Genomic DNA, 51,087 nt, shown 5'->3' with positions numbered 1-51,087 from the left:
CGTCCACGAAGTCGAGAGGCGAGGTGTGCGGCGCTGAACAGCGCTCGCCACCTCGCCTTCGTCGTGTTGTGCGGCTGCGCTTCGCTTGCCGCCGGGCGGGGGCTCCGCCACCCGCACCCCCTGATGCCTTCGCTTCGCTCGGCAGCTGGGGCTGAGGCCGCGAGTACGGTTCCGAGCCGGGACTGATGCTACGGGCTGGCTCGGGCTGGTGTGGATTGCGATGGAACGGCGCGGGTCCGGGGCACATTGCCACCCACCCGCGCCGGGTACGCACCACAGCATCACCCACCCGACGCCGGCATGGCGCGGATTGCCATGGAACCGACCCAACACACCGCACACCACCACGGGTCCGACCTGGGGACGCTCCACACCACGGATCCGACCTGGGGACGCTCCACACCACGGACCCGGACTGGGCTCCACACCACCACCGAGCTGGCGCTGCCTGGTGCGGATTGCCACCGACCTGACGCAGCCCGGTTCACATCACACCGAGGTGCTCAGCGCGCTCGCGATCGCCGTCACGCCGCCGTACCGGCCCGGCGCGGACCTCGTGCGCATCGGATCGTGCAGGCCGAGGCAATTCAACGGATATCCGTTCGTGTTGCCCCTTCTCTGGTCTTTGCAAGGCCTTGGAAGGGGCTACACGAGGGGATATCCGCTCCGATGGGCCGCGGCCGGAGGGGCGGGGTGGATGGGAGGGGGCGGTCGCGTTTTGCGGCGGGGTTGGCTTTTGCGGAGGGTGGTTGCCGCGGAGCGGCAGTACGAGTGCGGAAAGAGCGGGGCGGCGGACCGCTGGCACTGACTAAGTCGGTGGCGGGCTGTTGGTTGGCGCTCAGGTGGTCGGGCGTGCGGGGTGCGTGCGGCGGTTGGTGAGTGGGGGCGGTCCGCGGGGAAGATCGGCTCGCAATGTGGCTTGTACAAGAGGTCTTGAGTAATTGCTGGGGAGCCGCGTTACGGATTAGGGAAAGCGGGAGGGCTAGTAGTAGCGGCGGAGGGTGGGCCAGAGGGTGGACCAGGGGGTGGTGGGGGCGTCGCAGAGGACTAGGGCGGTGCCGTCTTCTTCGTTGGGGGTGGGGTTTTGGACTGTGGTCAGTTGGTGGCAGTTGGGGAAGTGGGACTCGAAGCTGGGGGTTCGTTCTTGCTGGATGAGGAGGACTGGGCCGGTGGCCGTGTCGGACGGGTGTTCCCAGTCGGCGAAGCTCATGTGGGGGGAGTAGGCGAGGGGGAGGTTGTGGGCTGGGCCGTAGCGGCGGAGGGCGCCGGCTTGGCCGTAGTTGCCCGCGAGGATGGTGGCATTCGGGGGGATGACGGCGGCGACGGTGGTGGTGAGGTTCTGCCAGCCGATTTGTTCGCCTTGCTCCTTGTTGACGGGGAGGACGAACTCGACGGCGGAGACGGGGACGACCGGCAGCGTGAAGAGGGCGGAGGTTGCGGCGGTGAAGGTTGCGGCGACGACAGCCGAGACGCGATTGCGGTTGATCCAGCTGAGCGTCGGTTCGGCGCCGGCGGCGACCAGGACGTACAGGAGCGGTAGGGCGTAGTAGGACTTCCCGCCGACAGCCAGTACGGCGACGCACAGCACTGGATAGGCGAGTGCGACCGCACGTGGCCACTGGAGCTTCCAGAGTCTGCGGAAGCCGGCGATCCAGATGGGGAGCAGCACAGGCGAGAGCTGCAGGATCTGGAGCGGGATGAACATGATGCGGTTCTCGGTGCCGTCGTCCTCACTGATGCCGCCGGCGACGGTGAGCTGCGGCCAGTCGTGCTGGAACTGCCACAGCAGATTGGGCAGCGCGATCAGACCCGCGATGACGACACCCGCGAGCAGCCACCACGAGCGCAGTACCCGGCGTGGCCCGACGATCAGCAGGGCAACGAACAAGGCCCCGACCGGCAGCACGACCAGATACTTGTTCTGTAAGGCGATGCCGACGGTCAGGCCGAGCGCGAGCCACCAGCGGCGGTCGTCGGTGCGGAAGAGTTTGACGGCGAAGAACGCGATGAGCATCCAGGCGAGCAGGTCGTACGTCGCGGTGGAGACGATGTGGCCGACGCCGGGCAGGAAGCCGGAGATCGCGGCGCAGACCGCGGCCACGATCTGACCGCCGCGGCCGCTGCCGAACTCGCGGGCCAGCAGAGCGATCACGATCACCGTGGCAGCGCTGGCGAGTGTGGAGAACACCCGCAGACCCATCGGCGTATTGCCGAACAGCTCGGTCGAGATGCGTGCGATCAGCGGCGTCAGTGGCGGCTGGTCGACGTACCCCCAGGCGAGCTTCTCCCCGGCGACCAGGAAGTACAGCTCGTCCCGGTGATAGCCGTACCGACCCGACAGCGCAGTCAGTACGACGGCCAGCGCCCCGGCTACGGCGAGCACAGGACGGGCGGCGAAGGCACGAACAGCCGGAGTCATCCCCGAATGCTGACAGCCCAACCGGCTCAAGAACAGCTCAATTCAGCGCTGTCACGGAGGACCGGCAGTTCTTCGGGATGGTTTGATATGCCAACCGGGCAGTGAGGAGGCGGGCGGGTGCTGCTGTACGAGGAGATTTGTGCGCGGTTGCTCGACCAGATCCGCCGTGGCGCGCTGAGTCCGGGGGATCGGGTGCCTTCCGAGATGGAGCTGGCGGCTGAGTTCGAGGTCAGCCGGATCACGTCGAAGCGGGCCCTGGAGGTGTTGCGCGAGGCAGGGCTCGTCGAGCGGGTTCGGGGCAAGGGCACGTTCGTGGTGCAGCAGTTGCCGGACCTGTCCGAGGTGACGATGCCGCTGCGCGGACGGGTGGCCGCGCCCCGGCGAGCGGCCCGGACGATCGCCCTCGTCGTACCGGATCTGTCGGACTCCTACGGCCTCGAGCTGATGTGCGCGATCGAGGAGCGGTGTGCGGAGCACGAGACCTACTTGATCGTACGGCGGACGCACGGCCGGCAGGCGGATGAGGAGAAGGCCGTGGACTCGCTGGTGGCGACCGGCGAGGTGGACGGGCTGATCGTGTTCCCAGTGCACGGCGACTTCTACAACGCGAGCCTGCTGCGGCAGGTACTGGACGGCTATCCGGTGGTGCTCGTCGACCGGCACCTGTCGGGGATCCCGGTCTCCGCGGTCCACACCGACAACGTCGCGGCCGCGCGGGCGCTGACCAGCAAGCTGCTCGATCAGGGGCATGAGCACATCGCGTTCGTTTCGCCGCCGCCGGTCAACACGTCGTCGATCGAGGAGCGGCTCGAGGGGTTCCGCTCGGCCTTCCAAGGCCGTGGTCAGGCTTACGAGCTGACGGATTTGCGCAGCACGCTGCCCGGTTCGCTGCAGAGCGTGCAGGGCGATATCGACGCGATCCGTCAGTTCCGCGACCGGTTCCCGGAGGTGACGGCGTACTTCGCATGTGAGTACAACCTGGCGCGGATGACCGATCGTGCCCTCCGCGGCGAGCGCGTGGTCGCGTGCTTCGACTCGCCGGGCGACTCGATCGGCGGGCCGCCGTACCTGCATGTTCGGCAGAACCAGGGCGAGATGGGCCGTACGGCGGTCGACCTGCTGGTCGCGCGGTTGCGCGGCGAGACGGTGCCCAACCTGTCGTACGTTCCGTTCGAGATCGTGGACGCGGCGGACGATCACTGACTTTCGGCAGTACTGCGGGGGACCGGCGGCTGTGTAGCGTCGGCGGCATGAACTGGCGGCGCTGGGGCGATGTCGGCCTGTGGGCCGGCCTGAGCTTTCCGGTCCTCGGGGAGAGCGGTGCCCGGCACGATCCATGGTGGATCCAGGCGCTCTGCATCCTCGTGATCGGTACGGCGGTGGCGTTGCGCCGACGCCGGCCCCTGACCGCGCTGGCGCTCGTTTCCTGGCTGGAGAGCGCGATCTTGGCGTTCTCGGTGGGGACTACCAACGGTGTTCCGATCGCGCTGGTGTTCGCGATGATCCTGCTGAGCTACCTGGCCGGGCGCCGCGAAACGCAGGTCCGGCACTTCGCCATGCTGTGCAGCTGGACGTTGCTCGGCATGTTGGTGCTGTCGCTGGTGGTGCGGCCGGACGTGCAGGCGACTGAGGCGGTGCTGACCTGGCTGGTCATGCTCCTGCTCGCGTTGCTGCTCGTCGTGCTTCCGTGGCTGATCGGTCGGTATCGCGCTCAGCAGGCGTTGCTGGCTTCGGCCGGCTGGGAACGTGCCGAGCGGATCGAGCGCGAACAGCAGATGGCGGTCGCGCAGGAACGCCTCCGAGAGCGCTCGCGGATCGCTCAGGACATGCACGATTCGGTCGGCCACGAGTTGAGCCTGATCGCCTTGCGGGCGGCGGCTCTGGAGCTCGATCCGGCGTTGGGCGACGAGCAACGCCGCGCCGCGAGCTCGCTGCGGGAGGCGGCGGCCACGGCGACCGAGCGGTTGGGCGAGATCATCGGCGTACTGCGTGACTCCGAAGCGACGACCGTGCCGCGCGATGAGACGGTGGCGGCGTTGGTGGAGCGCGCGGCCGCGTCGGGGCTCGAGGTGGAGCTGATCGAGGAAGGCGATGCCGAGCTGGCGCCGATGGTCGATCGGGCGGTCCATCGGGTGGTGCAGGAGTCGCTGACGAATGCGAGCAAGCACGCACCCGGGGGAGCGGTCTCCGTGAAGGTCTCCCGCGGCGATCAAGTGACGGTGACGGTGGTCGACACCGGGCCCGCGCGGCCGGTCGCGCCGCAGACGCCCTCAGGTGGTCGCGGGCTCGACGGCCTCCGCGAACGAGTGCGATTGGTCGGCGGCACACTGCACGCGGGACCTCGCAGGATCGGTGGAGCAGAGCAGGCGGGATCCCGCGCGTCCGGCGGGACAGTGCACGCGGGGGCTGGCTTCGAGGTCCGAGCGGTCATCCCGCGCGCAGGCGGCCGCCCGGAGCCGGAGCCGCCCACCGAAGCCGGCGCTGCAGTCGAGCGCGACCGGGTACGCCGGAGCGCGCGGCGCGGCCTGGTCACCGCGGTCGTGGCACCGCTGGCGCTGGGCACGGTGATCGGTGTCGTTGCTCTGGGCTACTACCTCGTGACCGGTTACAGCTCGATCCTGCGCCCGGCCGCGTACGACGGCCTCACGCTCGGGCAGACCGAGAGCGACGTCCGCAGAGCGCTCCCTGCGATGGAAATGATCGACCCACCGTCGGAGAGGTTCACCCCGCCCAGTGATTGGGTGTGCCGGTACTACCGGCCCGCCGAACCGTTCTCGATCACCTACGTCTACCGGCTGTGTTTCGCCGGGGGCGTGCTGGTGGACAAGGCGGTCGTACAGAGTGGTTCGGTTCCGCCAACTCCGGAGAGCACACGATGATCAGGGTTCTGCTGGCCGACGACGAGCTGATGGTTCGCGCCGGGGTGCGCGCGATTCTCGGCACCGACGAGACCATCGAGGTCGTCGCCGAAGCAGCCGACGGTCTCGAGGCGATCGAGCTCGTACGGCGGCATCGGCCGGATGTCGCCGTACTGGACATCAGGATGCCGCGGATGGACGGGCTGGAAGCTGCGGCCGAGATCCGGCGGAGCGTCCCGGAGACGGCGGTCGTGATGCTGACGACGTTCTCCGAGGACGCTTATATCGCCCGAGCACTGGGCGACGGAGCGAGTGGGTTCCTGCTGAAATCCGGTGACCCGCGGGAGCTGATCGCCGGACTGAAGGCAGTTGCCGATGGCGCTGCGTACCTGTCGCCGAGGATCGCGCAGCGGGTCATCGCGGAGCTGAGTGGCGGATCGATGGCCCGGGCGGTCGCGGCCAAGGAACAGGTTGAGGTCCTGAGTCCGCGGGAACGCGAGGTGCTCGGCCTCGTCGGCGCCGGGATGTCGAACGCCGAGATCGCGCAGCGGCTGTTCCTGGTCGAGGGAACCGTGAAGGCCTACGTCAGTGCGATCCTGCTCCGGCTCGCCGTCAAGAACCGTGTCCAGGCCGCGATCGTTGCCTACGAAGCAGGTTTGGTCACCGCTTGATCGCTGGGCGTGGCAGGAAGCTGCGACGCTCCGGGTGGTGACGTGGCGGGGACACCCGGTCATGGGATAGTGGGACTTCCCGGGGACCTCACCTCCGGATCGACAGACAGCCTGTGGGGCGCACGCCGCCCCTTCTCACAGAATCGGGGACCAAGGTCGTGACCGACTCGCACAACTCCGGACAGCACAAAGACCGGGAAGCGGCGGCGGCCGAGGTCCGGAGAATGTGGCAACCGACGCCCTCCTGGACCCAGCCGGACCCGAACTCGGAGCCCGCGCCGGCCGACGAGGCGGCGGAGACCCCGGACGCGCTGTCCGAGGAGTTCCCCGGCGACTCGTGGTCGCGTCCCGCGGGTCAGGCCGCGCCGTGGGAGGCCAAGCCCGCGAGCCCGGCATCGAGCCAGCCGCAGCAGCCTCCCGTCCCGCCGCAGCAGAACCAGCCGCGCCCGGCGACCCCGTCGTGGACGCAGCCGGCCGCGGAGTCGACCGGCTCCTGGACGCAGCCGGCGCCCGAGAAGCCCGACTTCGAGGACGACGCCCCGGACGAGGTGGCCCAGACCGAGTCGGCGCTGACCAAGGAGGCGACCGGCGCGGTGCACGGCAGCCACGCCGCTCCGGTCGACGGCCCGGAAGAAGCTCCTGCGCACGACTCAGGTCCGGCCGGTGCCCCGGAGACGCCGGTGTTCGGCGGTCAGTCGTTCAACGTCTCCAACCAGGGCTTCACCCAGCCCCCGGCGGCTCCCAGTCACGCCGCTCCGCCGCAGGCGGGCCAGCCGCTGTCGCCCGCTGCACAGCACTTCTTCCCGCAAGGGATCCCGGGCCAGAACGTCCCGCAGCAGCGCGACGTCTCCTACCGGACCGACGAGCTCATGCAGGCGCTGCCGCTCCCGCGGGAAGCTCCGGCCGAGCGGGGTGTGCGCAGCGTGCTGCGGCTGCGCCCCGGTACCACGGAGCGCACCGAGCGGATCGCACGAGCGACCGCGGCGACCGCGTTCCGGCGGCCGGTCACGATCGTCGTCGCGAACCCGAAGGGTGGTTCGGGCAAGACCCCGACCACGCTGCTCCTTGCCGGTGCCCTCGGGCAGGCGCGCGGTGGTGGCGTCGTGGCCTGGGACAACAACGAGCTGCGCGGCAACATGCACCTGCGCACGCACGACACGAACACGCGGTCGACCGTCACGGACATGCTGCAGGCGATGCCGATGCTGACCCAGCCGGATGCCCGGCTCGGCGACGTCGCGGCGTACCTGCGGCACCAGGTGGCCGGTCAGTACGACGTACTGACGTCGGCGACGACGACGTACGCGCAGATCGAGGCCAAGGACTTCGACCAGATCCACCGGTTGCTGAGCCGGTTCTACAAGGTGCTGGTGATCGACACCGGCAACAACGAGGGCTCCAGCAACTGGCGCGAGGCGATGAAGGCGGCCGACGCCCTCGTCATCCCGATCAAGTGGAAGAGCCTGTCGTGCGCGGCCGCCGTACAGATGCTGGAGGAGCTGGACAACCAGGGTCCCGAGGCGCAGCGGCTGATCCGGCGCGCGATCATCGCGGTGTCGAACGGGCCGGGTGACGTGAACCGCGAGGTGGAGAAGCAGCTTCGCCCGTACTTCGAGTCGCGTGCGGCCGCGGTCGTGGACATCCCCACCGATCAGCACATCGCCGCCGAAGGTCCGCTCGACCACTCGGCGCTGCAGCCGGCCACCCGGCGGGCCGGCCTGGAGCTGGCCGCGAAGGTGTCCGAGCAGATCAGCATCGCGCTGAACGTCCCGCGCTAAGAGACAACAGCAAACTGCCCCCAACTCTTTGAGAGTTGGGGGCAGTACTTTTGTTCAGGCGACCAGCTCGGGCTCACTCTCGACCTCAGGTTGAGGGCGGCGCTTGGCGCGCTGGTGGCGCACCACCTCGACGATCAACGTCACCCCGAGGGCGAGACCGATCCCGAGGACGACGCCCTTGAGCGGGTTGTCCTCGAAGGCCTTGCCGCCGATGTAGCCGACGAGCGTGCAGTAGAGCGCCCAGGAGGCGGCAGCGAGGGCGGCGTACGGCGTGAAGCTGCGCAGGGGGTAGCGGACGCTGCCCATGGTGAGCGTGACCGCGGTGCGGCCGCCGGGGATGTACCGGGCGACGACCAGGATGAGGGCGCCACGCTCGCCAAGTGAGCGCCGGGCCCACTGGACGGCGGTATGGCGTTTGGTGCCGGGCTTGGTGCGGTCCAGGAGACGGCCGCCGGCGCCGCGGCCCAGCCAGTAGGAGATGTGGTCGCCGACGAAGGCGCCGACGGCAGCGACGGCGATCACCGCGAACAGGTTGGGTTCGCCGGTCGCGGCGGCGAAGACGCCGGCCGTGACGACGAGGGTTTCACTCGGCACGGCCGGGAAGAAACCGTCGAGGGTGGCGAAGGCGAACAGCACCAGGTAGATCCAGCCGGAGGACATCAGTTCTTCTGCGAAGTGGAGCAATGCGTCACCCATGCCTCGAACCTACGGACCCGGGATCCCTGCCCGCATCGGACGAGAGACCTGACCGACCCCCTACTTTCGTCAGGGGTGTCCGTACGCCGATACCATCTGACCGGGACCGGCGATGGGCCGGTCGTAGGCGGAGGAGTGCAACGTGTCGGAAGTCAAGGTCCATCTGGTCGGCGTCGAGGGCGAGGCTGAGCGGAGTGTGACCGAGACGACGACGATCGGGGAGCTGTTCGCCGAGATCTTCGGCCAGGACCGCTCCGCCATCGCCGCCCGCGTCAACGGTGAGCTGCGCGACCTGTCCGCTGTGGTCAGCGACGGCGACGAGATCGAGCCGGTCAAGGCCGGGTCGGACGACGGCCGCGCGATCATCCGGCACTCGACCGCGCACGTCCTGGCGCAGGCCGTGCAGGAGCTGTTCCCGGAGGCCAAGCTCGGCATCGGCCCGCCGGTCGAGAACGGGTTCTACTACGACTTCGACGTCGAGACGCCGTTCACTCCGGACGACCTCGGCAAGCTCGAGAAGAAGATGCAGCAGATCATCAAGGAGCGGCAGCGGTTCAGCCGCCGGGTGGTCAGCGACGACGACGCCCGCGAAGAGCTCAAGACCGAGCCGTACAAGCTCGAGCTGATCGGCATCAAGGGATCCGCGGCGGACGCGGCCGAGGGCGCGAGTGTCGAGGTCGGCGGCGGCGAGCTGACGATCTACGACAACATCCGGCGCGACGACAGCATCGCCTGGAAGGACCTGTGCCGTGGCCCCCACGTGCCGGCCACCGGGTACCTGGGCAACTTCAAGCTGATGCGGACGGCCGCGGCGTACTGGCGGGGTTCGGAGAAGAACCCGCAGCTGCAGCGGATCTACGGCACCGCGTGGGAGAGCCGGGACGAGCTCAAGGCGTACCTGACCCGGCTGGAGGAGGCCGCCAAGCGCGACCACCGCAAGCTGGGCACCGAGCTGGACCTGTTCAGCTTCCCCGACGAGATCGGCTCCGGCCTCGCGGTCTTCCACCCCAAGGGCGGCGTCCTGCGCAAGGTGATGGAGGACTACTCCCGCCAGCGGCACGTCGAGGACGGCTACGAGTTCGTCTACTCGCCGCACATCACCAAGGGCCAGCTGTTCGAGACCTCGGGCCACCTGGACTGGTACGCCGACGGCATGTACCCGCCCATGCACCTGGACGAGGAGCGCGGCGCGGACGGGCAGATCCGCAAGCAGGGCCAGGACTACTACCTGAAGCCGATGAACTGCCCGATGCACAACCTGATCTTCGGCGCCCGCGGCCGCTCGTACCGCGAGCTTCCGCTGCGGCTGTTCGAGTTCGGCACGGTGTACCGGCTGGAGAAGTCCGGCGTCATCCACGGCATGACCCGGGCCCGCGGCTTCACGCAGGACGACGCGCACATCTACTGCACGCGTGAGCAGATGCGCGACGAGCTGAAGAACCTGCTGACCTTCGTGCTCGGGCTGCTGGCCGACTACGGTCTGGACGACTTCTACCTCGAGCTGTCCACGAAGAACCCGGACAAGTTCGTCGGCTCCGACGAGGTCTGGGAGGAGGCGACCAACACGCTGCGCGAGGTCGCCGAGGGCTCTGGCCTGGAGCTCGTCCCGGACCCGGGCGGCGCCGCCTTCTACGGCCCGAAGATCTCCGTGCAGGCGCGCGACGCGATCGGCCGGACGTGGCAGATGTCGACGATCCAGCTGGACTTCAACCTGCCGGAGCGGTTCGAGCTGGAGTACACCGCGCCGGACGGCTCGCGGCAGCGTCCGGTGATGATCCACCGCGCGCTGTTCGGCTCGATCGAGCGGTTCGTCGCGGTCCTGGTCGAGCACTACGCCGGCATCTTCCCGCCGTGGCTCGCGCCGGTCCAGGTGATCGGCATCCCGATCACCGACGGCCACGTCGACTACCTGTACGACGTCGCCCGGCAACTCAAGGCGCAGGGGATCCGGATCGAGGTCGACGGCTCGGACGACCGGATGCAGAAGAAGATCCGGAACGCGCAGAAGGCCAAGGTCCCGTTCATGCTGATCGCGGGTGACGAGGACATGGCCGCCGGCTCGGTCTCGTTCCGGTACCGCGATGGTTCGCAGAAAAACGGCGTACCGGTTGCGGACGCGATCGCCGAGATCGTCGAGGCCGTGCAACAGCGCGTTCAGGTATGACGGGCGTCCAGGTATGACGGACACCCCGGAGTCGCCGTACCAGCCCGACGAGCTGGTGCGGCAGGACGGGGTGGGTGCGGCCGATCCGTTCTTGCGGTTGTGGACGCCGCATCGGATGGCCTACATCGAGGGTGAGAACAAGCCGACGACGCCGGATGCGGGGTCGGGATGCCCGTTCTGCCGGCTGCCTGGGTTGCCGGACGCGGACGCCTTGATCGTGCATCGGGCGGAGGCGGCGTACGCCGTACTGAATCTGTACCCGTACAACCCGGGGCACCTGATGCTCGTCCCATATCGGCATGTGGCGGACTACACCGAGCTGACAGACGCGGAGGTCTCGGACATCGCGGCGCTGACTCAGCAGGCGATGCTGGCGGTTCGCGCGGTGTCGGACGCACATGGCTTCAACATCGGCATCAACCAGGGCGAGATCGCCGGTGCGGGGATCGCGGGTCACCTCCACCAGCACGTCGTACCGCGCTGGTCCGGCGATGCGAACTTCCTGCCGGTGATCGGCCACACCAAGGTGCTGCCGCAGCTGCTCGGCGATACGCGGGCGTTGCTGGCGAAGGCCTGGCCGGTCTAACGCAGGAACAGCGGCATCATCGGGTCGACGATCGTGGTCAGCTCCTCAAGGCTGACCGCGCGCGGAGGGTTGGTGAGCGCGGTCACCCGTACGACGCGTCGGCCGCGCCGGAAGACGAGTTCGCCTTCCTCAGGCAGGTAGTAGCCGGGCCGGCCGATCGGCGCATTGTGCGGTGCCGGGACGTGCTGCGACTCGGGGATGGTCTTCTGGTCGAACGCCTCCACGATCGACACTGTGGCGTCGTACGTGCCCCAGATGCAGGTCACTGCGCCGTTCACGCGGTAGTCGCGACGCAGCTGAGCCGCGGCACCGATGAACTTCTCGGCCCCCGAGTTCGACAGCTGACACGTCGACTCGGTCTGCCGGGCCGACCGCAGCACTTTCGGTACGGCGTCCTTCGCGGCCAGCGCGATGGTGACGGCCTTGGCGCGGTCGAGCCCGTCCGCGCGACCCTGATCGATCCCGCCGGCCGGTGTGATGCGGACAGCGTGGTTCGCGGTGATGAACACGATCCGGGACTCGGTGATCTGTGCTTCCGGCCCGAGGTCGGTCAGCGGGGCGATGTGTCCGGCGCCGGTGAGGAGCCGGCCGAGCGCGTCCGGCTGGCGGGGGAGCGCGCTGACGCCGACCGTGACTTGGCGGCCCTCGACGAGGAGCATGCACAGGTCGAGGGCGGGCAGACCGCCGTCGTTCCAGGAGCCGGGGTTCGCGGTCACGGGGACGCTGAGGCGGGTGGTCAGTTCGCCGGCGATCGCCGTACAGACTTGGGGGCCGACGGCGGCGGATCGGCCGTCGAGGCCTTCGGCCTGCGGGGGAGCGACCACAGTCGGTACGCCGGCCGACGGAACCGGGACCGCGACCGGTGGTCGCGGGCGATCCGCGTTCCGGGCGACCGAACAGCCGGGCACAGCCAACGCGACGAGCACCGCGAACAGGGCGATCCGCATGCCTCACCTCCCGACAAGTGAGTCCAGGATCACCTGCTGAACGGTGGCTGTCACCCGATGGTGATCCGGCTCGACTACGATCACGGTCGCCATGCTTAACAGATTCCGGCATTTCTGGACCTTGGTGATCACGCCGATCGCCAACCTCCTGCTCAAACTCGGCGTGAGCGCCGACATGGTCACGCTGGTGGGCACCGTTGGGGTGTCCGCCGGAGCGTTGATCTTCTTCCCTCGCGGCCAGCTCTGGCTGGGCGCCGTGGTGATCACCTGTTTCGTCTTCTCCGACCTGATCGACGGCTACATGGCCCGCACCTCGGGCACGTCGTCGAAGTGGGGTTCCTACCTGGACTCCACGCTGGACCGGATCGCCGACGGCGCGATCTTCGGCGCGCTGGTGCTCTTCTACGCCAACTCCCGCGCGGGGGACTCGACGCTGATGGCGTCCGTCACGCTCTGGGCGCTGGTGATGGGCGCGGTGACGTCGTACGCGCGAGCCAAGGCCGAGAGCCTCGGCTACAAGGCGAGCGGCGGCCTGGCCGAGCGTGCCGACCGGCTGGTCTTCGTGCTGGTGACGGCGTTCTTCTCGGATGTCTTCAACCTGCCGATCCTGCTCGAGATCGTGATCTGGTACATCGCCGCGGCGAGCACGATCACCGTCGTCCAGCGCTCGCTGTCGGTCCGCAAGCAGGTGCTCGCCGACCCCAGCAACGCCGGTCTCGACACCCCGCCGCCGGCTCCGCCGGCTTGATGGACGGCCTCCGCCAGCGAGCCGTGGACCTCGCGTTCGCGCTCGCTTGGACCGTCGTACGCCGCCTGCCGGAGCGGACCGTCAGTTGGCTGTTCCGGCGCGCGGCGGATCGGACGTACCGCGGCAACGGTCGTGGGGTGCGGCGGCTGCGGAGCAATCTCGCGGTCGTCCGGCCGGAGGCGACCCCGGCCGAGCTCGACGACCTGACCCGGGCCGGGATGCGGTCCTACCTGCGGTACTGGCAGGAGGCGTTCCGGCTGCCGGACTGGACCGACGAGCAGATCGTCGGCCGGGTCCGCACGGTGAACGAGAAGCTCCTGCGCGACGCGTACGCCGCCGGTCGGGGCGTGATCTGCGGACTGCCGCACCTGGCGAATTACGACCACGCCGGCGCGTGGGCCGGGCGGACCGGGATGCCGGTGTCGACGGTCGCCGAGCGGCTCAAGCCCGAGTCGCTGTTCGACCGGTTCATTGCCTACCGCAAGAAGTTGGGCATGGAGGTGCTGCCGCTGACGGGTGGTGCCGAGGACGTCACCGGGGTCCTTGTGGACCGGCTGCGCGCGGGCGGCTTCGTGTGCCTGGTCGCGGACCGCGACCTGTCCGAGCGCGGCGTACCGGTGACGTTCTTCGGTCGGCCGTCGCGGATGCCGGTCGGTCCGGCGGCGCTCAGCCTGAAGACGGGCGCGCCGCTGATCCCGGCGACGCTGCACTACGACGGACCGGACCTGGTGATCACGTTCCACGACGTCGTCGAGCCTGAGGGTGGAGCCGCCGCGATGACGCAGCGTTGCGCCGACGCCTACGCGCGGGGGATCGCTGAGCATCCGCAGGACTGGCACATGCTGCAGCGGATCTTCCTCGAGGACTAGCGCACGTGCAGCCCGAAGCCCGTGCGGCCAGTGGGCTCCAGACCGTCCTTCAGCTGTAGCGACGGGATCTCGTAGTCGCCGAAGTTTTGGCGCCGGAACGCGATCGGTGCGGTCGAGTCCAGGGTCAGCAGCCGGTGCGTCCAGGCCTTGGCGACATCGGGGAACTCCTCGTCGGTCATCCGGTCGGTGCCGTAGAGCACGAACGGCGGGAGCACCTCGAGGCCGGGGTAGTAGAGGATCCCGTGCTGGATCGGGAACAGCAGATCGTCGATCGGTCCGTTGATCCCACGCTCGGAATAGTGCGATTCCGGGCCACCGGCGGTCACCGACAGCATCGCCCTGCGGCCGGCGAGAGTGCCTTCCCCGAAGCGCTCGCCGTACTTGGTGGCGCTGTGCTCGCCGACGCCGTAGGCGAAGTGGTAGGTGAAGACCCGGTCCACCCAGCCCTTGAGGATGGCGGGCATCGAGTACCACCACAGCGGGAACTGGAAGATGATCGTGTCCGCCCACAGCAGCTTCTGCTGCTCGGCGCGGACGTCGGGGGTCAGCGTGCCGCTGTCGAAGGCCCGGCCCGAATCCCGGGGGACCTGCAACGGGCTGGAGGCGGCCGGGCCGAAGTCTGCCGCGTCCACGGCCGCCTTCCAGTTCATCGCGTACAGATCGCTCACCAGGACGTCGTGTCCGGCGCTCTCCAGCGTGGCGACCGCCAGGTTCTTCAGGGAGGCGTTGAGCGACTTCGGTTCGGGGTGGGCGTAGATGATCAGTGTCTTCATGGCTCGATTCTGGGCAGCGCGGCGCCCGGTATTCAGGGGCGCGAGTTCCGTCGGTCCGGAGTTCCTGGTATTGGCAGGACCACCCTTGGCCGGCCCGGCCGTGGCAATAATGGGCGCATGGACGATCTGGCGAGCTTCTTGCGAAACCGCCGGGCGCGCGTCGTACCGGCCGAGGTCGGGATCGCTACCGACACCCGCCGCAGGGTCGAAGGGCTGCGCCGCGAGGAGGTCGCGCACCTTTCCGGCGTCAGCGTCGACTACTACGTGCGGCTGGAGCAGGGGCGCGCCACGCAGCCCTCGGAGCAGGTTCTCGACGCGCTGGCCCGCGTCCTCGGACTCGACGCGACCGAGCGCGAGCACCTGGACCGGCTCGCCCGCCGGCCACGCCGTCGTACCAAGCCGCCGGCCGGGAAGGTACGGCCCGAGCTGCAGCGGATGCTGGATCTGGTCGCCGGTGCGCCCGCGATGATCATGAACCACCGCACGGACGTGCTCGCCGGGAACAACCTGGCCGCCCTCCTGTTCGGCCGACCGCTCCCCGAGCTGAACACGGCCCGGCACCTGTTCCTCGAGGAGGACGAGCGCGGCCTGTACGCCGACTGGGACACCTGCACGCTCGACGTGGTCGGCCACCTGCGGCTGTCCGCCGGCAAGTACCCCGACGATCCCCGGCTGGCCTCGCTGATCGGCGAGCTGGCGATGGGCAGCGACCGCTTCCGCCGGCTCTGGGCCCGCGCGGACGTGTGCGCCCGCACCCACGGACCCAAGCGCTATCGGCACCCGCTGGTCGGCCGGCTGGATCTGCACCAGGAGACCTTCGCCGTACCGGGCGAGTCCGGGCTGGAGCTCGTGGTCCTGTCCGCCGCGCCCGGCACTCCCGCCGAGGACGGACTGCGCTTGCTGGCCGGTTTCGCCGCCGGGTGACAATCGTTCCGTGAGGATCGGCGTGGTGTGCCCGTACTCGCTGGGCATGCCCGGCGGTGTGCAGAACCATGTCCGCGACCTGGCCGAGGCGCTGCTCGACCTCGGCCACGACGTCTCGGTGCTCGCACCGGTGGACGACAACGAAGTCCCCCTGTACGTCGTCTCCTCCGGACGCGCGGTCGGGGTCCCGTACAACGGGTCGGTCGCCCGGGTGACCTTCGGACCGCGGACCGCCGCGCGGGTGAAGACGTGGCTGGCCGAGGGTGACTTCGACGTCGTCCACGTGCACGAGCCGACGACACCGAGTGCGTCGATCATCGCGCTGTGGTCGGCCGAAGGCCCGTTCGTCTCGACGTTCCACACCTGGCAGGTCCGGTCGCGCGCGATGAGTGCGGCGTCGAGTCTGTTGCGTCCGGCGCTGGAGAAGATCGACGCCCGGATCGCGGTCTCGGAGAACGCGCGCTCGATGATGGTTCAGCATGTCGGCGGCGAGGCAGTGGTGATCCCGAACGGTCTGTACACCGCACGCTTCAAGGGCAGCCCGCGCAAGGAGTGGCAGGGCGACGACGGCACGATCAGCTTCCTCGGCCGCCTCGACGAACCCCGCAAAGGCCTCGGCGTGCTGCTGAAGGCTGTGCCTGCACTCGTCGCGGCGCGGCCGCACCTGAAGGTACTGGTGGCCGGTGCCGGGCAGGCGGACGAAGCCTGGCGATCGCTGCCCTTCTGGTGCCGCGACAACGTGCTCTTCCTCGGCATGGTCGACGACGAGGCCCGCGCCGACATGCTCGCCGGCTCCGACGTGTACGTCGCTCCGCACCTCGGCGGCGAGAGTTTCGGCATCGTCCTGCTCGAGGCAATGGCCGCCGGCGCCCCGGTCCTGGCCAGCAACCTGCCCGCCTTCCGTCAAGTCCTCGAGCACGGCCGCCTCGGCGACCTCTTCGAGCCCGGCGATGTCCCGGCCCTCACGAACCGCGTCCTGCACCTGCTCGCGTCCCCCGAGGAGCGCGAACAACTCCGGTCCGCCGGACTGACCGCCGTACAGCGGTATGACTGGTCGGTCCTGCTGCCCGAACTACTCGCCGTCTACGAACTCGTCGCCCGCCGCTGACCCGTTTCAGGTAGCGAAGGACACGTAGTGGTCGGCGGGGAGGGGCCCGCCACGGCGTGCGGGTGGGTCCGGGGGCCGCTTGGCGGGGACTGCTACGTGTCGTTCGCTACACAGCCGCCGCCGAGCGCGGCTTGCAATCGACCTTGTGCAAGAGTTCTTGTCTAACTGCTGGCGCGAGCGCTAATCAGAGGGAAAGCGAAGAGCGAACGGTCAGGTCAGCTTGGCGGCGACTGCCTTGATTTCGTCCAGGTCACCGGAGTGCGGCTGCCAGGGGAGGACCATCGGGTCGTTCGGGTAGCGGGGGATGACGTGCAGGTGGGTGTGGAAGACGGTCTGCCAGGCGTCGGGGCCGATGCAGCTGAGCAGGTTGGCGCCGGTGGCGCCGTCGAGGCGGTCGATGACGCGGGTGATCAGGGACTGGGCCAGCAGGGTGATGGCGGTGAGGTCTTCGGCCGCGGTCTCGCGCAGGTCCGTGGAGTGCGCGCGCGGGATGACCAGCAGGTGGCCCGGGGTCGCGGGGGCGATGTCCATGAAGGCGATCGCGCGGTCGTTCTCGCCGACCTGGGTCGACGGAATGGTTCCGGCCACGATCCCGCAGAAGAGGCAGTTCTCGCTCATCCGGACAGGCTATACACTGCGCTCGCCGAAGCTGTCACCCCGAGGAGCCCGATGCCGGACGATCTGTTGCGCCCGAGTGTGGGCTCCGGGGTGGACCCGGCGGCGCGCCCCTGGCCGCTGCTGAACGTGGCCTACATCGCGGTGCTCGGCGGGGTGCTGCCGATCACCTGGCTGGCGTTCGTGAACAGCGGGCGGCTCGGCGTCAGCGACGCCAAGCGCGGGCTGATCGTGGTGATCGGGCTGGCCGGCGTGGTGATCGAGTTCTTCGCGGTCGGGCTGCTGAATCCGGCCGGTGACCTGTCGTGGGTCGCGCTGGTGCCGATGCGGATCATCGCGGTGCTCTGCTACTACTTCCAGTGGCGCCTGCAGCGGCCGAGTGATCGGGTGTTCCAGCTGAGCGGCCGGGAGTACGGGACAGGCTTCGGGTTCGGCAACCTGGCGATGGTGGCGATCGGCGTGTTCACCGAGCTGATCATTGCCGTGGTGGCGAGCTCATGAGCGACGAGCTGCTGCGGCCGACGATCGCTGCCGGGGTTGACCCGAAGGTGCAGCCGTGGCGGCTGAACTCCCAGGCGTACGTCGCCTTCTTCGGCGGTGTGATCGCAGCAACGATCATCGCCTGGCTGAACAGCGGCCGGCTCGGCGTTGAGCGCGGCAAGCGCTGGCTGATCGTGGGGACCGGCGTACTGGGGCTGGCCGTGGTGGTCACGCTCTTCGCGGTCCTCAACGACGACGGCGAGCGCACGCAGAGCCTGCGCATCTTCGTCCGGGTGATCGCGGTGCTGTGCATCCTGGCCCAGATGCGCTGGCAGCGGCCCATGGACCGGGCGTTCCAGCTGCGTGGTGCCGACTACCACTCGATGTGGGTGCTCGGCCCGATCCTGACTGTTGGCTGCGCGATTGCCGAAGCCCTCCTCCTCGCCCTGGTGGTGTCGCTGTGAACGAGCCGACCGAAGCCCGCCTGCAGATGGCCGGTCACTGGCTGCAGATCGGTCATCCCGAACGCACCCTGGACGAGCTCCAGGGACTGTGGGGCGACGCGGCCGTGGACTATCGCGCGTACCTGTTTCGCGGGGCCGCGTTGCATCAACTCGACCGGCATGCCGAGGCGATCGACGTACTGAAGGATGGGCTGGCGCTGCACGGGCCGTTCCTGCCGCTGCTGCAGGTGCTCGGGTCGGCACTGCGATCCGAGGGGCGGCTGCCCGAGGCGGAGGCGGCGTACCTGCAGGGATTGAGCCTGGATCCCAACGATCCGGACCTGCTGATCGGCTATGCGCGCGTCTGTCTGACAGCCGGGCAGGCCGAGAAGGCGAGCGCGCTGGTCGAGCGGGCCGCGTCGCACGCGCCGGAGAGCGCGGTCGTGTCGGCGGCGCGGGCGGAGGTTGCCTTCGCGCTCGGCAAGGACCGCGACATGCGCAAGCACAGCACCGAGGCGTTGGCACACGATCCCGAGGATCCGCACGCTCGCGCCCTGCACGGTACGGCGTCGATCCTCACCGGCGACTCGCGGTCGGGCTACAACTCGCTGGCCTCGGCCGCCGCCTCGCAGCCGGGCGACCGGGACCTCACCGAGGCCGCCCGCGCAGCCAAGCTGCTGAACCATCCGCTGATGCTGCCGCTGCGTCCGTTCCAGCGCTTCAACCCGCTGGTCGTCTGGATCGGCGCGGTCGCGATCATCTACGGCCTCCGCATCGCCGGCCTCGCGCCGCTGTCGTTCGTCTTCGCGATGGGCTGGCTGGCGTTCTGTATCTACTCCTGGGTGGTGCCGCCCCTGCTCCGCCGCTGGCTCAACCGAAGGTGGGGAGCATGAACGAGCGCATTGACGCGCTGCGCAAGGCCGTCGAGGCGAACCCGGACGATGTGCTGCTGCGGCTGGTGCTGGCCGAGTCGCTGGCCGGCGCCGAGCAGACCGAAGAGGCGCTCGACCAGTACGTCGTACTCCTCGACAAGGACGGTCTGCCGGAGGACCAGTTCGTGCCGGTCGGGGAGTTGGCTGCGGCCAACGGGCGGCTCGCGTTGTTGCGCAACCTGCTCGAGGCAGCTCGGCAGAAGGGCGTCGTCGAGGGCACCGGGCGGTTGCAGCAGCTCGTCGACGACATGATCGCCGAGCGCAGCGGAGTCAAGATCAAGGTCGGGCCGGAGTCGGACGAGACGCCGTTCGCGGCCGACACCCTGAAGGAGACCACGACCTTCGACCAGGTCGGCGGCATGGAGGAGATCAAGCGGGTCATCCACCGGATGGTGATCCTGCCGCTCAGCCGCCCCGAGCTGTACGAGAAGTACGGCCGCAAGTCCGGCGGCGGAGTGCTGCTCTACGGTCCGCCGGGCTGCGGCAAGACGCTGCTGGCCCGCGCGACCGCGGGGGAGTGCGGACTGCCGTTCATCAACGTTCGCATCGAAGACGTGATGGACCCCTACCTCGGCGTCTCCGAGCGTAACCTGCACGCCGCGTTCGAGCGGGCTCGCGCTAATGCGCCGTGCGTGTTGTTCCTCGACGAGCTGGACGCCCTGGCGTTCGCCCGGCACAAGCACGGTGGTTCCGAGGCGCGCCGGCTGGTCGACGTACTGCTGCAGGAGCTGGACGCGATCGGCTCCGAGAACGACGGCTTATTGGTGCTTGCGGCAACCAATGCACCGTGGGACGTCGACGAGGCGATGCTGCGGCCCGGCCGCTTCGACCGGGTGATCTTCGTACCGCCGCCGGACGAGCCGGCCCGCGCCGACATCCTGAACGTGCTGGTGAAGGACGTGCCGGCCGACGGGCTCGACCTGAAGGCGATCGCCGGACAGACGCCGATGTTCAGCGGCGCCGATCTGCGCGCGCTGATCGAGCGCGGCGTCGACCGGGTGATCGACGAGGCGCTGGCGAGCGGTGGCGAACCGCCGCTCGCCATGCATCACCTCGCCGGTGTCCTGAGCACGGTGAAACCGTCCACGCTGGACTGGCTGCACCGCGTCCGCTCGTACATCGAGTTCGCCAATCAGAGCGAGCGGTACGACGACGTCGCGTCGTACCTGAAATCTCGCGATGTCCGCCGGAGGCTGAACCGCGACACCAAGGGCTAAGCCTTGACCTTCGACGCGGCTGAGTCCGGCATCGGTTCGTAGCGGGCGAACTGCCGGCTGAACGTCGCGGCACCGTGGGACAGCGACCGCAGGTCGATGGCGTAGCGGGTGATCTCCACCTGTGGCACCTCGGCCTTCACCAGCGTGCGGTCGTCGCCGACCTTGTCGGTCCCGAGCAGCCGCCCGCGCCGGCCGGACAGATCGCTCATCACCGGGCCGACCAGCTCGTCCGGCACCAGCACCGAGACCAGGTCCACCGGCTCGAGCAGGTTGACCTTGGTGGCCGCCGCGGCTTCGCGCAGGGCGAGCCCACCGGCCATCTGGAACGCCATGTCCGACGAGTCCACGCTGTGCGCCTTGCCGTCGAGCAGCGTGACGCGGATCCCGACCATCGGGAAGCCGGCCGCGCAGCCCTTCTCCATCTGCGCGCGCACGCCCTTCTCGACGCTCGGAATGAACTGCCGCGGTACGGCGCCGCCCACCACCTTGTCGACGAACTCGAACTCCGGCCCGCCGGGCAGCGGTTCGACCTCGATATCGCAGACGGCGTACTGGCCGTGGCCGCCGGACTGTTTCACATGTCGGCCGTGCCCCTTGGCCTTGCCGCCGAACGTCTCGCGCAGCGGTACTCGCAACTCCACGGTGTCCACCGTCACGCCGTACCGGTTGGCGAGTGCGTCCAGTACGACGTCGGAGTGCGCCTCGCCCATGCACCACAACACGATCTGGTGGGTCTCGGGGTTCTGCTCGATCCGTAGCGTCGGATCCTCGGCGGCCAGTCGCTGCAGGCCGACACCGAGTTTGTCCTCGTCGGTCTTCGCGTGTGCCTGGATCGCGATCGGCAGTAACGGCTCGGGCATCGTCCACGGCTTGAGCAGCAGCGGGTCGGCCTTGTCGGACAGCGTGTCGCCGGTCTCGGCGCGGGTCAGCCGCCCGATCGCACACAGATCGCCCGCGATCACCGTGCCGGCCGGTCGCTGCTGCTTGCCCTGCGGGAAGGAGAGCGTGCCGATCCGCTCGTCCTCGTCGTGGTCCTGATGGGTGCTGCCGTCGCCGAAGAAGGACGTGAAATGGCCCGACACGTGAACCGTCGTGTCGGGCCTGATGGTGCCGGAGAACACCCGCACCAGGCTCACCCTGCCGACGTACGGGTCCGAGGTCGTCTTCACCACCTCGGCGAGCAGCGGGCCGCTCGGGTCGCAGGTCAGTCCCTTGCGCGGTACGCCGTGCGGCGTGAACACGTCGGGCAGTGGGTGCTCGGGCGGTGACGGGAACGCGCTGGTCGCGACCTCGAGCAGCTCGTGGGTGCCGACCCCGGAGCCGCTGCAGACCGGCACGACCGGGAAGAACGAAGCCCGCGCGACCGCGCGTTCGAGGTCGTCGATCAGGACCTTCTGGTCGATCTCCTCGCCGCCGAGGTAGCGCTCCATCAGCGACTCGTCCTCGGACTCCTCGATGATCCCCTCGATCAGCGTGCCGCGCAGTTCGTCGTACGTCGGGTCCGGGGTGGACAGCAGGCCGATCAAAGCGTCGTCGGTCGGCAGGTAGAGCGGCAGCACCTTGTCGCCGAAGGCGGTCTGCGCCGCGGCCAGCGCGTTGGCGTAGTTGGCTCGGGCGTGGTCGAGTTTGGTGATGACAACTGCCCGCGGCATGCCGACCTGAGCGCACTCCTGCCAGACCGCTCTGGTCGGCTCGTCGACACCCTCGTTGGCCGCGATCACGAACAGCGCGCAGTCGGCCGCGCGGAGTCCGGCGCGCAGTTCGCCGACGAAATCGGCGTACCCAGGGGTGTCGATCAGGTTCAGCTTGATGCCGTTGTACGGCAGCGAGGCCAGCGCGAGCCCGACCGACCGCTGCTGCCGGGCCTCGGCGTCGTCGTAGTCGCAGACCGTCGTACCGTCCAGGACGGAGCCGGGTCTGGACAGGACGCCGGCGGCCACCAGCAGGGCCTCGACGAGCGTGGTCTTGCCGGAACCCGAGGGTCCGACGAGCACCACGTTACGCAGGACGGCCGGGCTGTCAGCCGCGGGCGCGGCTCCGGCGGCGTTGGACTTGGAAGCGATCGTCCGGTCGGCCATGACGTACCTCCTGGGTGATCCAGAATTCCCCCATCGGAGTCTTTGCACAACCCCATCGGGCGGCCTCCCACGGACGGACCCCGGCGCTCGATAGTGTCGCGGGCATGCGTAGGGCACTCGGGGTCGTCATCAGCCTGCTCGTCACCACACTGGCGCTGGCCGGCTTCGCGCTGCCCGCGTCGGCCGCGGCCGGGGACGAGGTCCGCTCCTTCACGATCGACTACACGGTGCGGCCGGACGGTGTGCTGCAGGTCAAGGAGACGATCGCCTACCACTTCGGCAGCTATGGCCGGCACGGCATCTACCGCGACCTGGTGATCCGCGAGCCGTGGCTCGACGACCGGTCGAAGGATCAGAAGTACGAGGTCTCGAACATCGATGTCGACAGCCCGACCGGAGCGCCGGCCGCCTTCGACACCGAGACGACCAAGGAGAACGGCGACCGCGACCAGATCCTCCGGATCAAGATCGGCGAGGAGAACAGCACCGTCCGCGGCGTGGAGGCGACGTACGTGATCACGTACGACGTTCGCGGAGCACTGCGGCACTTCACCGACCACAGCGAGCTGTACTGGGATGCGACCGGCTCGGCCTGGGAAGCGCCGATCGAGCAGGTCACGGTCAACGTCACCGTCCCGCAGGACGTGCAGCGGGTGGAGTGCTTCACCGGCCGGCGCGGCTCGACGGCGAAGTGCCCGCAGAGTTCGGTCGTAGCGGGCAAGGGCGTCTTCCAGGCGAGCGGCGTCGCGCCCGGCGAGCAGCTGACGATCGTGGCCGGGATCAAGGCCGGCGCGGTGCAGAACGACGCCCCGATCGTGGTCGACCCGCCGGACTGGCTGCAGCGCAACGGGCTGAACCTCCCGGCGCTGATCGGGTCCGGCCTGGTCAGCCTGCTCGCGCTGATCGGCGCCGTGGTCTACGCGAAGACCGGCAACAAGGATCAACGGTTCGCCGGGATGCCTCCGGGGACCTTCCCGCCGGGCGGGATGACCGTCGTACCGGAGAAGAACACGCTCGACGACGATGACCTGCCGGTGGCGTTCGCGCCGCCGCGGATCCCGGTGGCCGAGGCAGGGCTGCTGATCGACGCGAAGGCCAACACGACCGAGGTCGCCGCGACGCTGATCGACATGGCGGTCCGCGGCGGCGTCCGGATCGAGAACGACGGCACCGACCGCCTGGCCCGCCTCGTGGACCCCAGTGTGGCGACCGCGCCGCACGAGCAGGCGCTGATGCAAGGCATGTTCCCCGGCCTGGTCCCCGGTACGTCGCTCAAGCTGGAGCGACGGGCGGTCGGCGACACCTCGATGGCCGAGACGGCCACCGCGATGCTGAACGCGCTGCGCGATCAGGTGGCGCAGCGCGAGTGGTACACCCGTCTGCCGTCCAAGATCGGCACCCGCGGCGGCTCGGTCTTCAAGTCGGGCACCGGCTGCGGCTGCATGCTTCTGATCGCGTTCTGGGTCTTCGGCGCCGGAATCGCCGGTACGGCGACCGCGGCCTCGACCGGTGGATTCGGCCGGGCCGTGGTGATCGCCGTACCGGTGCTGGCGGTCATCATCGCGATCGCCACTTGGGTCCGGATCCGCGGTCGCGGCCAGCGCACGCCGGCCGGGCGCGCAGTCAGCGACCAGGTGATCGGCTTCCGGAAGTACCTGGCCACGGCCGAGGCGGACCAGCTTCGCTTCGAGGAGGGCGAGGACATCTTCAGCAAGTACTTGCCCTGGGCGATCGCCTTCGGGCTGGCGGACCGCTGGCAGAAGGTCTGTCGCCAGCTCGTCGAGGCCGGCCGGCTGACCCCCGACCCCTACTGGTACGTCGGCCCGTCGTACTACACCTCGGGCTGGACCGCGGGCAACGTGAGCTCGACCGTCGCACAGACGTTCTCGCCGCCGCCCACTCCGTCCAGCAGCGGCGGTGGTGGCGGTAGCTCGTCCGGATTCAGCGGCGGATCGTCAGGCGGTGGTGGCGGAGGCGGTGGCGGCGGGTCGTGGTGATGCTGGTGCGCAGAGCACTCGGAGTTCTGGCCTGCACACTGCTTTCCGCTGTTGCCGTTGCGGCTCCCGCTGCTGCGGTGCCCGGTGACTGGGTCACGCGGCTGAAGATCGACTACTCCGTCACGCCCGACGGCGTACTGCAGGTGCAGGAGACGATCGACTATCACTTCGCCGAGACCGGTCGGCACGGGATCTACCGCGACCTGGTGATCCGCGAGCCGTACCCGGCAGCCGACGGCAAGGACCAGCGGTACGACGTCTCGAACCTCCAGGTGTCGGAGAAGTTCACCACCTCGACGACGAAGTCCAACGGTGACCGCGACGAGGTCCTGCGGATCAAGATCGGCAGTGCGAACAAGACGCTGCACACGCAGGACGCGACGTACCGGATCAGCTACGAGGTGCGCGGTGCGCTACGGCACTTCGCCGACCACAGCGAGCTGTACTGGGACGCGACCGGTTCCCGCTGGGACGCCATCCTGAAGCAGGTCGAGGTCGGGGTCACCGTCCCGGGCGGTGTGCAGCGGGTGCGGTGCCTGACCGGGCCGACCGGATCGACGCAGCAATGCTCGACGGCACGCATCGCGGGCGGCAAGGGCTTGTACGCCGAGGCCGGGCTGGCGGGCGATGATCAGGTCACGGTAGTGGCGGGCATCGCCGCCGGAGCGGTCCGTAACGACGGCCCGATCATCGTGGACCAGCCGGGCTTCCTGGACCGCAACGGCCTCAGCATCCCGGCGGTCATCGTGTCGGCGCTGATCACGATCGCCGCCTTCGTCACCCGCAAGCTCTACCTGCTGCGTGGCGGCCGCGACCTCCGGTACGCCGGGCTGCCGCCGGGCACGCTGCCGACCGGCGCGGGAACGACAGTACGGGACACCCTGACCGACGACCAGATTCCGGTCGCGTTCGCGCCGCCGCGGATTCCCGTCGCCGAAGGCGGCCTGCTGCTCGACGCGAAGACCGGTTCGACCGAGCTCGCCGCGACGCTGATCGACCTCGCCGTCCGGGGCGCGCTCCGGCTCGACAACAGCGGCAAGAAGCGGAAGGCGGTGCTGGTCGATCCGGACCTGGCCACGGCACCGCACGAGCGGCGGCTGCTCAAGGGACTCTTCCCCGCGCTGAAGCCTGGCCAGGAAGGCCTTCTCGAGCAACGTAAGCCCGGTGACAACTCGCTGGCGAAGGCCGCGAACGGGACCGCCAAGGCGATTCGCGTCCAGGTCGAGCAGCGCCGCTGGTATGTGCGGATGCCCGTCCCGTCGCAGGAAGGCTATCCGTATCTCGGCCTCTGGCTGGTGACCGGCTTCTTCGCCGTGATCGGCGGGATCATCATGATCATCGCCGTGGTGCAGCACGGGCTGCCGAGCTGGGGCGGACGGGTCGCGGCAGTGGCCGTTCCGGTCATCGCACTACTGAGCCTTTGGATCACGGTGGTCCGCAGGCGCCGCAAGGGTCGCCGGTCCGCCGCAGGACGCGCGGTGGCTGATCAGCTGATCGGTTTCCGCAAGTACCTGACCACGGCCGAGGCGGACCAGCTCCGGTTCGAGGAGGGCGAGGACATCTTCAGCAAGTACTTGCCCTGGGCCATCATCTTCGGCATCGCCGATCGCTGGCAGCAGGTCTGCAAACAGCTCGTCGCCGCCGGCCGGCTCACGCCGGATCCGGGCTGGTACGTCGGCCCGTCGTACTACGAATCGAGTTGGTCGCCGAGCCTGATGACCAGCGCGGTGACCAGCACGTTCAGCGAACCGGCCAGCCCGTCGACGAGCAGCGGCGATGGCGGCGGCTCGTCGTCGGGCTTCTCCAGCAGCAGCTCGTCCGGAGGCGGCGGTGGCGGTGGAGGCGGCGGATCCTGGTAGCGGTCAGGTCTCGTCGGCGACCCGGCGCAACCATTCGCGGACGAGCCCGTCGAAGAGCTCGGGCTGCTCGATCTGCAGGTTGTGCCCGGCCACATCCAGTACGGCGAACGTCGCGCGCGGGTAGTGGGGGAGCAGCGCGTACTGGTCCTCGAACCCGACCACCGCGTCCTGGCGCCCGCACACGATCAGCGTCGGCCGCTCGTAGGGCGGTCCGTCCTCGGGATCGGTGGTCAGCTCGCGCTTCTTGAGGATCCGCTCGATCGCCGTCGTGTCGGCGGCGGCCAGCCCCGGCGCGATGTCCCGCCGGTAGGCCTCGAGTGCCGCCGCGGTCTCGACGACCGCGATGTCGGTGAAGTCCTCGTCCGGCCCGAGCGACTCGCGGACGCCGGGCTCCGAGCGCAGTACGACGTGCTCCGGGAGCCGGCGATCGGCGTTCTCCACGACCGTGCCGATCGGGCAGATCATCGCCAGCCCCGTCACCTGCTGCGGCCGGGCCCGGGTCAACGCGCGGGCGAGGTAGCCGCCGTACGACTCACCGATCAGCAGGAACGGCTCGTCGCCGATGTGCTCGTCGATGAACTCCTCGACCGCGGCGAGGATCCCGTCGGAGCTGTCGATGTCGCCGACCGGGCTCTGGCCCATCGCCGGCAGATCGGGGTAGAGCCGGCGGTAGCCGGGCAGGTTCGCGAAGACCGGCTCCAGGCAGCCGGTCATCAGCCGGTGGTCGGGCGTCCAGCCATGGATCGCCAGCACCGGAGTGCCTTCGCCGTGCGTGACGTGGTGCAGCTTCATCGAAGCTCGCTTTCTGTCGGAGGTGCCTGCCTATAGTCGCTCCATGTCGAGTCGTACGCCGCAAGGCCCCATCCCTGACGTCGCTGTCCTGCGCTCCCGCGTCGAGCGCGCTCGGACGGAGGCCGCTGGAACTGGACTGCTGATCGCTCCGGGCTCCGACCTTCGCTACCTGCTAGGTCTGGGCGGCGGGTCGTTCGAGCGGCTGACCACGCTGGTGATTCCGGCGGACGGCGTACCGGTGTTGGTGGTGCCGAAGATGGAGGCGCCTGGGTTCGCCGATGTGCCGTTGGACGAGCTGGGGATCGACGTCGTCACCTGGGTGGACGGCGATGATCCGTATGCCTTGGCCGCCGACCGGTTGAGCGGCGCGGACCGGGTCGCGGTCAGCGACTTCACTCCGGCGCTGCATGTGCTCGCGCTGAGATCGGCGCTGCCGAAGGCCGAGCAGGTGCTGGCCGGGCCGATCGTGCGCGAACTGCGGATGCGCAAGGACGCGGCCGAGATCGATGCACTGCGCCGGGCGGGCGCCGCGATCGACCGAGTGCACGCGCGGGTCCGGGAGTGGTTGCGGCCAGGGCGGACCGAGGCCGAGGTCGGCGCCGATATCGAGGCCGCGATCGTCGAGGAAGGGCATGCGGCGGCGGACTTCGTCATCGTCGGTAGCGGGCCGAACGGCGCCAGCCCGCATCACTCGCTGTCGGATCGCGTGATCGAGTCCGGTGACGTTGTCGTGGTGGATATCGGTGGGCCGATTCCGGAGGGGTACAACTCCGACTCCACTCGGACGTATGCGGTGGGGACTCCGCGTGATGCCGACGTGATGGCGACGTACGCCGTACTGGAGGCTGCGCAGCAGGCGGCGGTGGACGCGGTGCGGCCGGGAGTTTCGGCCGAGTCGATCGATGCGGCGGCGCGATCGGTGATCGAGGCGGCCGGGCTCGGCGAGTACTTCATCCATCGGACCGGGCACGGGATCGGGCTCGACGTGCACGAGGAGCCGTACATCGTCGCGGGCAACGAGCTCACTCTCGAGCCCGGGATGGCGTTCAGCGTCGAGCCGGGGATCTATCGGCCAGGCCGCTGGGGTGCGCGGATCGAGGACATCGTCGTGGTCACCGCGGACGGGGTCGAGCCGTTGAACCGGCGGCCGCACGGCCTGACGGTGTTGTAGGAGGTCAGCTGGCGCGGAAGGTCTTGCGGTAGGCGAGAGGTGAGACGCCGAGCTCGGAGCGCAGGTGGTGTCGCAGGGACGCCGCCGTACCGAGTCCGGCGGCTGCGGCGATCCGATCGACGGACAGTTCGGTGGTCTCGAGCAGGTGGCAGGCGTGCCGTAGGCGTTGCTGCTGCAGCCAGGTGCCCGGTGACTGCCCGGTCTCGGCCTTGAACCGGCGGCTGAAGGTCCGCACGCTCATCCGGGCGTGCTCGGCCATCGCCTGCAGGCTCAGCTCCTGGTCGAGATGGTGCAGCGTCCAGGCCCGGGTCGGCGCGGTGCCATCGGTTCCCTCGTCCGGTACGGCGCGCTCGATGAACTGGGATTGGCCGCCGTCCCGCCAGGGCGGCACCACGCAGGCGCGGGCGGCGCGGTTCGCGACATCGCTGCCGAAGTCGCGCCGGATCAGATGCAGGCAGAGGTCGACCCCAGCGGCGAGACCGGCCGAGGTGAGGATGTCGCCGTCGTCGACGAATAGCTGCTCCTCGCGCAGCTCGACCTGCGGGTACCGCTTGCGGAACAGCTCGGCCCGCTTCCAGTGCGTGGTCGCCGGTCGCCCGTCCAGGTAGCCGGCGGCGGCCAGCACGAAGGCGCCCGTACAGATCGAGGCGATCCGGGTGCCCGGCCGAATCGTCGCGAGTGCAGCGGCGATCGGCGCGGGCAGGGTGCCCTCGTGACGAGGCTGCGGGCTGTAGGTGCCGGGGATGATCACCGTGTCGGCCTCGGCCAGCGCCTCGGGACCGAAGTCCGGGATCAGCTGGAAACCCGCCGACGCCCGGACCGGCTCGCGATCGATGCCGCAGATGCGGACGTCGTACAAGTGAGTGCCGTCGGCCGTGGTCGCGGCACCGAGAACCGTCGACGGAATGGTCATATCGAATCCGACGACCGGTTCGAGCGCTAGGACAGCGACAACATGGGCCATGGCCATATCTTGACACATGATGGCATTCCGGCCACTGGTGCGACGGACGCGCGGACCGCAAAGTAGTCGAGTGACACAGATTGTGGAGACGAAGACGAAGAAGCCTGCCCGGGTGCACCTGGCCTGGGCAGTTGCCGTGGTGGGGTTCGTGACGCTGATCGGCGCGGCCGGGTTCCGGTCGGTGCCCAGTGTGCTGCTGGATCCGCTGCACGAGGAGTTCGGCTGGTCGCACGCGACGATCTCGGCAGCGGTGTCGATCAATCTGCTGCTGTTCGGCCTGATCTCGCCGTTCGCGGCCGCGTTGATGGACCGGCTCGGTCTGCGGCGCGTGGTCAGCGGCGCGCTGGTGCTGATCGCCGTGGGCAGCGGGCTGACGGTCTTCATGACCGCGTCCTGGCAACTGCTGCTCTGCTGGGGACTGCTCGTCGGTATCGGCACCGGCTCGATGTCGATGACGTTCGTCGCGACAATCACCGGCCGCTGGTTCGTCGAACGCCGCGGCCTGGTCACCGGCATCCTCACCGCGGCCGGCGCGACCGGTCAGCTGATCTTCCTGCCGCTGATCGCGAACCTGGCCGCCGACTACGGCTGGCGAACCCCGGCGCTGGTCGCGGCCGGTGCCGCGCTGGCCGTCGTACCGCTGGTGCTGATCTTCCTGCGCGACTACCCGAGCGATGTCGGTCTGCGCGCGTACGGCGCTCCCGAAGGCAGCCTCGCTGGGCAGCGAGTCGAGACGACCGGCAGCAGCGCGCTGCGGGCACTGACCGCACTCCGTACGGCGGCGCGTCGTCCGGCGTTCTGGATGTTGGCCGGTGGCTTCGCGATCTGCGGTGCGTCGACGAACGGCCTGGTCGGCACCCACTTCGTCACCGCGGCACACGACCACGGCATGCCGGCCACGACCGCCGCGTCGTTGCTCGCGCTGGTCGGCATCTTCGACGTCGGCGGGACGATCGTGTCCGGCTGGCTCACCGACCGCTGGGATCCGCGGTACCTGCTGATCGCCTACTACTCGCTGCGCGGCCTGTCGCTACTCGTCCTTCCGTCGCTGCTCGGCCCGAGTGCGCAGCCGAGCGTGTGGGTGTTCATCATCTTCTACGGTCTGGACTGGGTCGCGACCGTGCCGCCGACCGTCGCGCTCTGCCGCGAGTGGTTCGGGGTGGACGGTCCGATCGTCTTCGGGTGGGTCTTCGCCTCGCACCAGATCGGTGCCGCGCTGGCAGCGACCGGTGCGGGCGCGATCCGCGACCTGCAAGGCAGCTACAACCTCGCGTGGTATCTCGCCGGTGGACTGTGCGCCGCAGCTGCCCTGATGTCCGCCAATATCGGTCGCCGCCTCGTTGCCTCGGACGCTAACCTGCCGGCATGACGCCGGGGGAAATCGACGAGGTTGCCCAGGAGACCGGGTTCTCCGGTGTTGCCTGGGTCGATCGGGGCGGGGAGGTCGAGTTCGCTCGCGCCTATGGACTCGCCAACCGGGCGTACGGCGTACCGAACACGGTGGACACTAGGTTCGGGATCGCTAGTGGGGGCAAGGGTTTCACTGCCCTGGTCGTGATGTCACTGGTGGAAGCGGGTGCAATGGCGTTGGGCACCCCGGCGCGGACGCTGCTCGGCAAGGATCTCCCGCTGATCGCTGATGACGTGACGGTCGAGCATCTCCTCACGCATACGTCCGGAATCGGCGACTACTTGGACGAGGAAGCCGACGGCGAGATCACCGACTACGTCATCGGTGCAGCTCACGAGCTCACCACCACTGAGGCGTTCCTGCCGTTGCTGGACGGGCATCCCACCAAGTACCGGGCCGGCGAACGATTCGGGTACTGCAACGGTGGATTCGTCGTACTGGCTCTGCTGGCCGAGCGCGCGAGCGGCGTCGGCTACCACGACCTTGTCCGCTCCCGGGTTCTCGGTCCAGCGGGCATGACGCGCACCGAGTTCCTCCGCTCGGACGAACTCCCCGCCGATGCGGCCGTCGGCTACCTGCCGCTGGACGTCGATCGTACGAACGTCTTCCACCTGCCGGTGCTTGCCAACGGCGACGGCGGCATCCACACCACAGCCGCCGACATCTCCCGGTTCTGGCGCGCGTTCTTCGCGGGCGAGATCGTCGACTCCGTGTCTGCGGTTGTGCGTCCGCGGTGCGATCTACCGGAGCAAGGTCGCCGCTACGGCCTCGGCTTCTGGCTCGACGGCAGCACCGACACCGCCATGCTGGTCGGCTCCGACGCCGGCGCCTCCTTCAAGTCCACCCACGACCCACACACCGGCACCACCCGCACCGTGTTGTCGAACACCACACCCGGCGCCTGGCCGATCGCGACCGCCCTGATCGGCTAACCTCGATGCAGGTTGAGGTTGGAGGGCAGTGCCGTGGCTGGAGCAGTGGACGTCGAACCAGGTGAGCTGACCGTAGGCCAGCTGGCGCAACGCAGCGGCGTAGCCATCTCCGCCCTGCACTTCTACGAGCGCCAGAACCTCATCATCAGCCGCCGTACCGCCGGCAATCAACGCCGCTACAAACGCGACACCCTCCGCCGGGTAGCCCTCATCCGCATCGCCCAACGCGTCGGCATCCCGCTGTCCGAGGTAGCCGCCATCCTCGCCCTCCTCCCCGACAACCGCACCCCCACCCGCCAGGACTGGGAACGCATCTCCGAATGCTGGCAAGCCGAACTGGACCGCCGCATCCTGCACTTGGAACAACTCCGAGACGACTTCAAGGACTGCATAGGCTGCGGCTGCCTCTCCCTCGACCGCTGCGCCCTCGCCAACCCGTACGACGCCCTGGCCGCCAAGGGCCCCGGCCCCCAACGCCTGGTCTCGCAATCCGGCGCCCCCTGCCACCCCGCCAACTGCGCCTAGCCCCACTGAGCACGCGCTGATCGGCAAGAAACCGTCACATAGCGCCGAAAAGTCCCCGCCCAACGAAACACTCTGCGAGACGGTCTCCACCAGCAGGCGCCACAACCGCCGAAACCACAGCCCGGCAACTCAAGCCCCGCGCATCGCAGTCGCCGACCCCCAGCACCCCAGCCACCGCCTCGGCCGCTTCCCCCAACCGTCTCAGGGGTCGCCCCCGCAACTGGCGGGTCGCCCCCTCAGAATCCGGCCGTGCAACCCCCCACCTCCGGGGTTGCCCCCTCAGATGGGGGGGGTTGGCCCCTAAGCTCCGACCGCACCTCCCACCACCTCAGGGGTTGGCGCCTCGGATCCGGGTTGGCGCCTCAGGGTCCGGCTGTGCAACCCACCACCTGAAGATGTAGAGGCCGATCGCGCGACTCACGCCGTACCGGACGATCTACGGACGTCTACTGCCACCTAGCGGCAGCAACCATCCGCAAACCCGGCTCGCCGAACCCCACCGATCGTGGATGCATGTGGTGGGTCACCCCATCAGATGGTGGGTTGTGATCTCGTATGCCGGTGGGGAACCCACCACGTCGTGGGTGAACCCATCAGGTGGCAAGCGGTTGGGCGGGTCCGCGGGGGGATGGCGGGCGAGACGCATGGAGTGTTGGTGCCACGGGGCGATGTCACCCGCCCTCCGACTGCGGTCGCCCCGCGGTCATCCCTGCACGCTCGAGCGGTGTGGCGGACCGCCAGTACATCTCAATTGCCTTCGTCGGCGGCGATCACGCCTGAACCCGTCCGCCCAACTGCACTTGTGATGCAGTGCAGGTCCGCCTTCGGGCGGACGTGCATCACCCACTAACCGCGGTTGGACGGGGAGGGTCAGGCGTGGCGACCCTCGGCAGAAGGCAGTTGGGGGTGCTGGCGGTCCGCGCGAGCGGGAGTATCCACGAGATGGGGACGGTACGGCGGCCTGCGCTGTCCGGAGTGTGGGTGAGGATCCGGTGGCCGGGGTGGCCGGGGTGGCCGGGGTGGCCGGGGTGGCCGGGGTGGCCGGGGGTCGAGGTGGGCTGAGGGAGGTGCGGGCGCGGGTGTGCGCGGCCAGTGGGTCCGGGGTCGGATGGCGCGAGGTAGATGTGTGGGCCGGGGGCGGGTGCGACTGGTGGTTGCGGTGGGCGAGGGTAGGTGCGGGCCGGGTAGGACGGGCACGACGACGCGGTGGAGGGGCGCGGCGTGAGGTCGGCGACGGGAGTTATCCACAGGTTGCGGGCTGGGGTCTGCGGGTTGGGGGTGGGGGCGTCTAGGGTCGGGGCATGGCTGATGAGACACCGAAGCTGACTCTGACCGAGGCACGGGCTGGGATCGCTGGTGGGGTGATTCGGGCGATCGCGGGCGATGGGGCTCGGCTGCGGGAGGATCAGGAGACCGCGGTTGCGGCTTTGTGTGAGCCGGCGGCCCGGGTACTGGTGGTGCAGGCGACCGGGTGGGGGAAGTCGGCGGTGTACTGGGCAGCCACGGCTATTCGGCGGGCTGAGGGGGCGGGGCCGACGTTGGTGGTTTCGCCGTTGTTGTCGTTGATGCGGGATCAGGTGGGCGCGGCCGGCCGGGCGGGGTTGCGGGCGGCGACGCTGAACTCGAACAACGTGGACGAGTGGTCGGGGATCGAGCAGGAGTTGCGGTCCGGGGCGGTCGACGTGTTGCTGGTTTCGCCGGAGCGGTTGGCGAATCCGGGGTTCGGGCGGCGGGTGCTGGACAGCTTGGCGGGTGAGGTTGGGCTGTTGGTGATCGACGAGGCGCATGCGGTGTCCGACTGGGGGCACGACTTCCGGCCGGACTATCGGCGGGTGTCGGACGTGCTGCAGCACCTGAATCCGAAGACGCCGGTGCTGGCCACGACCGCGACGGCGAATGAGCGCGTCACCGACGATGTGGCGCACCAGCTAGGCGAGTCGACGCTTGTACTGCGGGGGCCCCTGGCGAGGTCGAGTCTGCAGCTGGCGGTGGTCGACCGGTTGTCGCCACTGCAGCGGTTCGCGTGGGTGGTCGATCACCTGCCGAAGCTTCCGGGGTCAGGAATTGTGTATGCGTTGACCGTCGCGGACGCTCAGCGACTGGCTGCGACGATCCAGGAGATCCATGGTCGCGACGTACCGGTGGCGGCGTACACGGGTGGGCTTGAGGCAGGGGAGCGGGAGAGTCTCGAGGACGCGCTCCGCGAGAACCGGCTGAAGGCGCTGATCGCGACCTCGGCGCTCGGGATGGGGTACGACAAGCCTGACCTCGGGTTCGTCGTCCATGTCGGGTCGCCGCCGTCGCCGGTGTCGTACTACCAGCAGGTCGGGCGTGCGGGCCGCGGCATCGACCACGCGATCGTGGCGCTGCTGCCGTCCGATGCCGACTCAGGCATCTGGGACTACTTCGCCACCGCGACCATCCCCGTCCCGGAAAACGTGAATCGCCTTCTGCACGCCATGGAGGCGTACGGTCCGGATCAGCCGGCGTCGGTTCCGGCGCTCGAGGCGGAGACCGGCCTACGGCGGACGCGGGTCGAGTTGATGCTGAAGCAGCTCGCGGTTGACGGGGTCACCGAGCGGCTCGAGCGCGGCTGGATCCGGACCGGCAAGGACTGGACGTTCGACGCGGCCCACTACGACGGCATCGTTGCGGTACGGCGTCGCGAGGCCGACATCATGCGCGCCTACACCCGTGGTGAACGTTGCCTGATGCAACTACTGCAGGAATCGCTGGACGACGCGTCCGCCGAGCCGTGCGGGCGGTGCTCGGTCTGCCTTGGTGCGCTCCCGGCGCCGCTCTCCGCGGCTCCCGACGCCGACACCGTTGCCACGGTGACCGGTCTGCTTCGCGGTGAGGTGCACATCCTCGAACCGCGGAAGATGTGGCCGGGCGGTTCGTTCGGGCCGCGCGGCAAGATCCCCGCCAACCTGATGGCCGACCCCGGTCGGTCGCTGATCTACGCCGACGCCCCGGAGTGGCGCGAGGTCCTCGCCGCCGCGTTCGCACATTCTGAGCCTCCCGCCGACGCGATCGAGGCGCTGCAAACCGGTGCGGTCGCGGCGCTGTCGCGGTGGCGCAGCACGTGGTCCAGCCGCCCGGAGGTCGTCGTCCCACTCGCCGCGGCCGGCCACACGGCAGTCACGGCCGCGGTCGCGGATCGCATCGCCACGGTTGGTCGTTTGGATCGCGCCGACCTGATCGTCGACCGCTCCGGCTACACCGACGACCTGTCCTCGGCCGACGAAGCCCGAGTGTGGCGCGACGGTTTGCAGGTCGATCCCACGACCGCTCAGACAGTCGCCGGCCGCACAGTGCTGCTCCTCGTCGACGCCAGTTCCTCGCAGTGGCCGGTCACGGTCGCTGCCGCGAAACTTCGGGAGGCCGGGGCAGGCGCCGTACTGCCGCTGCTGTTGCATAAACGGCCTTGACGGCCGGCAGAGGATAGTCGGGTGGAGATCAAAAGCCTCGGCTACCGGACCGACCTGTTCCTGCTCGGCCTCGGCGGCAGCGAGCTGCAGGACGCGGGCGAGTACGTCGTCGTCCGCACACCGGCCAATCCGTTGTTCTGGTGGGGCAACTTCCTGCTCTACCGGACGCCCTTCGGCCACGGTGACGTGCAGCGGCGACTGGCGGACTTCCGCAAGGAGTTCCCCATCGCGGAGCATGTTGCGCTCGGCATCGACTCGACCGACGGCGTACTGGGCGTTGACGGGGTCAAGGACGAGCTGACCGCAGCAGGTGCGACCGTCGAGCCCAGCACGGTCATGGCAACCTCACAAGCGATCCCGCCGGCCCGGCCGAACACGACCTCGACGTACCGGTTCATCGAGAGCGACGAGGACTGGGAGCAGGTCTACACGCTGCACCTCGAGACCGCGACGATGACGGTCGACGACGGGTACCGCGAGTTCTCGCGCCGCCGGACGGCGATCGACCGGGAGCGGGTCGAGGCCGGACACGGTAAGTGGTTCGGAGCCTTCGACGGTGATCGGCTGCAGGCGTCGCTCGGGCTGCTGTTCGACGGCGCGGGGCTGGCCCGGTTCCAGGTCGTGCAGACGCACCCGGACGATCGCAACCAGGGCATCGGCAGCACGCTCGTGCACCACGCGTCGACGTACGGGCTGAGCGAGGGCGGCGCGAAGACCTTGGTGATCGTCGCCGACCCGGACTACCTCGCGATCCGGATCTATCGTGCGCTCGGTTTCAGCGACTCCGAGACCCAGTTGGGCATCTCGATCCCGCCTGCCTCCTAAGGTGGTCCCATGACGGAGTCTGGGGTCGTGCTGGTGACGGGCGGGAGCCGGGGGATCGGTGCGGCGGCGGCGATCGCGCTGGCCGCGGACGGCTGGGATGTCGGCATCGGGTACCGGTCGAGAGCCGACGAGGCCGCCAAGGTCGTGCAAGCCTGCGAGAAGCTTGGCCGCCGTGCCATCGCCGTCCAGGCCGACGTCGTCGAACCGGACCAGGTCGAGCGGCTGTTCGACACGGTGACCGAAGAGCTCGGCCCGATCACCGCAGTGATCAACAACGCCGGCGTCGTCTCGCCGGCCGGTCGCGTCGATGAGTACGACGTCGCTCGCCTCGACACCGTCTTCCGGATCAACACGATCAGCGCGTTCCTGGTCGCCGGTGCCGCGGTGCGCCGCATGTCCACCAAGTACGGCGCGAGCGGCGGAGTCATCGTCAACGTGTCGTCCCGCGCGGCCGTGCTCGGCTCAGCGGGCGAGTACGTCGACTACGCGGCCAGCAAGGCGGCCGTCGACGCTCTGACCGTGGGCCTCGCGAACGAGGTGGCCAAAGAAGGTATCCGCGTGCTCGGCGTCCGGCCCGGACTGATCGAGACCGACATCCACGCGCCGGGACGGCTGGACCGACTCGGTACGACGCCGCCGCTCGGCCGACCCGGCAGGCCCGAGGAAGTGGCCGAGGCGATCGTCTTCCTCGCCTCGGACCGGTCGTCGTACATGACCGGTACCACCCTGGACGTCTCGGGCGGCCGCTAGCGATGGGACTGCGCCCGGTCGATCTGGCGCGGCGAGCGGGGGTGTCGACCCAGCTCATCCGCAACTACGAGGCCGACGGGATCCTGCCGCCGGCCCCACGCACCGACAGCGGCTACCGCCAGTACGGCGAAGAACACGTCTCAGCGCTGCTCACCTACCGAGCACTCGCACCGGGATTCGGCGCCGAGACCGCACGCCACATCATGCAGGCCGTCCACGCCGGCGACGAGGAATCGGCGTACCGGCTGGTGGATCGAGCGCATGCCGGCCTCTACGAGCAACGCCTCGCGACCGACGCGGCCAGCGAAGCTTTGAACTCAGCCGCGGCCGAGTTCATAGATGAGCCCGCCCCGACCGGCCCGGCGCTGCTCGTCGGCGAGCTGGCCCATCGGCTCGGCATCCGTACGTCGGCGCTCCGCGTCTGGGAGGCCGCCGGCCTGCTGACGCCGACCCGCGAACGCGTCACGAAGTACCGCCGGTACGAGCCCGAGCAGATCCGCGATGCGCGCATCATCCACATGCTCCGCCAAGGCCGCTACTCCTTCGACCAGATCCGTCCAGTGCTCGAAGGGCTGCGGCAAACCGGCAGCACCGAGGCCCTGCGGAACGCGATCGCCGAGCGCCGGGCCGCGCACGACCGGCTCACGAAGGCGATGCTGTACGGCGCGGGTCTCCTCCATCAGTTGGTCGAGGAGAAGCGAGCTGCGTCGGCTCCGACCGCCCTCTGACCGTCACCCGATCACCAGCCTGCCAATGCGCGCCCTCGGTCGGTCCCGCGTCATCGACCGTCGACATCGACGCGATCAGCCGCTCCGGGCTGTTCTTGGCCAGCTCGCTCAGCCGGGCGGCCTCGTTCACCGGATCACCGATCACCGTGTATTCGAGCCGCCGGACGTCGCCGACCGTGCCGGCCACGACGATCCCGGCCGTCACCCCGATCCCAGCCGTTGCCTCCGGCAACTCCTCGATCAGCCGCCGGCTGAGCCCACGGCCGGCCCGCAGCGCGGCCCCGGCCGGATCGATCAGCTCGGCCGGTGCACCGAAGATCGCCAGCGCGGCGTCACCAGCGAACTTGTTCACGAACCCGCCCTCGCGCGCCACCTCGTCCACGACGATCGCGAAGAAGCGGTTCAGCAACTGGACCACCTCGGTCGGCGGCCGGTCCGCCGCGAGCTTGGTCGAGCCGACCAGGTCGACGAACAACACCGCGACGAAGCGCTCCTCGCCGCCCAACCGGTCGCTGGTCAACGCCTCGCGGACGACCTCGGGGCCGACGTACCGGCCGAAGACGTCGCGGATCCGCTCGCGCTCCCGCAGCCCGGCGGCCATCCGGTTGAACCCGGCCTGCAGCGAGCCGAGCTCCGTCCCGTCGAAGACCGGGATCTGGATGTTCAGCTCACCTTCTCCGATCAGCGTCAGCGCATCGCGCACCGACCGGACCGGAGCGACCACAGAACGTGCGGACAGCAGAATCAGCAACCCGCCGACGATCAGCACAACCATGCCCAAGGCAAGGATCATCACTGACAGCCGTGTCGCCGAGACATCACCATCGATCAGAGCCAGTACGGCGGCCAGCATCAGACCGGCCACCGGCGTCGCCGATCCGGCCGCCCAGAAGACCAACGTGCGCGCATTGAGGCCGAAGGCAAGCAGTCTGCGCGGCGGCGCGGAGTCGGCCAGGGCCCGCGCCGCGACCGGCCGGAACGCGAACTCGGTCAGCAGATAGGAGACCGCACAGGTGACGATCATGCCGTCGACGATCGTGGCCGCGACCCGCAGCGCGTTCTCCGGCTGCAGCACCACGGTCACCGTCGTGAACCCGATCGCGGCCACCAGCCAGAGCAGCACCTGGATCAACGTCAGCCGCAGCGGCAGCCGCAGCGTGGAGATCTGTTCGCGGCGGGTTGCCGGACGGTCCTCGTTCACCCACGCGATCCGGCGCAGTGCGACCCGGGTGCTCCAGACGCCGCCGACGACGACGGCGAACAGCAGGTACGACGGGACGAAGATCGCCTCGAACCGCAGCAACTGGCCGGTCAGCGGGGGACCGGGCAGCACGAAGACCGCCAGCGCGTAGACGACGGCCGCGCCGATCAGGTTGGTGCCGATCAAGAACGTCGTCAGCAGCACCTGGAGCCGGATCCGCAGCGTCCGGGTGCTCTGGTCGGCCGGTCCGAGCAGCCAGGACCCGAACGGACGGCGGCGCAGGACCAGTTCGGCATCCCCGTGCGACGTCATGGTCACAGTCTGCTCCGGCCGTTGCAGCTTCGTGCAATCGGACCCGCCTTTGAGGCGGGATGACACCAGGTATTTGGCACGGTGGTGCGGGTGGCTCAGATCGGCCGCCTGAGACGCCACGCCCGTGGGTAATGTTCCCCGGACGCACTCACTCGGGAGCTCTCCGTGACGCACGATCGCCACTCTTACGCCGAACCGCTGCAGGTTCGGACCACCCATCTCGAGCTCGATCTCGGGCTGGATTTCACCGCGAAGGTGCTCACTGGCACCGCCACGCACACGCTGGACTGGATCGGGTCGGGTGACCGCCTGGTGCTGGACACGCGCGACCTGACCGTGCTCGCGGTCGAGGGCGAGACGGCCGACGGCTGGGAACCGCTGGAGTACAGCCTCGCCGTACCGGACAAGGAGCTCGGCTCCGCGCTGACCATCCGGACCTCGCGCCAGGAGCGGGTCCGGGTCAGCTACCGGACCGCGCCGACCGCGACCGGTCTGCAGTGGCTCGAGCCGTCGATGACGGCCGGCGGCGTGATGCCGTTCATGTTCAGCCAGTCCCAGGCGATCCATGCGCGCAGCTGGGTGCCGGTGCAGGACACCCCCGGCGTCCGGTTCAGCTACGCGGCACACGTGACCGCGCCGCCGGAACTGATGGTGCTGATGAGCGCCGACAACGGCACCACCTCCCGCCGTACCGGCTCGTACGACGTCGTGATGCCGGAGCCGATCCCGTCGTACCTGCTGGCGATCGCGGCCGGTGACCTGGTCTTCGAGCCGCTCGGTGAGCGTTCGGGTGTCTGGGCCGAGCCCGCGATGGCCGGGCGCGCGGCGCAGGAGTTCGCCGACACCGAAGAGATGATGCGGGTCACCGAGGCGCTGTTCGGCCCGTACCGCTGGGGCCGCTACGACATCCTGGTGCTGCCGCCGTCGTTCCCGTACGGCGGGATGGAGAACCCGCGAATGACGTTCGCGACTCCGACCGTCGTGATCGGCGACAAGTCACTGGTCAGCGTCGTCGCGCACGAGCTCGCGCACAGCTGGTCGGGCAACCTGGTCACCCAGGACAGCTGGGACGACATCTGGCTGAACGAAGGCTTCACGGCGTACGTCGAGAACCGGATCGTCGAGGCGGTCTACGGGACCGAGTTCGCGGTGATGGAGACGGCGATCAAGCAGCACGCCACCGTGGTGAAGCTCGACCCGCTGACCCCGGCCGAGCTCGCGGTCGAGCTGCCCGGGCTGAACCACCGCTCGGAGTACCACGGCACGACGTCATTGGGTCCGCTGAAGGGCACCTGGTTCCTGGCCTGGCTGGAGGAGCGGTTCTCGCGGGAGGTCTTCGACCCGTTCATCCGCGGCTACTTCGACCGGTTCGCGTTCCGCAGCATCAACTCCGACGACTTCGTCGATCACCTGCAGAAGCACCTGCTCGACCCGCACCCCGGAGTCGTCACCGACGCGGAGCTGGCGGCCTGGCTGGAGCAGCCCGGCATCCCCGCCTTCGCCGAGCGCGCCGCCTCCGCCCGCTTCCAGATCGTCGACGAGGCGCGCACCCAGTGGCTCACCTCCGGCGAGCTACCGGCCGGCGCGGCGAACTGGACCACCCAGGAGTGGCTCCGCTTCCTCGACGCGGCCCCCGACATGCTCAGCCCGAACCAGCTCCAGCAGCTCGACCGCGCCTTCGGCCTCACCGGTACGGCGAACGGCGAGATCGCCCGCCGCTGGTACCAGATCGTTGCCGCCAGCAGCTACGAACCCGCCTACGCCGACCTGGCAGCCTTCCTCACCGAGGTCGGCCGCATGAAGCTCGTCCTCCCGGTGTATCGAGCCCTGGCCGGAAGCGACCGAGCCTTCGCCTCCGAAGTCTTCGCCAAGGCCCGCCCCGGCTACCACCCCATCACGACGGCAGCAGTCCAGAAGATCCTCGGCCAGTGAGGTCGATCATCCAGCGGTTGGTGGTGTGGGTCGGCAGATAGCCGAGCGCCTCGTTGACACGGCGCATGGCGTGGTTGGTGTCGACGGTGTCGGTCAGCAGGCCGCGCAGGTTGGGGAAGGTGGCTCGGACCCAGCGGGTCTGCTCGGCTTTGAGCCAGCGGGCAAGCCCGCGGCCGCGGTGCGCCGGCAGTACGGCGGTGCTGTAGTTCTGCGCATCGCTCGTCCCATCACTCGGTACGACGACCTCCGTGAACGCGACCACCTCACCGCTGGACTCGTCGACGGCGGCCGCGGTCATCAGGTACTCGCCACGCTCCTGGATCACAGCGGCAGCGTGCCGGGTGCGCTCGACATCCCACGGATCGCTCCCGTAGTCGATCCCACCGGTCGGCGCATCGTCCATCCCCGTCCGCGCATTGGTGAAGCTCTCCGCGAGCTCATCCGGTACGACGCCCTGCCACGTCACGAGGCGGTAGCCGGGTGGCGCCGGTACCGGCTCGACGGTGGTCGCCAGATCGAGCCGCGTGTAGATCAGCGTCAGCCCGACCGTGAAGCCGTGGTGCGCCAGGAACGCACCCGCCGGCGCGTTCGCCGCGACGTCGGTGACGACCACGCGCACGTTCTGATCGCGAGCTGCGGTGAGAGCGGCGTACAGGAGTTGGGTGCCGACGCCGCGGCGGCGTTCGGCGGGATGGACGGTGAGCTGGAGCTCGGCCAGATGGGCCATCGCCTCGCGGGTGTGCAGCCGCAGGAAGGCGGAGCCGATCGGGCTGCCGTCGGGGGCGGACGCGAGCCACGCGATCCGGCGGCTGGCGGGCAGAACGCGCGGATCGGTCAGGGGAGTGAGTTTGATGGTCAAACCGGCAGCCTAGTTGGCGAGCGGGCCAGGTGCTGTGGCACGGCGAATGGGCTACCGTTCTGCAAGCTGACCGGGGAGCGGGGAGAGGAGCACGGGGTGGAAGAGCTGGCTGTGGGTGCGATCCGGACGATCGGGGCCGACCACATCGCGCTACGCGAGCAGGTGCTGGCGGAGCTGCGGCGGCGCATCGTCGACGGCGACTACGCGCAGGGCGAGCGCCTGACGGAGACGCGGCTGGCCGACGACTTCGGCGTTTCGCGCAACCCGGTCCGCGAGGCGCTGCGGGTCGTGGAGGCCGAGGGGTTCGTGCAGATCCTGCCGCGCCGCGGTGCTGTCGTCGCCACCCTCGACGAGACCGCCGTGCGCGACCTCTTCGCGGTCCGCGAACAGCTCGAGACCCTCGCCGCCGGCCTGGCCGCGGAGCGCGCCGGCGAAGCTGACATCGCTCGGCTGCGGCAGCTGTGCGACGACGCCCGAGCCGCCACCGAGGCGCAGGACTTCGGCCGCGTCGCCGAGCTGAACAGCGACTTCCACCGCGCGGTGATCGAGGTCAGCGGCAACCGCTGGCTGCACTCGATCTCGGCCGCCATGTACCACCACGTGCACTGGGTCTTCCGCGTCGGTGCCGCCCAGCGAGCCCCACACTCCTCCGAGGAACACGTCCGCCTCGTCGACGCCATCGCCGCCGGCGACGCCGCAGCCGCCACCACCGCGGCCCGCGTCCACGTAGAAGCCGCCGCCAAAGCAGCCCTAGGTCCCCGCCCCACCGCCTAGCCCCATTTTCGCCGGCCCGCCAGCCACCTTGGAGTCCTTCACCCATAACCAAGGGTGCGGCCCGATCGGCGACTGTGCGAACTGTGTCGCCAGCAACCGATTGCCGGCAGCACGGAAGTCACAGTCGACGGCAACTCGTCCCACTCACCACGGTGGCTTCGGTGGCGGGCCGGATGTGCGGTCCAGGTCGACTGTGAGGACAATGCCGCCGGTAATCGATGGACAACAGCACACAGGCCACAGTCGAGCGCACACTCCTCACACTCGGCACGGTGGCTTCGGTGGCGCTGGCGGAGGGGCACCCCGATGCGGTCAGCGGCCGACGGCGTAGCCCTGCATGCCGCGGGGGTTGGCGGCGGCGGACACGACTCCGTCCGAGTCTCGCCGTACGGCGCACAGCCGGCCGAGGCTCCACGGGTCGGACTCGGTCACCACGTGCCCGCGGCGTACCAGCTCGTCGCGGACCGTGGGGCCCAACCGGCTCTCGATCACCAGCCCACCCGGCTCGGTCTCGCGCGGATAGAACGACGACGGGAACCCGGTCGTGTGCCAGGCCGGCGCGTCGATCGCCTCCTGCAACTCCATCCCGCCCGCAAGGTGCCGCAACAGGAACAGCAACTGCCACTGATCCTGCTGATCTCCGCCCGGCGAACCACACGCCACCACCGGCCGCCCCTCCCGCAGTACCAACGTCGGTGTCAGCGTGGTCCGCGGACGCTTGCCCGGGGCAAGTGACGCCGGCAGTCCTTCCTCCAGCCAGAACATCTGCGCCCGGCTCCCCAGACAGAACCCCAGCTCCGGAATCGTCGGCGACGACTGCAGCCACCCACCACTCGGCGTCGCCGAGATGATGTTCCCCCAGCGATCCACCACATCCACGTGACACGTGTCGCCGCGCGTGACCCCGTCCCGCGCCACTGTCGGTTCCCCAACCGTGGCGTCGGTCAAATGGTTGCCCGCGGCAAGCGACTGCAGTCGCGGCACCCGCCCGTCCGGCGAACCCGGCCGCAACTCGACCGTCGCCTCCGAACCCACCAGCCGCGCCCGCTCAGCGGCGTACGCGGGGGAGAGCAGCGCCTTGAGCGGTACGTCGCCATCGCCGTACCAGGCCTCGCGATCCGCGTACGACAGCTTCATCACCTCGACCGTCGTGTGCACCCCCTCGGCGCTGTTCAGATCGACATCACCAAGCTCAGCCAGTACGGCGAGCGACTGCAGCAGCGCCGGTCCCTGACCCCAAGCCGCGGTCTTCGCAACCGTGTGCCCGTTCCAGTCGAGCGTGGCCGCGTCCTCCCAGCTCGCCGAGAACGCCGCCAGATCGTCCGCGGTGATCAGGCCGGCGTGATCCGCGCCGCTGGAATCGCGATGCGGTAGCCGCGAGAACCTGTCGATGGCTTCGGCGACGAACCCTTCCCGCCAGGCCTTCCGCGCCTGCTCGAGCTGCGCGACCCGATCCGCGCCGGCGGTCTCGCCCTCGACCACGAGCCGCTCGAGGGTAGCGGCGTACGTCTCGTTCCGGAACATCCCCGTCGGCGGGCCGTCCTGCAGCCATAGTGCAGCCGACGTCGGCCAGTGCTCCGTGAACAGTTGCTGCACCTTCGCGACCGTCTCGGTCACACGCGGTACGAGCGGATGCCCGTTGCGCGCGTAGTCGATCGCCGGTTCCAGTACGACGCGCAGCGGCAGCGTGCCGTGGTCGCGGAGCAGCAGCAACCACGCGTCGACCGCGCCCGGCACAGTCGCGGCCAGCGGCCCCGATCCCGGCACGAGGTCCAGCCCGAGCGACCGGTAGTGCTCGATGGTGGCTCCGGCCGGAGCGACCCCCTGACCGCACAGCACCCGCGGCGTCGGATCGTCCGCCGTCGCCACGATCGCCGGCACCTCACCACCGGGCCCGTTCAGATGCGGCTCCACCACATGCAGTACGAACCCCGCGGTCGCGGCCGCGTCGAACGCGTTCCCGCCGAGCTCCAGCATCCGCATCGCCGACTGCGACGCCAGCCAGTGCGTCGACGAGACCATGCCGAACGTGCCGCGCAATGTCGGCCGGGTGGTGAACGTCATCAGGCCACTCCCTCTGCAGTTCGTACGTCCGGTCCGCTTCCGTCGTCCGCGACCAGGTGACACGCAACCTGGTGTCCACCCGATCCGATCACACGCGACTCCGGCACGATCGTCCGGCACCGCTCGACCGCGACCGGACACCGGGTGTGGAAACGGCAGCCCGGTGGCGGATCGATCGCCGACGGCAGGTCATCGCCCAGCAACACCGGCGTTCGCTGCCGCTGCGCCACTGGGTCGGGCACGGGCGCGGCCGACAACAACGCTTGGGTGTACGGGTGAGCCGGCGTACCGAAGATGCGGGCGCGTGGGCCCTGCTCGACCAGCTGACCCAGATACATCACCGCGACCTCATCAGCGAGGTACTCGACCGCCGACAGATCATGCGTGATGAACAAGCACACAAACCCCAGGTCCCGCTGCAGATCAGCCAGCAGATTCAGTACGGCGGCCTGGACGGACACATCGAGTGCACTCGTCGGCTCGTCCGCTACCAGCAGCCGCGGTTCGGAGATGAGTGCGCGGGCGATGCTGACGCGCTGGCGCTGTCCACCGGACAGCTCGTGCGGAGAGCGCTGTGCGACCTCGGGGCGCAGTCCTACCCGTCGCAGTGCTTCAGCGACCTGACCGGCGATGTCCTTGCGACGCGTCAGCCGCAGTGGTTCCCCAACGATGTCTCCGACCGACAGGCGCGGGTCTAGCGAGCCTGCGGGGTCCTGGAAGACGATCGAGACGTCTCGCCGGTGTGAGCGGAGCTGGCGCCGGTTGAGGTGTGTGATGTCGGCACCGGCGAGCCGGACGGTGCCTCCGGTCGGTTCGAGCAGTCTGACGATGCAGCGACCGACTGTGGACTTGCCGGAGCCGCTCTCGCCGACCAGCGCGACAACCGTGCCCGCCCGGACCCGCAGGGTCACGCCGTCGACCGCACGGACCGGTCCGAAGTGCATGACGAGGTCCTCGACCTCCAGAGCCAGTTCGGTCATGAGACTCCTACCGGGTTCCAGCACGCCAGTCCGTGCTCGCTGGACGTCAGTTGCGGCTGAGACGTCGTACAGGTGGCTAGGGCTCGGCTGCAGCGGTCGGCGAAGGTGCAGGCGTCGGGCTGTTCGGACAGCACCGGCACCAGGCCTGGGATCTCGTCCAGCCTGTCGGTGTCCGCGTGCCGGCCGACGGCGGGGGAGGCGCCGAGGAGACCTGCTGTGTAGGGATGTTGGGGGTGCGCGAAGAGCTCGTGCACTTCTGCGGTCTCGACGACGCGACCGGCGTACATGACAGCGACCCGGTCGGCGAGAGCGGCCACGACTCCGAGGTCGTGGGTGATCAGCACGATGCTCGTACCGAGCCGCTCGCGCAGACCGCGCAGTACGTCGAGGATGCCGGCCTGGATCGTCACGTCGAGCGCGGTAGTCGGTTCGTCGGCGATCAGCACCTTCGGATCACAGGCGACCGCCATCGCGATCATCACCCGTTGCCGCATGCCGCCCGACAGCTGGTGCGGATAGTCGTCGACCCGGCGCTCGGCCGAGGGGATCCCGACCAGCTTCAGCAACTCGATCGATCGGGTCCGGGCCGCGCTCCGGCTCGCACCCAGGTGCGTGCGAAGCACTTCGCCGATCTGGTCGCCGACGGTGAAAACCGGGTTCAGCGAGGTCATCGGCTCCTGGAAGATGTACGCGATCTCGCGGCCGCGGATCGAGCGCAGCGTGCGCTTGTCCGCCCCGATCAACTCGACCCCGTCGAGCCGCACGGATCCGTCGACCCGCGCCGACCGGGGGAGCAGCCCGGCGAGACTCATCGCCGTCACGCTCTTCCCGCAGCCCGACTCGCCCACGATCGCGAGCACCTCGGATTCGCCCACCTCGAGCCCGACCCGATCCACCGCCGACAACCGACCGTCCTCCGTGCGGAAGGAGATAGACAGGTCCCGCACCTCCAGCAGGGTGCTCATCGGCGGCTCGCCTTCGGGTCGAGAGCATCGCGCAGACTGTCGCCGACGATGTTGAACGCGAGCGTCAGCAGCATGATCGCCAGCCCTGGCATCACCGCCGCCCACGGCGCCCGCGCGGCGAACTGCTGCGCGTCCGACAGCATCGTGCCCAGGCTCGGCGCCGGCGGCTGGATGCCGAGCCCGAGGAACGACAGCACTGCCTCACCCAGAATCGCGGCCGGAATCGCCACCGTCGCCTGGACGATGATCACCGAGGCCGCGTTCGGCAGGATGTGCCGCCCGAGCACCCAGGCATCACTCGCCCCTTCCACGATCGCCGCGGCCACGAAGTCCAGCGACTTGAGCCGCAGCGTCTCCGACCGGACGATCCGGATCACCCCCGGAATCTGCGCGATCCCGATCGCGATCGCGGCGTTGCCAAGACTCGCGCCCCGGATCGCGGCCAGCCCGACGGCGAGGATCAGGAACGGGAACGCCAGCACCAGATCGGTCAGCCGCGAGATCAGCGCGTCGATCGCTCGGAAGTACCCAGCCATCAGACCCAGCGGTACGCCGATCACGAGCGACGTCGCGACCGCCAGCAACCCGACATGCAGCGACGCCCGCAGTCCGAACATGATCCGCGAGATCACATCCCGGCCGAGATCATCGGTCCCGAGCAGGTGGCCCGCCGTACCGGGTGGTGCGAAGGCTTGGTCCAGCCGGGTCAGCGTCGGCTCGTAGGGCGCGAGCAGATTGGCGAAGACCGCCAGCACGATCGCAAGCACCAGTACGACGAGGCCGGTGATCGCGAGCGGGTTCCGCAGGATCCGCCGGACGACGCGGCTATTCACCGCGCACCCGGATCCGCGGATCGATGACCGAGTAGAGCAGGTCGACCAGCAGATTGATCACGATGTACGCCGTCGCCGTCACCAACACGACCGCCTGAATCACCGGATAATCGCGCTGGAAGACGGCATCGACCGTCAGCTTCCCGAAACCCGGTAGCGCGAAGATCCGCTCGGTCACCACAGCGCCCGAGATCAACGCGCCGAGCTGCAGACCGACGATCGTGACCACCACGATCAAGCTGTTGCGCAGTGCATGACGCCCGATCACCGAGCGCGGCGGCAGGCCCTTGGCCTCCGCCGTCCGGATGTAATCGGCGGACAGCGCATCCAGCATCGAGGACCTGGTCTGCCGCATGATCACCGCGGCCAGCCCCGTCCCGAGAATCAACGCCGGCAGCACAAGGTGGTGCAGATTCGCCACCGGATCAGTGAAGAACGGGACGAACCCAGACGCGGGAAAGAGGCCGAGGGCAACGGAAAGATAGAGGATCGCCATCAGCCCGAGCCAGAAGTTCGGTACCGACAACCCCAGCAGAGCGAGCGCGTTCGCCGCCCACTCGGCCGGCCGCCCCCGCCGTACGGCGGCGATCACGCCCGCGCCGACACCGATCACACCGGCCACCAGGATCGCGAGGACCGACAGCTCGATCGTCACCGGCAACGCGCCCGAGATCATCCCGACCACCGGCTCACCGGTCCGGATCGACTGACCGAGATCACCACGCGCCGCATGACTCACGAACTGCCAGAACTGCACGAGCCAGGAGTCGTCCAGGCCGAACTGCTCCCGGATCGCCCGCAATGATTCCGGATCGCGGTCCTCACCGGCCAGCGCCAGCGCCGGATCACCGGGCAGCGCGCGGACACCGGCGAACACCACGATCGTCGCCAGGACCAGCGTCAGCGCCGACTGCCACAGCCGGTGGAAAAGGTACCGGCTCACTTGGCGAACCCCGCGAACGCGGTCCGGATCACTCCGTCCGGGTAGGTCTGCACGCCGAGCACCTTCTTCGAGACGCCGGTCAGGTTGCGCTGGCGGTACAGGTAGATCAGCGGTTCGTCCTGCTGCAGCTTGGCGACGACGTCGCCGTACAGCTTGATGCGCTGTGCCTTGTCGGTCGCCTGACGCGCGTCGGTGAGCAGCTTGTCGACGTCCGGACTGCTGTAGCCGGCGACGTTCTGGCTGCCGGTCGTGCCGACGAAGTTGAAGATGTTCGCGTCGGGGTCGACCCGGCCGGACCAGCCGAGCTGCAGGATCTCGAAGTCGCCGCGGTCCTGCTGGTCGAGCAGCGAGGCGTACTCGACCGGCTTGATCACCAGCTCGAATCCACCGTCCTTCACCATCGCTTGCAGCGCCTGCGCGAGCCGCAGACTGTCCGGGTTGTTCGAGGTGATCATCGAAACCTTGTACGGCGTACTGACGCCGGCCGCAGCAAGCAGCTCCTTCGCCTTGGCTGGGTCATGCGCCGGACACGCCTGGGCGGCCTCGGACGTGAACTCGCTCTTCGGCGAGATCGGCGAGCACGCGACCGTGTTCAGCCCGTTGAAGATCGACTTCACCAGCGCGGCCCGGTCGATCGACAGGTCGAGTGCCTGCCGGACCCGCGGGTCCTTCGCGATCGGGGTGTCGAGTTGCTTGAGCGGGTTGCCGACACCGTTGGCGTTCGCGATGTTGATGGTCACGCCCTGGTAGCCGAGCGACTGCGACTGCAGGACGCTGATCGTGCTCTCCTTCTGCAGCGCGGGAGCGTCCTGGGAAGACAGCGAGTCCGCGATCTGGGCGTCGCCGGCCTTCAGGTTGGCCGAGCGGATACTCGAGTCGGTGATGATCCGGTACTCGATCGCGTCCAGGTGCACCTTGGCGGCGTCGTAGTACTGGGGATCCTTGACGACCTTGATCGAGTTCTGCGCGACGCGGTTCGCGAACTTGAACGGGCCGACACAGGCCGGAGCGGTGGAAAAGTTCGCTCCGAGCTTGGTAACCGCGGCCGGGCTCAGCACCATGCCGGCCCGGTCCGCGAGCGCGGCGGTGAGCGGGGCGAACGGCTTGGACAGCTTGATCACGACGGTGTTCGGATCGGGCGTCTCGACCCCACTGATCGGGCCGAGCTCGCTCTTCCGCGCCGAACCTGCGAGCGTCAGTCCGCGCTCGATCGTCGTCTTCACGGCCGCGGAGTCGAAGGTGCCGCCGTCGGCGAACTTCACGCCTTGGCGCAGCGGGATCGTCAGGCTCAGTCCGTCGGGTGCGATGGTCGGCAGCGCGGTCGCGAGCTGCGGAACAACCTTGGCGTCCGGGCCGAGGTCGTACAGCTTCTCGCACATCGTGTGGAAGACGTACCGCGAGTACAGGCTGCGGGACAGCGTCGGATCGAGTTTGTCGGGATCCGCGGAGAGGGCGACCGTCAGCGTGCCGCCGGCCTTCACCTGCGCCGGATCCGCCGGGTCACCGAACACATCGCTCTGGCTGTCCGCGGCCGCCGGCCCGTCCGCGGCCGCCGGCCCGTCCGCGGCCGGCTGCACCGGAGAGCAGCCGGCCGCGACGAGCGCGAGGGCGGTGACGGTGGCGAACACGAACGGACGTCGAGGAGACATCACAGGCTCCCTGGCTAGGCGGTTCCTCGACTGTTTCATGTATACAAGCCACCTGCGCAAGCGATTCGGCGAGTTTTCCCGAACCTTTGCTCAGCCCTCGACGGGGTAGGTCAACGCACCGCCCGGTACGGCGTGATCACCGAGCGCGAGCGCCATCAGGCTCGGCCCGTCGTACTGCGGGTGCCGGATCCCGAACTCGGTCGCCTGCCGAAATCCGAACCGCGGGTAGTACTCCGCATGCCCGAGCACGACCACCGCCGGCTCCGGCCGCCCCTGAGCGCGTGCGAGAACAGCCCGCACGACAGTGTCACCGACGCCTTGCCCCTGGTACGCCGGCCGCACGGCCACCGGCCCTAGTGAGAGCACCGGCGTGGATCCCACACTGGCGAGCGTCAACAGCGCGTACGCGATCGGCCGCTCATCGGCGGTAGCGACGTACACGAATTCGGGCAGCCAGGCTGCCGGCTCGGCGCGCAACGCATCGAGATAGTCGACCTCGTACTGCCGGCCGAACGCTTCCAGCGTGATCTCGCGCAGTACCTGCTCGTCGGCAGCTGCGGCGACACGGGTCTTCCAAGAAATGAACAACAGAGATTGCCTCTCGGCGAGAAGGGATGAGTTGAGTGACCGTCCGGCTATCGCGGTTACGCGACAGCGCCGGTTCGCGCGGTCATCAACTCACCTCCTCAAGCTCCGAAGCCGACCCGAGCTTAGCCGTCGCCGAACCGCCGTTCCCACCGATTTTTCACCAGCACCCGGCCGGCCGCGCAGTGCGATTTGCCTGGCTGGCCACTCATATCGGGGGTTCGGTACTCATCACCACGGTGGAGAACCCCCAACTTCGGTGCCCAGGCAGTCAAATCGCGGCGCGGGGGGTGGGCCGC

General features: G+C 69.2%; 43 protein-coding genes. 26 read left to right on the top strand and 17 right to left on the bottom strand.

Annotation, left to right across the window (positions count from 1 at the left end; genetic code table 11):
- Positions 1-982: 982 nt before the first annotated feature.
- Entirely contained in the window at positions 983-2,419 is a 1,437-nt protein-coding gene (locus ABZS29_RS37710; protein ID WP_355469733.1) for a glycosyltransferase family 39 protein, read from the bottom strand.
- Positions 2,420-2,536: 117 nt separating this feature from the next.
- Between ABZS29_RS37710 and ABZS29_RS37705 the strand changes: the two genes are divergently transcribed.
- From ABZS29_RS37705 to ABZS29_RS37690, 4 genes are all read left to right on the top strand, one after another.
- Positions 2,537-3,622: a GntR family transcriptional regulator gene (locus ABZS29_RS37705; RefSeq protein ID WP_355469731.1), complete on the top strand. Its 1,086-nt coding sequence runs from the start codon at positions 2,537-2,539 to the stop codon at positions 3,620-3,622.
- A 47-nt stretch (positions 3,623-3,669) separates the two neighbouring features.
- Positions 3,670-5,298, top strand: a complete 1,629-nt coding sequence (locus ABZS29_RS37700; RefSeq protein ID WP_355469729.1) for a histidine kinase — start codon at positions 3,670-3,672, stop codon at positions 5,296-5,298.
- Positions 5,295-5,948, top strand: a complete 654-nt coding sequence (locus ABZS29_RS37695) for a response regulator transcription factor (protein WP_355469727.1) — start codon at positions 5,295-5,297, stop codon at positions 5,946-5,948. Before ABZS29_RS37700 ends, ABZS29_RS37695 begins: the two co-directional genes overlap by 4 nt.
- A 158-nt stretch (positions 5,949-6,106) precedes the next feature.
- Positions 6,107-7,726, top strand: a complete 1,620-nt coding sequence (locus tag ABZS29_RS37690; protein ID WP_355469725.1) for an AAA family ATPase — start codon at positions 6,107-6,109, stop codon at positions 7,724-7,726.
- Positions 7,727-7,780: 54 nt separating this feature from the next.
- Here the strand turns inward: ABZS29_RS37690 and ABZS29_RS37685 are convergent, their stop codons facing one another.
- A complete protein-coding gene (locus ABZS29_RS37685; protein ID WP_355469723.1) occupies positions 7,781-8,422 on the bottom strand; it encodes a DedA family protein in 642 nt (213 codons plus the stop codon).
- A gap of 142 nt (positions 8,423-8,564) precedes the next feature.
- Here ABZS29_RS37685 and thrS point away from each other — a divergent pair, with 142 nt between their 5' ends.
- Both thrS and ABZS29_RS37675 read left to right on the top strand, forming a co-directional pair.
- A complete protein-coding gene (gene thrS, locus ABZS29_RS37680; protein ID WP_355469721.1) occupies positions 8,565-10,586 on the top strand; it encodes a threonine--tRNA ligase in 2,022 nt (673 codons plus the stop codon).
- 13 nt (positions 10,587-10,599) lie between these two features.
- Complete coding sequence (locus tag ABZS29_RS37675; RefSeq protein ID WP_355469719.1) at positions 10,600-11,172, top strand: HIT domain-containing protein; 573 nt, start codon at positions 10,600-10,602, stop codon at positions 11,170-11,172.
- Here the strand turns inward: ABZS29_RS37675 and ABZS29_RS37670 are convergent.
- A complete protein-coding gene (locus ABZS29_RS37670) occupies positions 11,169-12,119 on the bottom strand; it encodes a hypothetical protein (RefSeq protein ID WP_355469717.1) in 951 nt (316 codons plus the stop codon). The genes ABZS29_RS37675 and ABZS29_RS37670 overlap by 4 nt on opposite strands.
- 91 nt (positions 12,120-12,210) lie before the next feature.
- Between ABZS29_RS37670 and pgsA the strand changes: the two genes are divergently transcribed.
- Entirely contained in the window at positions 12,211-12,867 is a 657-nt protein-coding gene (gene pgsA, locus ABZS29_RS37665; RefSeq protein ID WP_355469715.1) for a phosphatidylinositol phosphate synthase, read from the top strand.
- Complete coding sequence (locus tag ABZS29_RS37660) at positions 12,867-13,736, top strand: phosphatidylinositol mannoside acyltransferase (RefSeq protein WP_355469713.1); 870 nt, start codon at positions 12,867-12,869, stop codon at positions 13,734-13,736. Before pgsA ends, ABZS29_RS37660 begins: the two co-directional genes overlap by 1 nt.
- On the opposite strand, the gene ABZS29_RS37655 is transcribed toward ABZS29_RS37660, so the two are convergent.
- On the bottom strand, positions 13,733-14,509 hold the full coding sequence (locus ABZS29_RS37655) for an NAD(P)H-dependent oxidoreductase (RefSeq protein ID WP_355469711.1): 777 nt from the start codon (positions 14,507-14,509) through the stop codon (positions 13,733-13,735). The genes ABZS29_RS37660 and ABZS29_RS37655 overlap by 4 nt on opposite strands.
- A 117-nt stretch (positions 14,510-14,626) precedes the next feature.
- On the opposite strand from ABZS29_RS37655, the gene ABZS29_RS37650 reads away from it, so the two are divergent.
- Both ABZS29_RS37650 and ABZS29_RS37645 read left to right on the top strand, forming a co-directional pair.
- Positions 14,627-15,433, top strand: a complete 807-nt coding sequence (locus tag ABZS29_RS37650; protein WP_355469709.1) for a helix-turn-helix transcriptional regulator — start codon at positions 14,627-14,629, stop codon at positions 15,431-15,433.
- 10 nt (positions 15,434-15,443) lie between these two features.
- Positions 15,444-16,541 (top strand): glycosyltransferase family 4 protein, encoded by a 1,098-nt coding sequence (locus tag ABZS29_RS37645; RefSeq protein WP_355469707.1) that lies wholly within the window; start codon positions 15,444-15,446, stop codon positions 16,539-16,541.
- Positions 16,542-16,751: 210 nt separating this feature from the next.
- On the opposite strand, the gene ABZS29_RS37640 is transcribed toward ABZS29_RS37645, so the two are convergent.
- Complete coding sequence (locus tag ABZS29_RS37640) at positions 16,752-17,159, bottom strand: HIT family protein (protein WP_355469706.1); 408 nt, start codon at positions 17,157-17,159, stop codon at positions 16,752-16,754.
- A 51-nt stretch (positions 17,160-17,210) separates the two neighbouring features.
- On the opposite strand from ABZS29_RS37640, the gene ABZS29_RS37635 reads away from it, so the two are divergent.
- From ABZS29_RS37635 to ABZS29_RS37620, 4 genes are read left to right on the top strand one after another with little or no spacing between them, the layout of a single operon-like run.
- Entirely contained in the window at positions 17,211-17,657 is a 447-nt protein-coding gene (locus ABZS29_RS37635) for a hypothetical protein (RefSeq protein ID WP_355469704.1), read from the top strand.
- Complete coding sequence (locus ABZS29_RS37630) at positions 17,654-18,100, top strand: hypothetical protein (protein WP_355469702.1); 447 nt, start codon at positions 17,654-17,656, stop codon at positions 18,098-18,100. The genes ABZS29_RS37635 and ABZS29_RS37630 overlap by 4 nt, the downstream gene beginning before the upstream one ends.
- On the top strand, positions 18,097-18,972 hold the full coding sequence (locus ABZS29_RS37625) for a tetratricopeptide repeat protein (protein WP_355469700.1): 876 nt from the start codon (positions 18,097-18,099) through the stop codon (positions 18,970-18,972). The genes ABZS29_RS37630 and ABZS29_RS37625 overlap by 4 nt, the downstream gene beginning before the upstream one ends.
- On the top strand, positions 18,969-20,228 hold the full coding sequence (locus ABZS29_RS37620) for a tetratricopeptide repeat protein (protein ID WP_355469698.1): 1,260 nt from the start codon (positions 18,969-18,971) through the stop codon (positions 20,226-20,228). Before ABZS29_RS37625 ends, ABZS29_RS37620 begins: the two co-directional genes overlap by 4 nt.
- On the opposite strand, the gene ABZS29_RS37615 is transcribed toward ABZS29_RS37620, so the two are convergent.
- Positions 20,225-22,306, bottom strand: a complete 2,082-nt coding sequence (locus tag ABZS29_RS37615; RefSeq protein WP_355469696.1) for an elongation factor G-like protein EF-G2 — start codon at positions 22,304-22,306, stop codon at positions 20,225-20,227. The genes ABZS29_RS37620 and ABZS29_RS37615 overlap by 4 nt on opposite strands.
- A 104-nt stretch (positions 22,307-22,410) precedes the next feature.
- Here ABZS29_RS37615 and ABZS29_RS37610 point away from each other — a divergent pair, with 104 nt between their 5' ends.
- Entirely contained in the window at positions 22,411-24,303 is a 1,893-nt protein-coding gene (locus tag ABZS29_RS37610; protein ID WP_355469694.1) for a DUF2207 domain-containing protein, read from the top strand.
- Between the two features lie 5 nt (positions 24,304-24,308).
- Positions 24,309-26,162, top strand: coding sequence for a DUF2207 domain-containing protein (locus tag ABZS29_RS37605; RefSeq protein ID WP_355469692.1), 1,854 nt, complete (start codon positions 24,309-24,311; stop codon positions 26,160-26,162).
- Between the two features lie 3 nt (positions 26,163-26,165).
- Here ABZS29_RS37605 and ABZS29_RS37600 read toward each other — a convergent pair whose 3' ends face one another.
- A complete protein-coding gene (locus ABZS29_RS37600) occupies positions 26,166-26,954 on the bottom strand; it encodes an alpha/beta hydrolase (protein ID WP_355469690.1) in 789 nt (262 codons plus the stop codon).
- A 43-nt stretch (positions 26,955-26,997) separates the two neighbouring features.
- Between ABZS29_RS37600 and ABZS29_RS37595 the strand changes: the two genes are divergently transcribed.
- Positions 26,998-28,125 carry a Xaa-Pro peptidase family protein gene (locus ABZS29_RS37595; protein ID WP_355469688.1) on the top strand — a complete coding sequence of 376 codons (1,128 nt, stop codon included), beginning with the start codon at positions 26,998-27,000 and terminating at the stop codon, positions 28,123-28,125.
- Positions 28,126-28,129: 4 nt separating this feature from the next.
- Here ABZS29_RS37595 and ABZS29_RS37590 read toward each other — a convergent pair whose 3' ends face one another.
- Positions 28,130-29,089 (bottom strand): helix-turn-helix domain-containing protein, encoded by a 960-nt coding sequence (locus ABZS29_RS37590; RefSeq protein WP_355469686.1) that lies wholly within the window; start codon positions 29,087-29,089, stop codon positions 28,130-28,132.
- A gap of 70 nt (positions 29,090-29,159) precedes the next feature.
- On the opposite strand from ABZS29_RS37590, the gene ABZS29_RS37585 reads away from it, so the two are divergent.
- From ABZS29_RS37585 to ABZS29_RS37555, 7 genes are all read left to right on the top strand, one after another.
- A complete protein-coding gene (locus ABZS29_RS37585; RefSeq protein ID WP_355469684.1) occupies positions 29,160-30,458 on the top strand; it encodes an MFS transporter in 1,299 nt (432 codons plus the stop codon).
- Positions 30,455-31,432: a serine hydrolase domain-containing protein gene (locus ABZS29_RS37580; protein ID WP_355469683.1), complete on the top strand. Its 978-nt coding sequence runs from the start codon at positions 30,455-30,457 to the stop codon at positions 31,430-31,432. The genes ABZS29_RS37585 and ABZS29_RS37580 overlap by 4 nt, the downstream gene beginning before the upstream one ends.
- Positions 31,433-31,477: 45 nt before the next feature.
- On the top strand, positions 31,478-31,957 hold the full coding sequence (gene soxR, locus ABZS29_RS37575) for a redox-sensitive transcriptional activator SoxR (RefSeq protein WP_355469742.1): 480 nt from the start codon (positions 31,478-31,480) through the stop codon (positions 31,955-31,957).
- 1,301 nt (positions 31,958-33,258) lie between these two features.
- Positions 33,259-35,388 carry a DEAD/DEAH box helicase gene (locus ABZS29_RS37570; RefSeq protein WP_355469681.1) on the top strand — a complete coding sequence of 710 codons (2,130 nt, stop codon included), beginning with the start codon at positions 33,259-33,261 and terminating at the stop codon, positions 35,386-35,388.
- Between the two features lie 21 nt (positions 35,389-35,409).
- The gene (locus ABZS29_RS37565; RefSeq protein WP_355469679.1) at positions 35,410-36,213 is read left to right on the top strand and encodes a GNAT family N-acetyltransferase; all 804 of its coding nucleotides are present in this window, start codon (positions 35,410-35,412) and stop codon (positions 36,211-36,213) included.
- A 9-nt stretch (positions 36,214-36,222) separates the two neighbouring features.
- Positions 36,223-36,963, top strand: coding sequence for an SDR family oxidoreductase (locus ABZS29_RS37560; RefSeq protein ID WP_355469677.1), 741 nt, complete (start codon positions 36,223-36,225; stop codon positions 36,961-36,963).
- 2 nt (positions 36,964-36,965) lie between these two features.
- Positions 36,966-37,691 carry a MerR family transcriptional regulator gene (locus ABZS29_RS37555; RefSeq protein ID WP_355469675.1) on the top strand — a complete coding sequence of 242 codons (726 nt, stop codon included), beginning with the start codon at positions 36,966-36,968 and terminating at the stop codon, positions 37,689-37,691.
- Here the strand turns inward: ABZS29_RS37555 and ABZS29_RS37550 are convergent.
- Positions 37,606-39,204 (bottom strand): adenylate/guanylate cyclase domain-containing protein, encoded by a 1,599-nt coding sequence (locus ABZS29_RS37550; RefSeq protein WP_355469673.1) that lies wholly within the window; start codon positions 39,202-39,204, stop codon positions 37,606-37,608. The genes ABZS29_RS37555 and ABZS29_RS37550 overlap by 86 nt on opposite strands.
- A 165-nt stretch (positions 39,205-39,369) precedes the next feature.
- Here ABZS29_RS37550 and ABZS29_RS37545 point away from each other — a divergent pair, with 165 nt between their 5' ends.
- On the top strand, positions 39,370-41,136 hold the full coding sequence (locus ABZS29_RS37545) for a M1 family metallopeptidase (RefSeq protein WP_355469671.1): 1,767 nt from the start codon (positions 39,370-39,372) through the stop codon (positions 41,134-41,136).
- Here the strand turns inward: ABZS29_RS37545 and ABZS29_RS37540 are convergent.
- Entirely contained in the window at positions 41,099-41,995 is an 897-nt protein-coding gene (locus ABZS29_RS37540; RefSeq protein ID WP_355469669.1) for a GNAT family N-acetyltransferase, read from the bottom strand. The two genes, ABZS29_RS37545 and ABZS29_RS37540, sit on opposite strands and share 38 nt — an antisense overlap.
- 96 nt (positions 41,996-42,091) lie before the next feature.
- On the opposite strand from ABZS29_RS37540, the gene ABZS29_RS37535 reads away from it, so the two are divergent.
- Positions 42,092-42,769, top strand: a complete 678-nt coding sequence (locus ABZS29_RS37535) for a GntR family transcriptional regulator (protein WP_355469667.1) — start codon at positions 42,092-42,094, stop codon at positions 42,767-42,769.
- Between the two features lie 312 nt (positions 42,770-43,081).
- On the opposite strand, the gene ABZS29_RS37530 is transcribed toward ABZS29_RS37535, so the two are convergent.
- From ABZS29_RS37530 to ABZS29_RS37500, 7 genes are all read right to left on the bottom strand, one after another.
- Positions 43,082-44,833, bottom strand: a complete 1,752-nt coding sequence (locus ABZS29_RS37530; RefSeq protein WP_355469665.1) for a gamma-glutamyltransferase family protein — start codon at positions 44,831-44,833, stop codon at positions 43,082-43,084.
- Positions 44,833-45,813 (bottom strand): oligopeptide/dipeptide ABC transporter ATP-binding protein, encoded by a 981-nt coding sequence (locus ABZS29_RS37525; RefSeq protein WP_355469663.1) that lies wholly within the window; start codon positions 45,811-45,813, stop codon positions 44,833-44,835. Before ABZS29_RS37525 ends, ABZS29_RS37530 begins: the two co-directional genes overlap by 1 nt.
- On the bottom strand, positions 45,810-46,778 hold the full coding sequence (locus tag ABZS29_RS37520) for an ABC transporter ATP-binding protein (protein ID WP_355469662.1): 969 nt from the start codon (positions 46,776-46,778) through the stop codon (positions 45,810-45,812). Before ABZS29_RS37520 ends, ABZS29_RS37525 begins: the two co-directional genes overlap by 4 nt.
- The gene (locus ABZS29_RS37515; protein WP_355469660.1) at positions 46,775-47,611 is read right to left on the bottom strand and encodes an ABC transporter permease; all 837 of its coding nucleotides are present in this window, start codon (positions 47,609-47,611) and stop codon (positions 46,775-46,777) included. The genes ABZS29_RS37520 and ABZS29_RS37515 overlap by 4 nt, the downstream gene beginning before the upstream one ends.
- Positions 47,604-48,554: an ABC transporter permease gene (locus tag ABZS29_RS37510; protein WP_355469658.1), complete on the bottom strand. Its 951-nt coding sequence runs from the start codon at positions 48,552-48,554 to the stop codon at positions 47,604-47,606. The genes ABZS29_RS37515 and ABZS29_RS37510 overlap by 8 nt, the downstream gene beginning before the upstream one ends.
- The gene (locus ABZS29_RS37505; protein ID WP_355469656.1) at positions 48,551-50,203 is read right to left on the bottom strand and encodes an ABC transporter substrate-binding protein; all 1,653 of its coding nucleotides are present in this window, start codon (positions 50,201-50,203) and stop codon (positions 48,551-48,553) included. Before ABZS29_RS37505 ends, ABZS29_RS37510 begins: the two co-directional genes overlap by 4 nt.
- A 90-nt stretch (positions 50,204-50,293) precedes the next feature.
- Entirely contained in the window at positions 50,294-50,791 is a 498-nt protein-coding gene (locus ABZS29_RS37500; RefSeq protein WP_355469654.1) for an N-acetyltransferase, read from the bottom strand.
- Between the last annotated feature and the right edge of the window lie 296 nt (positions 50,792-51,087).

This window comes from Kribbella sp. NPDC005582, from assembly GCF_040605415.1.
GTDB lineage: Bacteria > Actinomycetota > Actinomycetes > Propionibacteriales > Kribbellaceae > Kribbella.
This window is presented reverse-complemented; position numbering and strand designations above follow the sequence as displayed.

Bases quoted from the DNA above. Each gene is read 5' to 3' on its own strand.
- ABZS29_RS37710 (WP_355469733.1), bottom strand. From the start codon at position 2,419: ATGACTCCGGCTGTTCGTGCCTTCGCCGCCCGTCCTGTGCTCGCCGTA.
- ABZS29_RS37700 (WP_355469729.1), top strand. From the start codon at position 3,670: ATGAACTGGCGGCGCTGGGGCGATGTCGGCCTGTGGGCCGGCCTGAGC.
- ABZS29_RS37695 (WP_355469727.1), top strand. From the start codon at position 5,295: ATGATCAGGGTTCTGCTGGCCGACGACGAGCTGATGGTTCGCGCCGGG.
- ABZS29_RS37685 (WP_355469723.1), bottom strand. From the start codon at position 8,422: ATGGGTGACGCATTGCTCCACTTCGCAGAAGAACTGATGTCCTCCGGC.
- ABZS29_RS37675 (WP_355469719.1), top strand. From the start codon at position 10,600: ATGACGGACACCCCGGAGTCGCCGTACCAGCCCGACGAGCTGGTGCGG.
- ABZS29_RS37670 (WP_355469717.1), bottom strand. From the start codon at position 12,119: ATGCGGATCGCCCTGTTCGCGGTGCTCGTCGCGTTGGCTGTGCCCGGC.
- pgsA (WP_355469715.1), top strand. From the start codon at position 12,211: ATGCTTAACAGATTCCGGCATTTCTGGACCTTGGTGATCACGCCGATC.
- ABZS29_RS37660 (WP_355469713.1), top strand. From the start codon at position 12,867: ATGGACGGCCTCCGCCAGCGAGCCGTGGACCTCGCGTTCGCGCTCGCT.
- ABZS29_RS37655 (WP_355469711.1), bottom strand. From the start codon at position 14,509: ATGAAGACACTGATCATCTACGCCCACCCCGAACCGAAGTCGCTCAAC.
- ABZS29_RS37650 (WP_355469709.1), top strand. From the start codon at position 14,627: ATGGACGATCTGGCGAGCTTCTTGCGAAACCGCCGGGCGCGCGTCGTA.
- ABZS29_RS37640 (WP_355469706.1), bottom strand. From the start codon at position 17,159: ATGAGCGAGAACTGCCTCTTCTGCGGGATCGTGGCCGGAACCATTCCG.
- ABZS29_RS37635 (WP_355469704.1), top strand. From the start codon at position 17,211: ATGCCGGACGATCTGTTGCGCCCGAGTGTGGGCTCCGGGGTGGACCCG.
- ABZS29_RS37630 (WP_355469702.1), top strand. From the start codon at position 17,654: ATGAGCGACGAGCTGCTGCGGCCGACGATCGCTGCCGGGGTTGACCCG.
- ABZS29_RS37620 (WP_355469698.1), top strand. From the start codon at position 18,969: ATGAACGAGCGCATTGACGCGCTGCGCAAGGCCGTCGAGGCGAACCCG.
- ABZS29_RS37615 (WP_355469696.1), bottom strand. From the start codon at position 22,306: ATGGCCGACCGGACGATCGCTTCCAAGTCCAACGCCGCCGGAGCCGCG.
- ABZS29_RS37610 (WP_355469694.1), top strand. From the start codon at position 22,411: ATGCGTAGGGCACTCGGGGTCGTCATCAGCCTGCTCGTCACCACACTG.
- ABZS29_RS37600 (WP_355469690.1), bottom strand. From the start codon at position 26,954: ATGAAGCTGCACCACGTCACGCACGGCGAAGGCACTCCGGTGCTGGCG.
- ABZS29_RS37595 (WP_355469688.1), top strand. From the start codon at position 26,998: ATGTCGAGTCGTACGCCGCAAGGCCCCATCCCTGACGTCGCTGTCCTG.
- ABZS29_RS37590 (WP_355469686.1), bottom strand. From the start codon at position 29,089: ATGGCCCATGTTGTCGCTGTCCTAGCGCTCGAACCGGTCGTCGGATTC.
- ABZS29_RS37580 (WP_355469683.1), top strand. From the start codon at position 30,455: ATGACGCCGGGGGAAATCGACGAGGTTGCCCAGGAGACCGGGTTCTCC.
- ABZS29_RS37570 (WP_355469681.1), top strand. From the start codon at position 33,259: ATGGCTGATGAGACACCGAAGCTGACTCTGACCGAGGCACGGGCTGGG.
- ABZS29_RS37560 (WP_355469677.1), top strand. From the start codon at position 36,223: ATGACGGAGTCTGGGGTCGTGCTGGTGACGGGCGGGAGCCGGGGGATC.
- ABZS29_RS37555 (WP_355469675.1), top strand. From the start codon at position 36,966: ATGGGACTGCGCCCGGTCGATCTGGCGCGGCGAGCGGGGGTGTCGACC.
- ABZS29_RS37550 (WP_355469673.1), bottom strand. From the start codon at position 39,204: ATGACGTCGCACGGGGATGCCGAACTGGTCCTGCGCCGCCGTCCGTTC.
- ABZS29_RS37530 (WP_355469665.1), bottom strand. From the start codon at position 44,833: ATGACGTTCACCACCCGGCCGACATTGCGCGGCACGTTCGGCATGGTC.
- ABZS29_RS37525 (WP_355469663.1), bottom strand. From the start codon at position 45,813: ATGACCGAACTGGCTCTGGAGGTCGAGGACCTCGTCATGCACTTCGGA.
- ABZS29_RS37520 (WP_355469662.1), bottom strand. From the start codon at position 46,778: ATGAGCACCCTGCTGGAGGTGCGGGACCTGTCTATCTCCTTCCGCACG.
- ABZS29_RS37505 (WP_355469656.1), bottom strand. From the start codon at position 50,203: ATGTCTCCTCGACGTCCGTTCGTGTTCGCCACCGTCACCGCCCTCGCG.